At 39.0% G+C, this 57,671-nt stretch carries 50 protein-coding genes, 1 pseudogene and 1 other annotated feature (1 of these 52 running past the window's edge); of the genes and pseudogenes, 5 read left to right on the top strand and 46 right to left on the bottom strand.

Going from position 1 to position 57,671, the window contains the following annotated elements:
• Together AC1DSL_RS04655 and AC1DSL_RS04660 are read right to left on the bottom strand one after the other, a co-directional pair.
• Nucleotides 1-492: D-alanyl-D-alanine carboxypeptidase (locus AC1DSL_RS04655; RefSeq protein WP_477531340.1), on the bottom strand; the 492-nt coding region annotated here is incomplete at its 3' end.
• Nucleotides 493-670: 178 nt separating this feature from the next.
• Nucleotides 671-997, bottom strand: a complete 327-nt coding sequence (locus AC1DSL_RS04660; RefSeq protein WP_477531341.1) for a hypothetical protein — start codon at nt 995-997, stop codon at nt 671-673.
• Nucleotides 998-1,130: 133 nt separating this feature from the next.
• Between AC1DSL_RS04660 and AC1DSL_RS04665 the strand changes: the two genes are divergently transcribed.
• Nucleotides 1,131-1,514: a DUF5412 family protein gene (locus AC1DSL_RS04665; RefSeq protein ID WP_477531342.1), complete on the top strand. Its 384-nt coding sequence runs from the start codon at nt 1,131-1,133 to the stop codon at nt 1,512-1,514.
• 37 nt (nt 1,515-1,551) lie between these two features.
• On the opposite strand, the gene AC1DSL_RS04670 is transcribed toward AC1DSL_RS04665, so the two are convergent.
• Nucleotides 1,552-2,169: a histidine phosphatase family protein gene (locus tag AC1DSL_RS04670; protein ID WP_477531343.1), complete on the bottom strand. Its 618-nt coding sequence runs from the start codon at nt 2,167-2,169 to the stop codon at nt 1,552-1,554.
• A 140-nt stretch (nt 2,170-2,309) separates the two neighbouring features.
• Nucleotides 2,310-2,571 (top strand) — a binding site (T-box leader).
• 62 nt (nt 2,572-2,633) lie between these two features.
• Here AC1DSL_RS04670 and AC1DSL_RS04675 point away from each other — a divergent pair.
• Nucleotides 2,634-3,830 (top strand): MFS transporter, encoded by a 1,197-nt coding sequence (locus tag AC1DSL_RS04675; RefSeq protein WP_477531344.1) that lies wholly within the window; start codon nt 2,634-2,636, stop codon nt 3,828-3,830.
• Nucleotides 3,831-3,928: 98 nt separating this feature from the next.
• Here the strand turns inward: AC1DSL_RS04675 and AC1DSL_RS04680 are convergent, their stop codons facing one another.
• The 16 genes and pseudogenes from AC1DSL_RS04680 to AC1DSL_RS04755 form a co-directional block, all read right to left on the bottom strand.
• Nucleotides 3,929-8,239, bottom strand: coding sequence for a S8 family serine peptidase (locus tag AC1DSL_RS04680; RefSeq protein WP_477531345.1), 4,311 nt, complete (start codon nt 8,237-8,239; stop codon nt 3,929-3,931).
• 623 nt (nt 8,240-8,862) lie between these two features.
• A complete protein-coding gene (locus AC1DSL_RS04685) occupies nt 8,863-9,096 on the bottom strand; it encodes an Ig-like domain-containing protein (RefSeq protein WP_477531391.1) in 234 nt (77 codons plus the stop codon).
• Entirely contained in the window at nt 9,077-17,128 is an 8,052-nt protein-coding gene (locus AC1DSL_RS04690; protein ID WP_477531346.1) for an InlB B-repeat-containing protein, read from the bottom strand. The genes AC1DSL_RS04685 and AC1DSL_RS04690 overlap by 20 nt, the downstream gene beginning before the upstream one ends.
• A gap of 310 nt (nt 17,129-17,438) precedes the next feature.
• Entirely contained in the window at nt 17,439-20,984 is a 3,546-nt protein-coding gene (locus AC1DSL_RS04695; RefSeq protein ID WP_477531347.1) for a S8 family serine peptidase, read from the bottom strand.
• A 188-nt stretch (nt 20,985-21,172) separates the two neighbouring features.
• Nucleotides 21,173-21,808, bottom strand: a complete 636-nt coding sequence (locus AC1DSL_RS04700) for a response regulator (RefSeq protein ID WP_016429568.1) — start codon at nt 21,806-21,808, stop codon at nt 21,173-21,175.
• Nucleotides 21,783-23,642 carry a GAF domain-containing sensor histidine kinase gene (locus tag AC1DSL_RS04705; protein ID WP_016429567.1) on the bottom strand — a complete coding sequence of 620 codons (1,860 nt, stop codon included), beginning with the start codon at nt 23,640-23,642 and terminating at the stop codon, nt 21,783-21,785. Before AC1DSL_RS04705 ends, AC1DSL_RS04700 begins: the two co-directional genes overlap by 26 nt.
• 1,019 nt (nt 23,643-24,661) lie before the next feature.
• Complete coding sequence (locus AC1DSL_RS04710; RefSeq protein WP_477531348.1) at nt 24,662-26,023, bottom strand: D-serine ammonia-lyase; 1,362 nt, start codon at nt 26,021-26,023, stop codon at nt 24,662-24,664.
• Nucleotides 26,024-26,090: 67 nt separating this feature from the next.
• Nucleotides 26,091-26,411 (bottom strand): DMT family transporter, encoded by a 321-nt coding sequence (locus tag AC1DSL_RS04715; RefSeq protein ID WP_016429565.1) that lies wholly within the window; start codon nt 26,409-26,411, stop codon nt 26,091-26,093.
• A 40-nt stretch (nt 26,412-26,451) separates the two neighbouring features.
• On the bottom strand, nt 26,452-26,781 hold the full coding sequence (locus AC1DSL_RS04720; RefSeq protein ID WP_016429564.1) for a DMT family transporter: 330 nt from the start codon (nt 26,779-26,781) through the stop codon (nt 26,452-26,454).
• A 31-nt stretch (nt 26,782-26,812) separates the two neighbouring features.
• A complete protein-coding gene (locus AC1DSL_RS04725; RefSeq protein ID WP_477531349.1) occupies nt 26,813-27,685 on the bottom strand; it encodes a Cof-type HAD-IIB family hydrolase in 873 nt (290 codons plus the stop codon).
• Nucleotides 27,686-27,818: 133 nt separating this feature from the next.
• Complete coding sequence (locus AC1DSL_RS04730) at nt 27,819-28,601, bottom strand: DeoR/GlpR family DNA-binding transcription regulator (protein ID WP_477531350.1); 783 nt, start codon at nt 28,599-28,601, stop codon at nt 27,819-27,821.
• Nucleotides 28,602-28,628: 27 nt separating this feature from the next.
• Nucleotides 28,629-29,642 carry an ABC transporter ATP-binding protein gene (locus AC1DSL_RS04735; protein ID WP_477531351.1) on the bottom strand — a complete coding sequence of 338 codons (1,014 nt, stop codon included), beginning with the start codon at nt 29,640-29,642 and terminating at the stop codon, nt 28,629-28,631.
• Nucleotides 29,642-30,496, bottom strand: a complete 855-nt coding sequence (locus AC1DSL_RS04740) for an ABC transporter permease (protein WP_477531352.1) — start codon at nt 30,494-30,496, stop codon at nt 29,642-29,644. The genes AC1DSL_RS04735 and AC1DSL_RS04740 overlap by 1 nt, the downstream gene beginning before the upstream one ends.
• 140 nt (nt 30,497-30,636) lie before the next feature.
• Nucleotides 30,637-30,759: pseudogene (locus AC1DSL_RS04745) on the bottom strand (ABC transporter permease); the annotation flags it as partial.
• A 703-nt stretch (nt 30,760-31,462) separates the two neighbouring features.
• Nucleotides 31,463-32,296: an alkaline phosphatase family protein gene (locus tag AC1DSL_RS04750; RefSeq protein WP_477531353.1), complete on the bottom strand. Its 834-nt coding sequence runs from the start codon at nt 32,294-32,296 to the stop codon at nt 31,463-31,465.
• Nucleotides 32,286-33,398: an ABC transporter substrate-binding protein gene (locus AC1DSL_RS04755; RefSeq protein WP_477531354.1), complete on the bottom strand. Its 1,113-nt coding sequence runs from the start codon at nt 33,396-33,398 to the stop codon at nt 32,286-32,288. The genes AC1DSL_RS04750 and AC1DSL_RS04755 overlap by 11 nt, the downstream gene beginning before the upstream one ends.
• A 199-nt stretch (nt 33,399-33,597) precedes the next feature.
• On the opposite strand from AC1DSL_RS04755, the gene AC1DSL_RS04760 reads away from it, so the two are divergent.
• The gene (locus AC1DSL_RS04760) at nt 33,598-33,798 is read left to right on the top strand and encodes a hypothetical protein (RefSeq protein ID WP_477531355.1); all 201 of its coding nucleotides are present in this window, start codon (nt 33,598-33,600) and stop codon (nt 33,796-33,798) included.
• 107 nt (nt 33,799-33,905) lie between these two features.
• On the opposite strand, the gene AC1DSL_RS04765 is transcribed toward AC1DSL_RS04760, so the two are convergent.
• From AC1DSL_RS04765 to AC1DSL_RS04775, 3 genes are all read right to left on the bottom strand, one after another.
• The gene (locus AC1DSL_RS04765; protein ID WP_477531356.1) at nt 33,906-34,628 is read right to left on the bottom strand and encodes a ZIP family metal transporter; all 723 of its coding nucleotides are present in this window, start codon (nt 34,626-34,628) and stop codon (nt 33,906-33,908) included.
• Between the two features lie 146 nt (nt 34,629-34,774).
• Nucleotides 34,775-35,782 carry a DUF4179 domain-containing protein gene (locus AC1DSL_RS04770; protein WP_477531357.1) on the bottom strand — a complete coding sequence of 336 codons (1,008 nt, stop codon included), beginning with the start codon at nt 35,780-35,782 and terminating at the stop codon, nt 34,775-34,777.
• Nucleotides 35,766-36,305: an RNA polymerase sigma factor gene (locus AC1DSL_RS04775; protein ID WP_477531358.1), complete on the bottom strand. Its 540-nt coding sequence runs from the start codon at nt 36,303-36,305 to the stop codon at nt 35,766-35,768. The genes AC1DSL_RS04770 and AC1DSL_RS04775 overlap by 17 nt, the downstream gene beginning before the upstream one ends.
• A 206-nt stretch (nt 36,306-36,511) precedes the next feature.
• Here AC1DSL_RS04775 and AC1DSL_RS04780 point away from each other — a divergent pair, with 206 nt between their 5' ends.
• Nucleotides 36,512-36,712 (top strand): hypothetical protein, encoded by a 201-nt coding sequence (locus AC1DSL_RS04780; protein WP_477531359.1) that lies wholly within the window; start codon nt 36,512-36,514, stop codon nt 36,710-36,712.
• On the top strand, nt 36,681-37,151 hold the full coding sequence (locus tag AC1DSL_RS04785) for a DUF899 family protein (RefSeq protein ID WP_477531360.1): 471 nt from the start codon (nt 36,681-36,683) through the stop codon (nt 37,149-37,151). The genes AC1DSL_RS04780 and AC1DSL_RS04785 overlap by 32 nt, the downstream gene beginning before the upstream one ends.
• Nucleotides 37,152-37,569: 418 nt before the next feature.
• On the opposite strand, the gene AC1DSL_RS04790 is transcribed toward AC1DSL_RS04785, so the two are convergent.
• From AC1DSL_RS04790 to fliF, 24 genes are all read right to left on the bottom strand, one after another.
• The gene (locus AC1DSL_RS04790; protein WP_477531361.1) at nt 37,570-37,911 is read right to left on the bottom strand and encodes a zinc ribbon domain-containing protein YjdM; all 342 of its coding nucleotides are present in this window, start codon (nt 37,909-37,911) and stop codon (nt 37,570-37,572) included.
• Between the two features lie 166 nt (nt 37,912-38,077).
• Complete coding sequence (locus AC1DSL_RS04795; protein ID WP_477531362.1) at nt 38,078-38,437, bottom strand: PilZ domain-containing protein; 360 nt, start codon at nt 38,435-38,437, stop codon at nt 38,078-38,080.
• A 31-nt stretch (nt 38,438-38,468) separates the two neighbouring features.
• Complete coding sequence (locus tag AC1DSL_RS04800; protein WP_016429550.1) at nt 38,469-38,906, bottom strand: YaaR family protein; 438 nt, start codon at nt 38,904-38,906, stop codon at nt 38,469-38,471.
• A 15-nt stretch (nt 38,907-38,921) separates the two neighbouring features.
• Complete coding sequence (locus tag AC1DSL_RS04805; protein ID WP_477531363.1) at nt 38,922-39,311, bottom strand: DUF6115 domain-containing protein; 390 nt, start codon at nt 39,309-39,311, stop codon at nt 38,922-38,924.
• A gap of 129 nt (nt 39,312-39,440) precedes the next feature.
• The gene (locus AC1DSL_RS04810) at nt 39,441-40,217 is read right to left on the bottom strand and encodes a FliA/WhiG family RNA polymerase sigma factor (RefSeq protein WP_477531364.1); all 777 of its coding nucleotides are present in this window, start codon (nt 40,215-40,217) and stop codon (nt 39,441-39,443) included.
• 331 nt (nt 40,218-40,548) lie between these two features.
• Nucleotides 40,549-41,406, bottom strand: a complete 858-nt coding sequence (locus AC1DSL_RS04815) for a MinD/ParA family protein (protein WP_477531365.1) — start codon at nt 41,404-41,406, stop codon at nt 40,549-40,551.
• Complete coding sequence (flhF, locus tag AC1DSL_RS04820; protein WP_477531366.1) at nt 41,399-42,553, bottom strand: flagellar biosynthesis protein FlhF; 1,155 nt, start codon at nt 42,551-42,553, stop codon at nt 41,399-41,401. Before flhF ends, AC1DSL_RS04815 begins: the two co-directional genes overlap by 8 nt.
• Entirely contained in the window at nt 42,550-44,610 is a 2,061-nt protein-coding gene (flhA, locus tag AC1DSL_RS04825; protein ID WP_477531367.1) for a flagellar biosynthesis protein FlhA, read from the bottom strand. The genes flhF and flhA overlap by 4 nt, the downstream gene beginning before the upstream one ends.
• A 22-nt stretch (nt 44,611-44,632) precedes the next feature.
• Nucleotides 44,633-45,721: a flagellar biosynthesis protein FlhB gene (gene flhB / locus AC1DSL_RS04830; RefSeq protein ID WP_477531368.1), complete on the bottom strand. Its 1,089-nt coding sequence runs from the start codon at nt 45,719-45,721 to the stop codon at nt 44,633-44,635.
• Nucleotides 45,722-46,501 (bottom strand): flagellar biosynthetic protein FliR, encoded by a 780-nt coding sequence (gene fliR / locus AC1DSL_RS04835; protein ID WP_477531369.1) that lies wholly within the window; start codon nt 46,499-46,501, stop codon nt 45,722-45,724.
• A 10-nt stretch (nt 46,502-46,511) separates the two neighbouring features.
• Nucleotides 46,512-46,781 carry a flagellar biosynthesis protein FliQ gene (gene fliQ, locus AC1DSL_RS04840; protein ID WP_016429542.1) on the bottom strand — a complete coding sequence of 90 codons (270 nt, stop codon included), beginning with the start codon at nt 46,779-46,781 and terminating at the stop codon, nt 46,512-46,514.
• Nucleotides 46,782-46,796: 15 nt separating this feature from the next.
• Entirely contained in the window at nt 46,797-47,489 is a 693-nt protein-coding gene (gene fliP, locus AC1DSL_RS04845) for a flagellar type III secretion system pore protein FliP (RefSeq protein WP_477531370.1), read from the bottom strand.
• On the bottom strand, nt 47,486-48,166 hold the full coding sequence (locus tag AC1DSL_RS04850) for a flagellar biosynthetic protein FliO (protein WP_477531371.1): 681 nt from the start codon (nt 48,164-48,166) through the stop codon (nt 47,486-47,488). Before AC1DSL_RS04850 ends, fliP begins: the two co-directional genes overlap by 4 nt.
• A 26-nt stretch (nt 48,167-48,192) precedes the next feature.
• Complete coding sequence (fliY, locus tag AC1DSL_RS04855) at nt 48,193-49,263, bottom strand: flagellar motor switch phosphatase FliY (protein ID WP_477531372.1); 1,071 nt, start codon at nt 49,261-49,263, stop codon at nt 48,193-48,195.
• Nucleotides 49,253-50,239 (bottom strand): flagellar motor switch protein FliM, encoded by a 987-nt coding sequence (fliM, locus tag AC1DSL_RS04860; protein ID WP_016429538.1) that lies wholly within the window; start codon nt 50,237-50,239, stop codon nt 49,253-49,255. The genes fliY and fliM overlap by 11 nt, the downstream gene beginning before the upstream one ends.
• Nucleotides 50,240-50,255: 16 nt before the next feature.
• Nucleotides 50,256-50,471 carry a flagellar FlbD family protein gene (locus tag AC1DSL_RS04865; protein WP_036660291.1) on the bottom strand — a complete coding sequence of 72 codons (216 nt, stop codon included), beginning with the start codon at nt 50,469-50,471 and terminating at the stop codon, nt 50,256-50,258.
• Between the two features lie 52 nt (nt 50,472-50,523).
• Nucleotides 50,524-51,348, bottom strand: coding sequence for a flagellar hook-basal body complex protein (locus AC1DSL_RS04870; RefSeq protein ID WP_036660289.1), 825 nt, complete (start codon nt 51,346-51,348; stop codon nt 50,524-50,526).
• Between the two features lie 42 nt (nt 51,349-51,390).
• Nucleotides 51,391-51,855 carry a flagellar hook capping FlgD N-terminal domain-containing protein gene (locus AC1DSL_RS04875; RefSeq protein ID WP_477531373.1) on the bottom strand — a complete coding sequence of 155 codons (465 nt, stop codon included), beginning with the start codon at nt 51,853-51,855 and terminating at the stop codon, nt 51,391-51,393.
• Between the two features lie 18 nt (nt 51,856-51,873).
• A complete protein-coding gene (locus AC1DSL_RS04880) occupies nt 51,874-53,202 on the bottom strand; it encodes a flagellar hook-length control protein FliK (protein WP_477531374.1) in 1,329 nt (442 codons plus the stop codon).
• A 7-nt stretch (nt 53,203-53,209) separates the two neighbouring features.
• On the bottom strand, nt 53,210-53,674 hold the full coding sequence (fliJ, locus tag AC1DSL_RS04885; protein WP_016429534.1) for a flagellar export protein FliJ: 465 nt from the start codon (nt 53,672-53,674) through the stop codon (nt 53,210-53,212).
• Nucleotides 53,671-54,993: a flagellar protein export ATPase FliI gene (gene fliI / locus AC1DSL_RS04890; protein WP_016429533.1), complete on the bottom strand. Its 1,323-nt coding sequence runs from the start codon at nt 54,991-54,993 to the stop codon at nt 53,671-53,673. Before fliI ends, fliJ begins: the two co-directional genes overlap by 4 nt.
• Nucleotides 54,974-55,771 carry a FliH/SctL family protein gene (locus AC1DSL_RS04895; protein ID WP_477531375.1) on the bottom strand — a complete coding sequence of 266 codons (798 nt, stop codon included), beginning with the start codon at nt 55,769-55,771 and terminating at the stop codon, nt 54,974-54,976. Before AC1DSL_RS04895 ends, fliI begins: the two co-directional genes overlap by 20 nt.
• Nucleotides 55,764-56,777, bottom strand: a complete 1,014-nt coding sequence (gene fliG / locus AC1DSL_RS04900) for a flagellar motor switch protein FliG (protein WP_477531376.1) — start codon at nt 56,775-56,777, stop codon at nt 55,764-55,766. The genes AC1DSL_RS04895 and fliG overlap by 8 nt, the downstream gene beginning before the upstream one ends.
• An 11-nt stretch (nt 56,778-56,788) precedes the next feature.
• Nucleotides 56,789-57,671, bottom strand: partial view of a flagellar basal-body MS-ring/collar protein FliF gene (gene fliF, locus AC1DSL_RS04905; RefSeq protein ID WP_016429530.1) — the 3' portion only. 761 nt of this gene lie beyond the right edge of the window; 883 of the gene's 1,644 nt are visible here — the last part of the coding sequence; its start codon lies beyond the right edge, outside the window; its stop codon occupies nt 56,789-56,791.

A 57,671-nucleotide genomic window follows, 5' to 3' on the forward strand; every position in this document is an offset into this window, starting at 1 on the left:
GTACCAACTGTCGTCCCCGATAAYGTGTCCAGACAGTCGCTTTACTCCACGATTAGCTAGAATTGAAGCAAAATGATCGAAATCGCTTTTTAGTAGAGTTGGATCCCCTTTTCCACGAAGATACAGATTTCCATACAAAGTTCCCTTTGAAACAGTTCCATTTGTAAGAACATCTGTGGAAAAGCGATAGTTTTCTCCAAGTGTTTCCAAAGCGGCAGATGCGGTGAGGGATTTTAGAGTCGAAGCGGGAGTAATGCCTTTATTCGCATCTTTTTGATAGACAATCTCACCTGTGGTTGCTTTACGAATCGTCACACTCGATGAAGCACTGGTCATTCTACTGTCTCTCATAACCGTATTCACTGAGTTCTGTAAACTTGTATAAGAAGTAGCAGCCTGTACAGTTGACTCCTCGGGCAAAGTTATCAAACTCGTCCCAGTAAACATGACCAATGTCGTCATTCCAATTAAAATCTTTCGTTTTATTTCCACTTCCTACCTCCAACAATTAAATCAGATATTCCTATATTACCATGCAATTATCAGATAATACCGTCTATAATTACCTATCTATTACATGCGGTCAAAATGCCTAGAAAACAATATAAAGCCCCGCACTTTTTATGAATGCAGGGTAGAAAATATTGTTTTCTTCTCTTCCACATTAGTTTTAAGGTGCCAACTTTTTTTCAAACTTAAAATAGGAATAAAGACGATATCCAAGGACGACAAAAGCCAACAAACCAGTCAATCTCCCATATTCATCTAATAAGAAGAAAGCAGCTACTCCTAATATTAAAGCTATTAACGTCTGAATATTACCGGACAACCCGTTGAGTGGTTGATTTCCAACAAAAAATGTCCGCATACCTTTTATATCTTTTGAATAACATTCATCATGATACGGTACTAATTGAAATAAAAAAGTTGTCGTCACTAAATCATCTCGATACTTAATTTCTTTCCTGCATCTCTCACAGTAAACACTATGATTCAATAACTTCACCCCTAATTTTATTTATTGTGATTTATCTCATTTAATAAGACAAACCATAAAACTATCAGTTATTTTCTTAACGACGGAACCAATTTCTTTCCAATACGTTGCTTAGATAAAGGGAGTGGAATCCATGTCTAATAAGCATAGGACAGCCTTCAAAGTAGTTGGATATTTTATTTTGCTTTTCGGTTCTCTTATACTTGGAATAGTACTGATCATAAATCATTTGTTCTTCAATATTGATCGGGTTCCTAAGAGTGATTTGCTTGCTGAGGAAGTTTCCCCCACCGGAGACTATACGGTCCTAACTTATGTAAGTAACGGTCACTCAACAGTTGCACCTGCCGTCAGAGGCGAAGTGATCTATCATAATAAGAACGATAACAAACGAAATCTGTATTGGGCTTACCGAATTGAAGAAGGAGAAATCGAGTGGATTAATGATCATATTGTCTCCATAAATGGAATGGAACTTGATGTTCGTAAAGATACGTATGACTTCAGAAAAGACTGAGGACTAAACGAGAAAGCCGCTCCCAGTCACAGTGAACTTAATTCTCGTCTTCTATTAGCTGAAGATGTTCCTGCTTATTGAGAAACCTAATGATACGAGTGTTCGCTTTGATTTCGAGCAAATGAATTCCGGTATCTCCAGTCGGAAAAGTAAATTCCTGATTCATCGGTTGTTTGAGAAATGCTTTTAATATGTTTGAAATCATTCCTCCGTGAGAGACAATAGCTACTCGGGCATAATGTTGATATTCAAATAAGATTTTATGGAATATGCTATCTGCCCGGAAACGGAATTCTAATTCAGATTCACCATCTTGAATAGGGATATGAATTGGTCTTCCTCCTTGTGGTAAGGGATATTTAATTGCAGCTTCATTTCGTGATAGTCCTGCCAGGATTCCATTGTTAAATCCCATCAGATCATCCTCTACGATTAATCCACAGCCAATAGATTCTTGTAAAATGGTTGCGGTCCTTCTAGCCCTTTTTAAAGGACTTGTTAGGATGATGTTTGGTCTATAATGTTGTTCTATGTATGTTGCCATTATGCTAGCTTGTTGTTCCCCCAGTTCTGTTAAAGGAAAGTCTGCCCTACCTTCATGTACCCCCAATAAATCAGCCTCTGATTCTCCATGCCTTATAATTAATAATTCCATAAAAACCCTCCATAAAAAAATACAATTACTTAGATTGTGGCATATACTGTTATTTATTTACAATAATATTTTTTATTTATTTTAATTAATTAGATAAAATAGATTCCAAGAAGAGATTCCTTATGTTATGATAGCGAAAATTAAAAGCTATGATGAGAACAGTAAATCATCTGAATTCTTGAACAGAGAGCCCCGTAGCTGAAAAAGGGTAAGCATTCACTGATTGAAACAAGCCTCTGAGCCTCACATGGGAACCTTGAATGTTAGGGGGATGGTGTGACGGGTGCTCCCGTTAAAGAGCTACAGTATAAGCATGAAATATATGCCGTACTTGAAAAGGTTCTGATGGTGACATCAGGACAAACTGGGGTGGTACCACGACATGTCAATCTCGTCCCCAAGACAAATCGTCTTGGAGGTGGGATTTTTTTGTTTGCCAAAAAAACATGTCGGAGGGATATGAAATGGAATTATCTAAATGGAAATTCTATTACTTAAGTGCCGTAGGAATTGCGAATATTGGTGGATGGATTTATTTATTGGCCATCAACTTAATGATTTTTGACACAACAGGTTCCGCATTGGYAGTTGCGATACTGTATATGATTAAACCGTTTGCGTTTATGCTGATGGGATTTTGGTCGGGCAGTGTGATTGATCGTGTATCGACGAAGCATTTGATGATTGTCCTTGATGTAGTGCGGGCATCACTCATTCTGTTCATTCCTTTTCTAGATTCCATATGGGGCATCTATGCGGTTGTGATGATTATTCAAATGGCAGGCGCAATGTTTGGTCCTGCCTCTTTTACCTATATGACGTTGCTATTGCCGGAAGACGAGCGAAAACAATTCAATGCCATGCTCAGTTTTGTTCATTCTGGTGCGTTYATCTTGGGTCCTGCTCTTGCAGGGATATTATTTATGCTAGGCTCTCTTGAAATGGCATTGTTTGTGAATACTGGTACGTTTTTAATATCAGCTGGATTGATATATTTGCTTCCGAGACAAAACCGTATAGACTCGTCTGAACCTACAAACTTTACTTGGGGAACAATCGTACAGGATTGGCATTTAGTCTGGAAGTTCAGTAAAATGGCTTTCCCTTTTGTTGTCGTGTATATGGTCTTTCAAGTGGTCATGTTGTTAACGGCTGCGCTTGATTCAACAGAAGTGGCTTTTGCGAAAGAAGTTCTTCATTTAACGGATGCGGCATATGGTTCACTCGTCAGTGTGGCAGGAATCGGCTTTTTAGTAGGGGCATTTTGCACAAATCTACTCGTTAAATTCATGTCGGCCAAACATTTGATGTGCAGTGGGACCATTTTGGTATCCACCGGGTATGTCATCTACAGTTTTTCAATGAATTATTTGATGGCCAGCAGCGGTTTCTTTATCCTTTGTTTTGCACTTGCGTTGGCAAATACGGGATTCACGACCTATATCCAAGAAAACATCCCGATTGACATGATGGGAAGAATCTCAAGTTTATACGGAATGGTCATCTATTCTTTGCAACTGTTGGCTGTTCTGATTTTTGGGATAGCAGCACACTCGTATTCAGTTCAAGCAGTCGTAATCGGTGGCTCCCTTCTTATGTTAATCATTTCTCTCTTCCTGATTGTTTCAGTAAATCGTCTTGCTCTTCCAAAGTGGCAATAGGTTAACTCGGTAAATGCCAAACACTGAAACGATTAGCTCCATATAGTAAAAAGGGGAGAAATGCTTTCGCATTCCTCCCCTTCTATCAACATCCCTTGTTATTGCTTCGGCTCGAGACCGATCAGGCGCAGGAAGTATTCCAGCCCTTTCTTGCCAATTTTTTCTTTTGGCTGTTTATCGACAGGTGCGTCAGGTCCCTTCGTTAAGAAGTTTTTCTCCATTAAGCGAACATCCGTTTCGTCTACCACGCCATCTTGATTGAGATCTTGCGGCACGATGGAAGTATCTTTCGTACCGTATGCATCCACGACACTTTGGATATCAAGGATATCAATCATTTTGTCGCCATTCACATCCCCTGCAAGACTTCTCTGACCAATTCTTAAAAACTGCCCACGTAGCTCACCATTTGCATCATGATATCCAGGAATGAATTTCTTCATCGCTTTAAGATGCCCCGGAACATCGAAAACAACTGTATATACTTGATCGGAAGCAGGAATATCATTGATCGTGAAAGCTCCATTTTGAGCAATTGTTCCCGGATATTTTTTACCACTTCTAGAGAGAGCGTATACTTGTGCTCCTATTTTTGAATAATCCCCTTTTTTCAAAAATTCTGCCCCTGATGCACCTATCAAAAATGCTTCCGGCATTATGGATCCTAGCAACTGTGTATGTGTAGGAATTATTTTAAGATCTTCAGTGCCGTAAAAAGGAATAGCAGTATCTGCTGTTTGTCCGGATTTCTTATAAGACCCGTTCTGTACATTAAATCCAGTAACTTCATCGTAAACTTCATCATTCATTACTTTAATCGTTACATCGAGGAACGGCATATCTCCGTCCAGTCCTCTGAATGCATTTCCAGTAATGGAAGCTCCGATTTTCACATTATTATGATATATACTTTCCGTCACAACTGGCTCATGGAGCGATACCTGTAAGCCTTTTTCCTTTGCATATTGTTTGACTGCATTGTTCAGCTTCACATTCGAAAACTTGAAGTAGTCTTTGTCGATTGCCACATTAAATTCTCCGGAGACAAGCTGTTTCACATTATTAAGGCTGAGTGTCATACTAAAGTTATCGCCGACTTTCAACTCTTTCTTACTATAACTAGTCGTCGTATATTCCGTTCCTTCTTTCATGAAGTAATACTTTTGGTAACCAACTGCCGTTGCAGTATCCCACGTTCTCAACCACAATCTCATAGGTTGTTTTGCAATATCACTTTCCTCAATTCCTAATTTCACATCTCCATTCGCTTGAACCGGGAAGAACCCAGCCATATATCCAGAGGCACCTGTATAGTAAGCCATAGTGTTGGACGATTGATCGACATCCAACCCTTTAGATTGCAATAAATCCACTGTCTCATCCTTAGCTGTTCCATGCAACCACACTGCTTTTTGGCCATCTTCTACTGTAAACATAGAATCATTGATTTCGATTACACCCGATTTTATATCCATGTTCACTTCTGGTGCTTCATTGTCCACGATAAGCGGATTGTCATAAACATATGATTTCCCATCCTCATCGTGTGCAATCAGTTCCAGTATATAGTCGCCTGCTGGAAGCTTTATAGGAATATCACTGATTGGCTGGGACGGATCATTTGTAAATGGTAAGACCGTACCGCTGAACGCACCCGTAAGATACACTTCTCTATCTATTTGTAATTTACTCGTGTTCGCTGTCCCTATGAACCCTACAGCTTTTCCTGTTTTACTGTCTTTTACAAGCACATCCATGGTTTTCATTGGGCTGTTCAACTTCATGATGAAATGGATCATTTTGTCATTAAGTTCCCAGAAAGGTGTTGTATTTGTCACGGATGGTCTAGTCGTTTTGACATAAGCAAATCCTTTTTCCGTCGCCATAACAGCGAATGGGATTTGATAGGATTCGGCAGGATTGTTCGCATTTGTCACATGAATATACCCTTCATATCTTCCTGACGCAGCGCTGGTTGGAATCGTTATTTTTGGCTGGAGCTCCTGCACTTGGCCGCTTCCCACTGTAATCGATGAAGGCACGTCCACTGTAACACCGTTACTCACTGCATCTTGAATACCTTTTCGCTCACCGTGATACTCCACTTCTAGTGTAAAAGATTTTTCTTCCTGGCTGTTGTTCTGAACCGTCACCTTTTTACTTGCTTCAATGGGTTGATCATCTTTTTTAATATGTCTTCCGAATACAATGGAACCTGTTTCTTCATCAATTTCTACGACTTTTCCATTTTCGATATTTTGTGTCTTATCCCATACTTTGATGGAGGTATCTGTATGAACCGCTTGATAGGCATCGATTCGTCCTGCGCCTACTTCGTATACAGAATTATCCCCTTGTAAATCGTCCGAAGTATTCATGAGTGCCAATTTTACATCAAAAGGCGTGTATTCCGGATGCTCCTGCAATATTAATGCTGCTGTACCTGCCACGTGTGGCGTAGCCATCGATGTACCCGACATGCGCACATAGGCATTCCCGTAATTAATGCCGTCCTGTGGATCGTTGATGAATTCCGGTGTCGTAGAGAATATCGACACACCTGGAGCGACTACATCTGGCTTAATATCATAATTTCCATTTACCGGTCCGCGTGAACTGAAATCTGCTAAATGATCGCCTTCTGTTTTTGTATTACTTAACGTTTCAAATGTGAAAGTACCTTCGCCCAGCTCTTTTAACCGCTCACCATCTGCTTTTGACAGGCGGAAGGATGGGATTAACCCGACGACCTCACCCAAGTAGGCAGGTATTTGCCCGTCGACATTGTTATACACAATCACTGATTTAGCCCCAGCGATTTTGGCGTTTTTAATTTTTTCATCAAACGCAAGTTCCCCGCGCTGAATCAACGCAATTTTCCCGCTGACATCTTTCCCGGCAAAATCAGTTGCTTTACCAAGTCCCGCAAATACAATTGGTAAGGATTTTCCTTGCAGATCTTCTAATTTATCAGAAAAGTCTTTGCCCAGAAGTTGCAAATCTTCTACTTGGTGAGACAAGCCCTTATTCTTATCTTCTAATTTAGGAGAAAAATCTTTGTCGAGACGTTTCGAATCTTCTAGTTGAGGAGAAAGTTCCTCGCTGATGAGTTTTGAATCTTCTAATTGATGAGAAAGGTCTTCGCCGAGACGTTCCAAATTATCATTTTCATTAGTGAAAACGCTTCCACTAAATGTAGGAATGGTCATGGAAACATCGCTTGCCCCTACTGAAATACCAAGAGCCGCTGTTCCTGGAGAACCAAGCGTTTTTTCGTTCGGTCCGGAGTTACCTGCAGCGACTACGGCCACTACGCCTGAAAGCATGGCATTATTTATCGCTACAGAAGTAGCGTATAAAGGATCGTTCGTCGCGGCGCCAAGTGACAAGTTAATGACGTCCATGCCATCTGTAATCGCTTGATCGATTCCAGCAAGGACTCCTTCCGTGGATCCTCCACCCCAAACTCCCAATACTCGATAAGCATATAAATCTACTTCCGGCGCTACCCCTTTCACAGCATAATCCACACCGTTTTTCTGTTGGGCTGCAATCGTCCCTGCGACATGTGTTCCATGGTTTGTATAATACACTAAACCAGGATATGTTGGCTTACCAGCATTAATCCAATCCTCGTAGGTCGTTTCCATCGGATCTGCATCATCATCTACAAAATCATATCCACCTTTATAAGCTTCTTTTAAGTCAGGATGATTGTAGTCAATACCCGTGTCAATAACACCAACTTTAATCCCTTTACCGGTAATGTTCTCGGCATGTAACTTGTCAACGCCAATTTGCGGAATACTGTCTGCCATTTTCGGATCGATGGCTTCTTTCGTTTTTACCGGCGTTTCCACTTTTACCTCGTAATCTTTAAAGACACGATTAACTACACCTGATTGCAGCAAATCCTGTACTGCCACGCCAGGCAACGTCATTGCTACACCGTTGATGGCTTTTTTATACTCTCTTGTGATGTTTACATCTTCCACTTTGTAATTAGTCACGTTTTTCTGTGATTTCAATGATTGAACATGCTCTTTAAAAGCTTTGTGTGATTGTTCCACTTTTTCATTTGCAGCAGAAGAAGATAGTTTTTTTCCTTTCGCTGCTTGTTTCATCACTTCAATTTTCGCAGGCGCCTGTTCAAATTCGACGATGACTTTGACTAATTCAGTGCTATTCGCATCAATATCCGGTGAAATGGTAAAGGTTGTATTTGTTTCTAATTGCTCTAATGCCTTTCTTTGTTCTACAGACAGGCTCGCTAAGATCTCTTCCGCATTTTCAACTGGATTCAGCTCAAACGGGCTTTTCGCCAATACGTTATATGGAGCACCTTGAGATAATAACATGCCAACAGCTAGCGTTCCTGTAAGAATCTTATTGATATTTTTCTTCTTCATACCGCATCCCCTTGTCCTTTTGTAATTGTTTATTTCTCTCTTAACTTATATTTTTTACAACCAAGTCTTTTAAAGAAGAATCCATGAAACTAGTTAACTCGATTCTGTCTTTTATCATCCCATATTTACACTTTTCTGAAAATTAAACATAGGATGTAAATGTTGCTGTTATTGGTTCTATACCAGTATAAAACAAAAGCACTACTCCAGGGCTTTTTATTTAATCATTCATCTTTTGCATATAAAAATGGCACCGGGCATGAAGAAAGGCTGAAACCCTTGATAAGTCAAGAATTTCAGCCTTCCAAGTATGATGACCTGTGAGGGCTTAAACCACCGCCCCCCCTGTCAAATACAGAGTACGAGTATTATACATATTTATGAATAATTTTGATCATTTTAGTCCATTAAATCAAACGGTCGATGTAAAATTATTCACTGTAATTCTTATATTTCTATTGTTTCTAATAAGTCTGTGCAATTTATGTGCAATGAAAAAGTAATGTTATACCATGAGATAGGGTGAATTGTTGAAATTTTTATTACTTTTCAAATCGGATAGGGTGCTTCTTAATATGAGTTTCATATATTATAAGCACCCTTTTTTACTTCATTTAAATTGTTTACTTAATCGTTACATAACGGTTTACTTCATTGCCTTTATTTCCAGCTTTATCAATTGCTTGTAATGTTATTTTATTATTACCTTTACTTACTTTTGATAATTTTACTGAAAATGTTCCTTTACTTGATACTTTAACTTTTGTCACTACTTTATTATTGATTTTTACAATAATTGTAGAGTTAGCTTCTGCAGTACCTTTAATTTGAACTTCTTTATTTTGGTGCTTTGCGATCTAAAACTTTGACTTTTGTAGTAGCACTTTGAATTCCATTTTTATCTATAGCATATACAGATAACTCTGTACCTGCTTTTAGTTGTTTAATCTTGATACTAAATTTCCCATTAGAATCAGCTTTTCCTGTTGCAATAACAGCACTACCGATTTTTACAGTGATCGTTGTATTTGCTACAGTCGTTCCTGAAAGCTTTGTATCATTGTCATCGATTGGATTAATAACTGGTATATCTAGTAACCATTTAGCGTAAAGCGTTACATTACCTGTCACTTTATCTGTTTCAAAATTCCATGCTACTTGACCTGCAGCATCTTTATACCAACCAGCAAATGTATAACCTTTTCTTGTAGGTACTGTTGTTGGTTGTGCAATTGTCGTGTTATAGTTTGCTGTTTTAGAATCTACTGCACTTCCACCCTGGCTATTGAATGATACTGCATACGAGTTGATACTCCATTTCGCATAAAGAACTGTGTTTTCTGTTACTTTATCTGTCGCAAAATTCCAAGCAGTTTGCCCTGCAGCATCCTTGAACCAACCAACGAATGTATAACCAGGTCTTGTTGGTGCTGTAGGCGCTGTGATTGTTGTATTATATTCTGCTGTCTTAGTCTGTACTAAGCCACCATCTTGACCATCATAAATAACAGTGAATTTAGTAGGTGACCATTTTCCATAAATTGTTTTTGCAGAATAAATCGAGCTTGTGAAATCCCAAGGAATTGTAAATGCTTCATCTGCGAACCAAGCTATATCATAACCATAAACAGTCGGTGCTGTTATTCTACGTGCTACAATTTGGTCTTTTACTTCAAATGGAGCATTATCTTTCACTTCGAAATGCACATTATATCCATTCACTACTTTTTGGGTTACGGTTACATCTGCATAATCAGTTGCGCTAATATTGATAGTGAATTCTCCAGTTTTTGTGAAGACACTCTTATCCAATGTAATCGTATGTGCAGCCATATCTACTTTGAATTTCGTTCCATCTACAGTAACTGCACCAACCTTAATTCTCGAAATAGAATTTGCCCACTCAGAATCAATGAATTCAAGTGTAATATCGTTTCCAAGAGCGTTATCTGTAGTATCTGTTAGTACAAGAGAACCTGCTAAAGCATATTTAGCATAAAGCGTAATTGGTTTTGTCACAATGCTTGCAAAATCATATGGTATTGTTAAATTTTGATCTGTATACCAATCGTAGAACTTATAGCCGACTTTTGTTGGATCRATCGGCTTCGTTGCACTTCGATCTACGATTTGAGACGGTACAGGATCTCCGCTATTTGATTCGAATGTTACTTTATATCCTATAACCTGATCCGTAACGATTACATCCGCATAACCTTCAGAAACAATCATCACATTGACCTTTTGTCCTGCTGTAAATAAGTCATGGTTTAGCGTAATGGAGCTATTTGTAATCGTATAATCCTTATCTAAAACTAATTCTTTTGAACCAATCTTCACTTGTTTGATATTATTTTTCCATGTTCCATCATCGTTGAACGTTAACGTAATATCGCTACCTACAATGTTTCCAACTGTATCCTTTGAAACCGCAGGTGGTACTTTAGTCCAACCTAAATAGTAGATCGCATTATCCGTTAATACTATAGGACCGTCTGTAATATTGGACTTCATGTCGCTTGAACCAGCTGCGTCCAAATAGAGGTATGGACCAGGTGTCAAATCGCCTTTTGTGACATGTGATGGAACCATTGACATAGTTGGCGCTGTCGCTTGTCCATTGATAAGCTGATCAGCCAAGAATAAGTCATTTGAATTTTTTAATGTTCCGCCGTTTAAGTCAATATGACGTCTGTATCCAAGTTGTATATCCGGAATTGTCACCGTTTCTCCTGTCATTGCCGTTATCGTGACCTTATACCCTTTGATCGACCCAATATTATTAATTGTTGGCATTTCACTGAACGCAAATTTCTCTCCCAAGGTACTTTGACCCGCTTGAACAGCTTGATCATGTGTTGCTGTTTTGAAGGAAAGGATTCCGTTGCTACCGTTTGACGTTAAGTCATAGGTGTTTGGGTCTAACGAATAAGTCGTTGGTGTCGTGACTATTGAACCGTCACTATTTAGTTTATAGAAAGTTGCCTCAATTTTGGAAATCTTCTCCTTACCTGTTAACCAAGAAACATTGGTTAAATAGTCTGGAATATTGATTTTTAAATCGCCTTCACCAAGCACCCAACCTGTTCCACTCACGCCACCGTTACTTCCGTCGAATTTTAAACCAGTCGGATTCGCTTTATCAACAGGCGAATAGTTTTGAGTGGTATTCATTTGCCATTTCGCATAAACCGTCTTGTCTTCTGTTAAGAGAGTTGAAGGATCCCATTGTGTAATTCCTCCTGGTTCGTTATACCAACCAAGGAATTTATATCCCGCTCTTTGTGGCGCAAGGGTTTTAAAGTTTATTAAATCACTATTTGGACCATTAGATCTACTTGAACTTGCTCTAAAACCCACGGCCATTGAATTGATTGTCGAGCCGCCTTGGCTGTTAAACGTAATGCTGTACCCAATCGGTTGTTGACCTGTGTAAACTGGGTCATAACCTGCAAAGACATCTGGATAAACAGTGCCATCTGTACCATTAGAACCAATGGTGATTTTGTAAAGCTGCGGCAGGTAGCTCGTTCCACCAGGGTTGACCGTCGCATTACCATATGAAGTATCATTATTCGGATCAAGTGTTGAATTCGTCATAAATGTTTTTGCGTTGAACGTAATTTTTCCAGGCTGACTAATATCGTAATATTTTTGATTCGTATCTGGATTCATTAAAGTCGTGATATCCATACTTTTATTATTGTTTGTCGTCACGATCACTTTATTGATTCCATTTCGCCAGTTCGCATCTTCYGGGAAGGTTAACGTTAAATCCTGCCCGATATGAGCTACGGTTGGGTCTGTGATAATTGGAATCTCAGGCGTCGGAATTGGGACAGTTGAAATTGTAAAAGATTTGATTACATCTTGGTATCCTGCAGCCTTCACGGTTACAGTGTAATTCGTTGCCGTAGGGAATAAAGAACCAGGGAACGTAATCTTCGATTGCATCGTCTGTGATGCGCCAGTTGCATCAAAGTACTGATAACCCGCCGTGATCGTCACTTTATCTGTGACATCGGTTGAACCAATCATGATTTTCGTAATTGCTTTTCTCCATACAACATCATCAACGAACACTTCGCTTGTTGGAGCAAGTGAAATCGTAGCCCCATTCTGCAAGTCCTCTAACTTCGGTGTTGATGCGATTGCTTGGGCTGGAGCTGCAAAATTCAGCTTTTGCATGACTTGTTGTAGTGTGTCTCCCGCATTTAACGTGATGGATCCGCCATATTGAGTCGTAATGGTCATATCTTGATCCACCGTCATTTGGGTGGTTGGAACCGTTACCCCTGCATCAATCGCATTTTGATTTTGTTTACCAAAGTTTTTGAAAATGAAATAGAAGTCATTATAATCAATTCCATAACCGGTAGATCCTGGTTTTATCCAATAAATATCAGCATTTCTGTTGCTGTTAAGGAATGCCGTTTTGTTGGCTAACGTATTGGCCGGATTATTAAAATTACTCAAATTCTTATATTGATAATAAACATTGATTTCATCCGTCAAATCTTTCATATCGATTACGTTATCCCCATTGACATCTCCACCTAAAAGAATCGGGAAAAGACCTGGGATATCTTTTATTGTTCCTGATTGATATCCAAATTTATTTTCACCAATGACTGGTGTTTGCCCATATCCCTTGAAGTGACCTGGTACATTCGCTTCGACAGAATATGGTGAATTACTTACATCCATCGTCACGGCATAATACGGGTTGATAAAAGTATACGCAATTGTATTATTAAAACTTGTAGGGCTATCTGTTGTAAATGTTTTACCCTTATCATCTTTAACAGTTACCTTCGCTCCTGAATCCACTGTGAATTGAGGATAGTTATTGTTAACAGTGTTTCTTGCGTAAGCTTCAGCTGCCACACGACCTCTAAGCACGGATATTGACTGTCGCACATTAGGTACATTGGTTGGGAACCACGTCACTTTTGTATCTTCACCTGACAAGTTTAAACTTGCTTGTAATAGTATATATTCAAATGGTCCAACAATCGGATCGGGATTAGAATAAGTCACGTCTGCTTCAATAATATTCATATCATGGTCAAGAGCACCCTCTGAACCAATTCCAGATATTGTAACATCAATGTTTTTACCGATTTGATAGATTGGATGTTTATACGGCTCACCTACAGTTAGTACTTTCGTAGGGTCAATTTCTTTGCTGATTAAATAGTTTTTATATTCTTCTGTCAATCTGATATTGCTAAAAGAATACACTCCTTGATCATTGAGAGTAATTTTACCGCCTGACATTCCTAATCCATTTTTCGTTGCGATTGTCGTTTTGAAAGGTTTATTCGCATCAATTACAACCTTATCTTCATTACCTTGACCTGCATCAACACCTCCAGAAGAGGTAAGTGTTAAATATGGAGTACCTTTTTTGATAAAATAATAATCCTGTTTAGTTATATCTGGATCACCTGACCCAGAATAATCACTTGGATAAATCCAAAATGCGCTTCCGAATTTTGAAGTTAAGTCCTCAGGAGTAATTCCAAAATGGAAACGACCTTTCTCATCTGTATCAAAGAATACAGTTGGGAACATACTATCTTGATAGCCAATAACCGTGTTCAATGCTTGATCTACAGGAACAGGTGTCCTACCATCTTTAGGGCTTAGCACCGAAGTTTCACCATTATCTTTCATAACATCGATGTTAGAATCGTAGACTGAACCATAAAATCCTTTAATCTCTTGTCCAGGTGAGTAGCCTGTAGGGTCGATTTCATAGATCCCTGGCTTTGAATCGCTGTCCATGTTGATGGTTGGCGGCGTACTGTCTACATAGACTGTATCTTCTTTTGTGTAACGTTTTCCAGCTTCATCAGTCATAATCATTTCAAGGGAATATGCGCCCTCTTTAATAGATTCGGTCTTTGTTGCTATTCCGGATTGATCCAATGAGCCCTCATATGGCTTTGTAAATGGAAGATATTGTCCATTAAAAAGCGATAAATATGGTCCGTATTGGACACCTGGGGAAAGCCAACTTGCATCACTTAATGTGTTAGCTACGCCCAAATAATTTCCATTCTTATCTTTTAATACAATATAGAAGTTTTCCATTGAACTATTAATGGAGAAGCGATAGCCAGCTGCTCCACCTGGCATAGTCATTGCCTTATAATCAACTTTAAAAGTATCAATTCCTTTTTCCGCAACGGTAATAGTGAACGGAATACGATATGACTCCGATGAGTTCGCCGCATTTACCAGGTAAATATAACCCTCGTAAGTACCCTCAATTGAGTTTGACGGAACCGTTATTTTTGCTGTTGCTTTAATGGTACTTCCACCGTCAACATTAATGGATGACACTTTTGTACCACCGGTAGAAAAATCAATTTTGACATCATTTCCTGTGCCAGGACCTACATTATTTGATCCAGCAAATTTTGTTGAAATAAATTGAGTACTTACATTAAATGTTTTACTGCTAGTTCCTTGGTTGGTTACGTTAAAATCTTTTGATGAAATCACATCATCAGAGCCGTTTGATGCGCCTTCTCCTCTACCTTTAAAGCCAAAGAACATACTGCCTGTAAGGTTATCAATTTGAGTTAGCGTAGATGAATCTGAATCAACGGTATATGCTTTATCTAAAACTTGGATTTTTACATCCTCTTTAATCGCACGTGCAGGATCAACACGTCCAGCACCGACTTGGTATACGCTATAAGTCTTTGAATCTGTGTTAATATCCTTAGCTGTATTCATTAATGCCGACTTAACATCTGCCGGAGTATACTCTGGATTTGCAGCTAAAATCAACGCTGAAATACCTGCAACGTGAGGCGTTGCCATTGAAGTCCCGGACATTAATTCATAAGCATACTTATAATCTCTATTTTCTACACTTACTCCGTCTTGTGGCTCCCAAACGTCATATGGAACGGTAGACGAAATGTCAACACCAGGTGCTACAACGTCTGGCTTGATTGTCCAATCTTTTACCGGTCCCGTTGAGCTAAAGTTTGCCAACTCGTCGCCTTTCTTTGCGATAGGCGCATCAAGTGTATCTGGGAACGTAATCGTTGCTGATTTAGGATCCTTGTTAATGGCTTCAGAAAGAGCTTGTCCCTGCGCTTGAGTCAATGAAACAGAGTAAACATTATCCATGCTAACGCCTAAGAAGCTTGTTATATATCCTTGATTATCTGCATCGGCACTATTGTTCCAAATAATCATACCTGCAACGCCGGCTTTTTTAGCATTTGCCATTTTAGTCTGTAAAAAATCTCCACCACGTTTCACAAGAGCAATTTTACCAGACATATCTAAACCATTGTAATCTGCCGCACTACCTAAGCCGACATCAACAATCGGGAATGATTGTCCTTTAAATGCATCGTCTGCTTGTGCGAAGTTTTTACCAAACAAACGAGCTTGATAGGAAGCTGAACCATTCTTAAGTGTCATCACTGGAATGTATCCCGGAATCGTACTTGCACCAACCGTTATCGCCAGTGGAGAAGTTCCTGGTGAGCCTACAGTAGCTATACCTGGACCACTATTACCTGCTGCAACATCACACACAACACCGGCTAAAGTAGCATTGTTTATAGCGACACTGGTTGGGTAAAGCGGATCATTTACCGATGCACCAAGCGAAAGATTGATGACATCCATATCATCCTTAACTGCTTGATCAATACCGTTCAATACGGAGTCCGTTGTGCCACGTCCACCTGGTCCTAGTACACGATAAACATAAAGGTCCACATCTGGTGCTACACCATTTGCTGAATAAACGTCGTTATTATTTGTCGTATTTGCAGCTATAGTCCCTGAAACGTGAGATCCATGAGATGTAATATACTGTTTATAATCTGCAGGAGGTGGTCCAACAACTGGATTAGGATTCGCCTTAGCAGCTACCCAATCTTCATAATTTGTTTCCATTGGATCATGGTCATCTACATAAATGACATTTCCATTTGCATCGAATCCTGCATTATTGACTAAGTCATGTCCACCTTTATAAACAGCCTTCAAATCAGGGTGATTGTAGTCAATACCAGTATCCAATACACCGACCTTAACTTTTTGGCCTGCACGAGGACCTGATTTAATAATGCCTGTATGACCCTCAGCTTGAAGTTTATCTAATCCTAATAAAGAAAGCCCTGTTGTAGGCTTGCCTACAGATTCACTTGTCTCTAAAGCTTTTGGAGTAGATCCTTCAGCAACCGTATATTCTATTTGAGACCAAACAGAAGCAACTTCTGGATTTTTGGCAATATTTTCAACTAATTTTGCAGGTAGTGATAAAGCTACTCCATTAAATGCTTCTGAATATTCTCGTGTAATACTCATAGCCGTTTTAACAGATTTCCCGCCAATTATTTGCGTTTTAGGCTGCGTATTCACAAAGCTTTTAAATTTAGCATGAGAATCTTTAACCTTTTTTTGTGCGTCGGAATATTCGCTTGCAAAAGCTTTACTATTTACAGTTGCTCCACCTTTAGCCAACGATTTCTTAATGATTTCTATCTTAGCTGGGTCTTCTTTAAATTGAACAATCACGTTAATATTTTTTGAACTACGTAAATCTTTTTGGTCCACATGGATTTTTTGAGCGTTATCTGCTCCAGTGAGTTTATTAATGTTTGCTTTTTGCTCAGGAGTAAGACCTTCAAGAATACGGTTTACTTCTTTTGCATTAAAGGTTTCACTGGATGGWCTTTGCTGATTTTGCTTCGATTCAGCATGTACATGTGTTAAAGCCTGAGGTAATGCAATGTTTAATAGCATTACACTTAACGCAAAGAGCGAAAATACTTTCTTTGCTTGTCTCTTACTAAATTTTTTACTGAGCGTTCCTGTAAAAATCTTACTGATTTTTTCCCTCTTCATACCGCATCCCCTTGTCCTTATGTAATTGTTTTTTCTCTCTTAACTTATATTCTTTACAAACAAGTCTTTTAAAGAAGAATCCATGAAACTAGTTAACTTGATTCCGTCTTTCATCATCCCATATTTCTACTTTTCCGAAAATTAAACATAGGATGTAAATGTTGTTGTTATTAGTTCTATACCAGTATAAAACAAAAGCACTACCCCACGACTTTTTATTTAATCATTCATCTTTTGCGTATAAAAATGGCACCATGCACCGAACATGAAAAAACCCAAGTGATTCATCCTCACTTGGGTCGCAATCGATTTATTGTTTGAGAACCGTTACTTGTTTAGGCTTTGTCGTTACTTTAAAACCGTCTTTTGTCACGACATCAACTGATATAGAATACGTTCCATTTTGAAGGTCCGTATTAGGTATCCATTGTGTTTTCAGTGAATGTTCATTTTCTACTTTAAACGAATCGACTATCTTTCCACTTGCATCTTTAACATTAATTGTCCAGTCTACTCTGGCAAAAGCCCAGGCATTAATTTTTGCAGGTTTGCTTTTGTTAATATCTGCAGTTGGAGTGATACTGATCGTTTGAACGGCCATATTTGGATTAATATAGCTCGGATCTCCCCAAACTTTGTACGATTGATTTCCTGCATAATCAATGGCTAGAATAATAATACTTTTCGGTTCTGTATTAACTAAGAAAGATTTTTGCTCAAGACCTAGTGAATAATGTTGTCCATTCACCCATACAATTGCAGAATTAAAGTCACTTGCATTGTCTTGCGGATTGAAGGAGATTTCATATTTTCCGTTCTTTGGCGTTACTGAAATATCTGAAACGGTCGGAGCGACAGAATCTACCGTAATTGGCATTTTAACAATCTGTGGTTTTGCGTTTAAATAATCTAATGTTGTTTTGACAACATATTGATAAACACCATCAGGTACATATTGTCCGGATGAGTCTTTCATATCCCATTTATATCCGCCATAATTTGTATCCCCATATGACATTATATTTTTTCTAAATTTCCATGGAGTACCAGTATATTCACTAAAATCGCCTAAATTTTTAATGAGATTTCCAGATTGATCTTCAATATACATTTCAACTTTGTCTAAATTACGTAAGGTTTGGAATGACGGATAGATACCATCGAGTATATAGTTTTTCGAGAATGCAATATGGTTAAGACTGAACTTGCCAGTATACGGGTTATATCCCAATGGATATCTTTCTGCATTCTCATCCCAAAGGGCCGTATATCCTACAAATGCATCCTTCTCCCATGCAGGTGCGTCGATATTTCGTGGTTCATCCCATTTTCCATAGAAGCCCATATAAGGAACAGTTAAAGGCACTGCTTTATCTTGGTCTTTGGCTACTGGAACTAGACGAACAAATCCTTCTACAAAACTATTTTTCTTTAAGGAATCTGGTAAATTTACATTAACAGTTAGCATTTTTGTTTGACCTGGTTTAATTTTAACCAATGCTCCAGTTTTATCTGTTACTACATTATCATTTACAGTGACAGTCGCACCATTAATACGTTCACTAGTTAATGTTAAATACTCTTTTGAATCCAATTGCCCATCACTATCTAAATCGAATTCCTTCATTTCAGTCTTATCTTTCAATAGATCTACATAAACATTGTATTCAATATCATCACTATTTTTTTTACCCTTAGGTGTGTCGAATGCTTCCATGTTTAATTTAAAGCTTGTGTTTTGACCGATTTCCTTTAATGCAACCGCTCCAGCTTGTTCTAAAGGCGTGTTTCTACTTGTCACAATGACTGGTGTATTAATGGCATTTTGAATTTTCATTATCCCAGACCCTTGTACACGTGGTGAATATGGAACTTCTCCATTTGTCCTTGGATCCATGGCAATATTAGCTGTATTCATTAAAGCAAGTTTTGCTTTTAAAACTGTATCTTCTGAATGGGTTAATCCTTTTTGATAAAGGGCCTGCAATAACAATGCTGAGCCGCCTGCAACATGAGGAGTTGCCATCGATGTACCGCTCATCACTTCATAATCATTTCCTGGTATAGTTGAATAAATATTTCCACCAGGAGCAGAAATTTCCGGTTTAAAATCTAATGTACTTGGAGATCCAAAGGATGAAAAAGAGGACATCGTGTCTTTCGCTGGATTCTCTACCCAAGTATCGCCTGCAAAGTTCATGCTTAAATATTGACCACTTGGCAGACTATTCATTTTACTCAGTAATGCTTCACCTACAGCTTTGCTAGTTGAAGCCGTTGGTACTGCAGTTGGCGTTACTGGTAGAGAAGAATAATCTGACCATACTGCAGGTGGTATCATAATAATAGCCTTTGCTCCTGCACTCTTTGCAGTAAACTGAATGGTTGAAACAGTACTATATGGATTTAATAGTTTAACTACGGCAATGTAGTCAGTTTTGTCTTTAGGATAATCTGATGCATTCTTCCCTTCCCCAACATTCACCAAATCATAAGGTACATCTGGTGAAAGAACCTTAGAGACTTTAAAATTATACGATGCTGGAAATTGCGTTTGATCTTTGAACGGCACTGAAAAACCACTTGGATCTGCTAATGCATTTAAATGAAGTTTAGTATTTTCATAGGAAGCAACCGATAATGCATATGGACTTACACCTGGTGCACCAACTGTTCCAATATCCGGATTTTCCGCATATGGTCTTAATGAAGAGAGAATAATATTATTCTTTGTACTATAGGCTGTATTACCAGCTGCCACTACAACAAGGGTGCCTTGTTCTGTCGCAACTCGGATTGATTTTTGGATCGGATCAAAATCTTCATCTACATAGCCTGCATCAACACCTAAACTCATGTTGATTACATCTGCACTCATTGTGACTGCATGCTCAATTCCTGCGATAATATCATCCTCATAGGCACCACCGCCATTATCAGAAAATACCTTCTCAGCTAATAGTTGAACACCTGGTGCAACTCCAGCGACAGCACCCTTCGTTTCGTCGCCATTTGCTCCAATTGTACCGGCCACGTGTGTACCATGCGGACTGCCTTTTGTTCCCGGAATGACATTGGTATCATTGTCTGCCCAATCATATCCTGTTGGAACTTTTTCGGAATACCAAATTTCGTTTACGTCTGTCTCAGTAAATTTTTGATTAATTTTATCTTGAGTCCATTTTTCTTTCGCTTTAGCTGTGTCAGATAGATTCATATCTTTGTGCGTATAATCAATCCCGGAATCTACGACCGCTACTACTAATCCTTCACCTTTATAACCATATTGTTCCCATACTTTTTGAGCTTGTACCAATTCTTTACTTGCTGCCATATTTTCCTGGAAAATTCTAGCGACGTGGACATTCGTAACCCCTGGAATAGACTGGATATCTTTTATATTTTGGAACTCTGTTTCTACACTGAATCCGTTAAACCCTTCGAAAAAACGATGCTTCACTTTAATAGGAGCATTTGATTTAGAATTTTTTTCTTTTGAGATTTTTTCGATTACTTTATCTTGTTTTTGTTTATATAAAGCTTTTTTGTTTTTGGCTGTTTGCTCATTTTCAGTTGGTTGTTCAACTTCTACGATTAAGCGAACAGTATCATTCGGTTTATATGCTGTAGCCAAACCTTCTTTTTTAACGTCTTTATATAATGAATCTTCTTGACCTGTTTCGATCATATCCTTATCAAAAAATAATTGTCCTCCTTGTTCCACAATTTCTTCAAACATTTGCGACTTAGCTGGCGTAACATCACCTTCTGCAGAAACGGCAACTGATGAAAATAATAAGGAAGTCATCGCTGCTGTGGTCATGACTTTCCATGCCATCATTTTTCTTTTTTTCATGAACCTATCTCCTTTTTCTTATAAAATTAAAAATAAATGAAACTAGTAAACTTCAAATCTATCTTTATTATTTCACTTTTTTACTTTTCTGAAAATTAACCATAAGGTATAATTGCTACAGCTTTTGGTTCTATACCAACATAAAACAAAAGAACTATCCGCACCTTGTCTAGGCGCAGGATAGTTCTTTAAGAAAAAGGAACAAGTTGATTTTGAACGGCATAAATGACTGCTTGTGTACGGCTTTTCACATTCAGCTTTTTGAAAATCTTATTGATGTGAATTTTAACTGTCTTGTCACTGATAAATAGGACTTCAGCAATTTCTTTATTGCTAAGACCTTTGACCAATTCAAACAGTACTTCTTTTTCACGATCTGATAGCACATTTTCGTTACGTTCTGAATTTGTTTGATGATACGTTATCAGCTTTTGGGTCATGCGAGGATGAATAACCGAATCCCCTTGTGATACCTTTCGAATAGCTTCTACCACTTGTTCAGATGACGAATCCTTCAATAAATAGCCATCTGCACCCGCCCGAAGTGCTTCCATTAAGTATTCATCATGTTCAAACATCGTCAATATAAGAACGCGGCAATTCGGATACTGACTTTTCACGAGGGACGTGACCTCAATGCCATTTTTTCCAGGGAGATTGATGTCCATCAAAATAAAATCAGGTCTACACTCCTCTACTTTCTTCAATACCTCCTCCCCGGTAACGGCTTCTCCTACGACTCGGATGTCGGATTCGAGATCCAATATGCTCCGAAGTCCATCACGCAAAACAGCATGATCATCCACTAGTAATATTTGAATCATGATACTCCTCCCCTGTTTCTGAATTTGGAATTGACAATGTAATTTCTGTACCTTTTCCTACTGAACTATCAATCTGAAGGGTAGCTCCCAGTTGTTCAGCTTGTTCATTTATATACAAAATGCCATAATGAGGCTCATGTTTCGATTTAATCATGGCTTCAAAAAGGGAAAAGCCAACCCCGTTGTCCTTCACCTTTAAAAGTGTATGTTCACGTTGATAGCTTAGGAGAATGTCAACCTTGTCCGCTTTTGCATGTTTTACAATGTTCTGCAAGCTTTCCTGTAAAGTATCAAAAATAACTCGTTCTTTTGAAAAACTGAGTGTACGAGAACGGCCTCTTTCATGATAAGTAATGGCCAGATCATATTCTTGTTTTATAGATTCAATTTTATCAGCAATTGCTTGTTTTAGCCCTAGCCTTTGGGTAGGATATGGCTTTAAAGCAAAGATAGAATACCGAACTTCACTTAAACTATTCCGTAATTTTTTTATGCTTTTGTCTACCACTTGCTGCATGTTTCCTGATTGATCTTCGGATTGCTTCTGAGCTGATTCCAGCTGAAATATGACCCCAGCTAATACTTGTGCAATTCCATCGTGGATTTCACGGGCTAGTCGATTTCTTTCTTCCAAAATAACTCGCTTTTCCTGTTCAGAGACGAGCGACCGTGTTTTAAGCAAGCTACCCAAATGATTGGCAAACGTAGCTAAAGACTGTATATCTTCGGTAATAAAACTCGCCCCCCTGCTTTTGCCTGCAACAAACATTCCAACCAACTCATTATTGACTTTAAGAGGTAAGTAGACGAGGGAGCGTATGACATCTTCAAATACTTCATCTCCAGGAGCCATACCCGTTTTCCAATCAGTAACAACAAAGGTTTGGGCTATCTCCTCAAAATTCGGATGCAGATCAAACGAACTTGAAATATTGGAATGTACTTTTCCATCCTTTAACAGAATCTGCCAGTCCCCTTCATCTTTTGCCCATAAAGCATATGCTTGTATTCCCAAGAATCCTTTAAGTGATTGTTTCATCTGATGTAAGTTTCCGGCAGACAGACCCTGACTCAACTCCGTTGTAATAGAAAAAAGTTTATATAATCGTTCTTTTTCAATCCGTATTTGCCAGGAGAAAGAACTAATGATGCAAATGGCTACAAGCGGAAAAAAGAAGAACGGAACAGTAATTCCATCCATCTCTCCGCGATATCGATGTTCTAAAATATATATAAGAAAGGCGTAGAATAAACAAAAACTTGCACTCAAAAATACTAACAAATTTTTCTTGTGCCATTGTTCTCGCGTGTATGGCTGGGGAAGAAGCACCATTAAAAGATCGAATAAAAGGGTGTTGATAGAGCAAAAGAATACGGTAAATAAAAGCGTGCTTATTAATTCTTCATATAAAAAAGGCAGGTTCATCTCCGTAATAAAAAAAGAAATACATTGTTTGGACAACCACTCTGCTAGAGTGATACTTAAAGCAAGTTGAGTACTATTAAATAGTATTCTTTGCATGTGAAAACGGCGAAGGGACTGGGAAAATACCATTACACACACAGAAGCAATGACAGTTATATGTATCCCAAACCCCCAAATCATTGGATAAATGAGCGTAAGGCTGGGCGTGATTCCGCTTCTCCCAATGCGGAAAGGAAAATACTCAATAATCCCCATAAACACAGCTAACAGCAAAAGGATTATTAATTCAGAAGGCATTTCACTTTTAAATAGGGAATTGATAACAGCAATCATACCAAGAAAAGAAATAGAATAAAGATAAAAACTCGCTATTTTTTCTCTCATAGATATAGAGTCTATCTTTTTCAAAACAATCCCTTCCTTTATCTCAACGAAATATAAGATTACTATTATTATGCATCAAAAAACCGGCACTGGCAAAATGAAGAAATTCCCCACTAGTCAATAACCGGCTGTGCTCCTAGACACAGTACTAGTATAAAGCTTAAATCTTCATTTGCCTGTTCATCAAATGTTGTAATTTTAATCACACTTTCACACTAGACCGTATAGTACAAAAGATATATACGATTCCCATCACATGCCATCAAGCTAGAAGCTACTATTTTAAAAAAAGGCTACTTTTCTGGTAGCCTCAGACTGTAGACAAAAAATAAAAAGAGTGAATATAACTGTATACTAATGAAAAAGAGCGTATGCAAGAAAATGTTGATTTCCTTTGCGGCGGACGCGTTTCGCGGGGCACGGCTTTAGTCTCCTCGTCACTAGAAAAACCGGTGCTCCTGCATCGCTTCGCTAGCTTCGTCGCAAACGAATAGTGCAAACTTACATTTGCACTATTCGTTTCCTGTGGGGCCTTCAGCTCGTGCTGTTCCCGCTGAAAAGATTAGGACCAAAGGCAATTTGATCCTAATCTTTGCGACGAGTAACCGCAGGAGCAGATGTTTTCAGACGCCTCCACTCCAATCAACGGATTTCGCTTCTGTTTGCGTATCTCTTCATATTATTTCATTAGTAAGATGGTCAGCTATTTCTGAAGACTCCTGCGGAAAAACGAAATAAGCTAGACCCCACAGGCACAGCTGTCATAGACAGCTGTGCCGAGGAGGCTAGCGTTTCGTCCGCGGAAAGCGAAAGAAATAGCCGACCATAATTTTTTCGATAGAGTGCAAAAGATAAGAATGCGAATACTTTTATATTGATTAATATTCTTTTATCAACAAGCCTGAGGCTTCTTTTCAGGTAGCCTTTGTTTTGTTCCTTTATATTATTCAGAAAGTCTAGAGTAGAGAAAACAGAGCCTTACTCTATGGCCCTGTTTTCTTAATTGGTCCCTGGCCATTGGACAATATTTATCATGAATCCGTCTAATCACAATTCGGCTGGGTTCCTTGTGATAACGTTACTCCTTTTTTATAATATTCGTTTTTCGTTTCTTTAGGAACCATACTTCCACCGGTAGCCCACATAAGATGTGTAGCATTTTTCATTTTATCTGTTAAGTTATGATTTTGTATGTATTCTTTTCCTTCTTTTTCAGTCCATAACTTTACCGGCCCTATTACACCGGCTAATGCGGAAGGTTCGAGGTGAATATTTTCTGTATCGACCAATGCGCTTAATAGTTTAAATAATTCATCATCACTAACCGTATAACTTCCGCTTAATAAAGGCTCGATGGTTTGACCAACGAATCCTGATGGCCTTCCTACCGCAAGGCCGTCTGCTGATGTGATATTGTCAATTCCAAAATCTTGTACAGAGACTTTATCATGCAGACCTGTTACTAGCCCAAGTAACATACATGGAGAATGTGTAGGCTCTGCAAAGAAGCAATGTACTCTATGTTGATACATTAGTTTTAAACCAAAAGCCACTCCTCCTGGCCCACCGCCTACTCCGCATGGAAGGTAAACAAATAGTGGATGGTTTTCATCTACAGTTACATTTAAATCTTCTAATTGTTTTTTTAGTCGAATTGCTGCCACTGCATATCCTAAAAACAAATCGCGAGAGTTCTCGTCATCAATGAAGTGGCAATTTGGATCACTATCAGCCTGTTTGCGCCCCTCTTCGACCGCTTTGCTGTAATCTTCCTTATATTCAATCACCGTTACTCCTTTACTTTTAAGGAGATCTTTCTTCCATTTCTTTGCATCCGCAGACATATGGACCGATACTTTAAAACCTAATTTGGCACTCATTATGCCTATACTTAACCCTAAATTGCCTGTAGATCCGACGGCAATGGAGTAATCGGAAAAGAAGTTTCTAAATTTATCGCTATCAAGGATCGAATAATCATCCTCTACTGATAATAAACCATGTTGAATCGCCAACGTTTCTGCGTGTTTCAACACTTCGTAAATGCCGCCGCGTGCTTTAATGGAACCTGAAATGGGAAGGTGGCTGTCACATTTCAACAAAAATGTCCCTTCTAATGGATGCTCATAGGTGTTTGATAACTGTTGATGCATCGCCGGGATGGGTACAATCGGAGATTCAATGATTCCGTTGAGGTTTCTTGTTTCAGGAAAAACTTTAGCAATGTAAGGAGCAAAACGCTTGAGCCTTTCCTCAGCATCTTTTACATCTTTATCATTAAGTGGAAGTTTCTTACCCTCTGTTTGAAACGGTTCATATTTAGGATTTGACCAAAACACTTCCTTTGTAGCAACTAACTCGTTTATTAAAGGATATTCTTTTATCCAATCTTGAATAGTTTTCATCTCTCTTCGCCTCCATAGGGATCGTACCTTTTTCTGTATCTACTTATTGCCATTTAATACCCTGATATTAATGTCCAGAAGTCATTTTAATACCTACAGCCCCTGTAATTATACACATAATCAATAGGGTTAATCTTAAACTTCTAGGTTCATTAAAGAATATCATTCCTGCTAAAACACTTCCAACAGTGCCGATAGCGGTCCATATTGCATAGGCAGTTCCCACTGGAAGAGAAGTTAATGACAAAGAAAGAAAATAAAAGCTTAAACTCCCAAAAAAAAGACACGCTACAGAGGGGAGAATTTTTTTAAATCCGTCTGCAAGTTTCAAGCTTATAACACTACCAATCTCGGCAAATCCGGCAATAAGAAGAAAAATCCAATCCATCGAATCATCCCCTAACCTTATATAAATCATTTCATTTTCTTTAATGTTTAGGTTGTGCTGGACCTATTTTTATTCCAATTATTCCTAGTATCATTAAAGCCACAAAAAATACTTTCAGTGGATTAATGGTCTCTCCCCAAAAAAGCATCCCAGTTACTACAGTTCCCACCGTTCCCAATCCAGTAAAAATGGCGTAACCAGCTCCTAAGGGAATTGAGTGTAAAGCCTTTGAAAGTAAAAAGAAACTAAAGATTATGATAATTATCGTTACTATACTAGGTATAACTTCGGTGAATCCGTGTGAATATTTAAGACCGATCACCCAGACAATTTCCAAAAACCCTGCCATTATGATATATATCCATGCCATTTTTTATCGCTCTCTCCTTTGGCATTGACACTTATTTTTGAACTACGAAGTTCTCCATATATCGATAAATCGCATGAGCTACCCCATCCTCGTCATTTTTAAGGGTTGTCGTTGTACAAACAGTTTTTATGACATCTTTCGCATTTCCCATCGCTACGCTGTATCCAACTTTCTGGAACATGGATAAATCATTGTTGCTATCCCCGATTGCCATAGACTGATCTAAGGAGCCATTCATCAAGATAGCCAATTTTTCGAGGGCCATTCCTTTTGAAGCACTTTTACTTGTAATTTCAATGTTATGATCAGCAGATGAAACAACCATCAACTCATCAAACTTTTTGAATTGGTTCCATGCATCCTCTAACTTCTTCTTATCAAAAGAACATGCTAATATGTTATAGAATTCTTCCTCCTGTTTTAAGATATCATGATAGTTTTCAACTAAAACATATCCAAACTGGTCAAATTGCCTTTCCGCTACTTCAACTAATTCTTTCATATCTGTATTCAACTCTGCGCTTTTCAAACTATTAATCTCATTCTGGAAATGTTCTCTTCCCTTTTTAAGAGTATAAATGGCTTTATCAGTAAACACTTCGTAATAATAATTCCGTTCATCTAGCCATTGGAGAATAGATTGGACACAATCTTTAGTTATCGTAACAGAAGAAATGCACTTCCCGCTTTTCGAATGAATAGTTGCGCCATTTGTCCCAATTACAAATGGGGAAATCCCGGCTTTTTCACAAATTGTTTGAACGTCAAAGTAAGCCCGCCCTGTTGAAATAACTACTTCAAAGCCTCTATCTTGGGCATATTGAATCGCCTTTATATTTTCTTCACTAATTTCATTCATGTCGTTTAATAATGTTCCGTCTAAATCTATCGCAATGAAATTCATGGCTAAATAGCTCCTTTTCTCATTCTAGCTATTAATTTATCTTTCTAGCTTTATTACCTACTATCAATAAAAATCTAATCAAAAAAGAGAGAGAACTCGCTCTWCCATCTCGATATGTCCTTTTATAGATTGACTATGCTAGATTCCAATTGATTTCCTCTAATTTTGAATGATTTCTCCATTCCTCTGGAAATGGTTGCTCGCTGACAATCACATCGACTTTTTCTAGAGGACAAACTTTACAAAACGTTTCAACACCAATTTTAGAGTAATCGGTTAGCAATATAACTTGCTTTGATACMTCGACCATCTTGCGTGAAACTAATGTTTCATGTAAATGATAATTACTAACCCCACTTTGAATGGAAACACCACCAGCTGAAATGAACGCTTTATCAATATTAAATTGATTTAACATTTGTTCTGTGAGACTGCCGCTTATAGATTGATGCTTTGGATCAATTTGTCCTCCTAATAATAGAATTTGTCCTGTAAACTTATTTTGATTGAGCTTTTCGGTTAACACAGACGACACAGGAAGAGAATTGGTTAAAATCGTAATGTCTTTTTTATTTTCAATACACTGCGAAAATTCAAGCATGGTTGTCCCTACATCGATGGCAATCACATCTCCGTTAGAAATGAGTTCTACTGCTTTTTTTCCAACCTTGACTTTCGCTTCTTGATTCACTGTTGTACGCTGTGTAAATGGAGGCTCCTCATATTCAAAGACTGTTTTAATCGCTCCACCGTAAACCCTTTTTAAAAGTCTTTTTTCCTCTAATATCATCAAATCGCGTCGAATCGTTTCCTCTGAAACATCAAACTGATTAACTAATTCCATCACTTTTACTTTTCCCATTATGTTAAGTTCTTTTAAAATTTCATTCTTTCTTTCTTCTGGAAAAACAGACATATTTCTTCCCCCGTGATCATTAATAATTTAAAAAATAATGCATTCTTTCTTCGGTACAAGAATATGAACGTGTGCTCCTTGCTCAAACATATTCCCTCGGTGGTGAAGATAGTCTACAAGGAAAGCGGACTCCTCTGTTTCTACTTCATATCTTAAAACATTCCCTATCATGGAAACATCTTTAATAAACCCTTTAATTACCCAGTTCTCTTGTAAATCCACGCTATCGTCACCAACAGAAACTAATTGTAAAACTTCAGGACGAATCGCGACTTCATTCCCTTTTATTTCTGTGCTGCGAACAAGTTTACGGAAAACTTCCAAATTACAAACATTATAATTTCCGATAAATTTTGCAACAAATGTATTGACTGGAGAAGTATAAATTTCTGATGGAGAACCGGATTGTACAACTTGTCCTTTATTCATGACAAAAATTCGATCAGACATCGTCATTGCTTCTTCCTGATCATGAGTAACAAAAATAGTTGTAATATCTAATTCTTTCTGTATTCTCTTTAATTCTTTTTGCAAACTTTTTCTAATTTTCGCATCCAATGCACTTAACGGCTCATCCAAAAGCAGTACTTTCGGCTCCATGACAAGCGCACGTGCAAGAGCAACCCTCTGCTGTTGCCCGCCAGATAACTGATGAGGATAAGACTCTTCTTTTCCTATTAAATCAACCATTTCAATCATCTTTTTCACTCTTGATTTAATATTTTTTACCTTCTTCATTTTAAGGCCGTACGCGATATTGTCAAAAACGCTCATATTCGGGAAAAGCGCATAAGACTGAAATACCATACCGACTTCACGCTGACGCGGTGATAAATTAGTAATCTCTTTTCCATCAATTAAGATTCTTCCTAAATCTACGTCTTCAAGCCCCGCAATGGAACGTAATAATGTGCTTTTTCCGCATCCGCTTTGCCCAAGAAGTGTAGCAAATTCTCCTTTTTTTAATATTAAAKAAATGTCATTTAAAACGACTTGATTTTCATACCCCTTAGTCACTTGATCAATGGTTACATAGCTCATTATTTTTCACCCTCTAAAGTAGTATTTTTATGAAATGAAAGAATTTGCTTCTTATTTGACACGACAGTTTTTTTTTCGTTTTTAAACGTAAGTTTTAATACAGTCCCCGTTAAAAGCAAAATCATTGAATAATAAGTAATAACAATTGCACTTGTTAAGTGACCACTACTATTTAGTTTGTCGGCAAGATAAATTTGAAGAGTTTCAAATCGGCCTCCGACAAGCAAATTGGCAAAAGCAAACTCACTAAATAAAAGAGCGACTGATAATAAGGTAGAAACTAAAATACCAGATATAATATTTGGAAACACCACCGTGCGAAACGCCTGGAATTTTGTAGCACCGAGTAGTTCAGCTGCATCAACAAGTTGCACAGCATTAAGCGTACGAAGACTGTTCCGAATACCTTGATACATAAATGGCAGTATCGTTATGAAATAAGCACCGATTAAAATCCAAGGTGTTCCGGCAATTTGAATCGGTCCATCCGAATATATCTTGATTAATCCAACCGCTCCAACAATGGGTGGAATTCCGTAAGGAAGCATAGCTGCTGCTTGAAGTAATCCTTCCCATTTACTGAAATATACCGTGATGATAAAGATAGTCKGAAGCATAATAACAACACTAAGACCTACAGACATGACAATTAAAAAGAGAGTTCGTCCAAAAGCATCATAAAACCGTTCATCTTTAAATAATTCAATATACCATTGCATTGTATAACTCTCAGGTAAAATGGTATGATCCCATTTACCGGCAATCGAGAATAAAAATGTTCCTACAAGAGGAATTAATAAATAGATAACTAATATCCCTACAATCACTTTATGAAAAGTCAATGAATATTTCATCGTAAATCCCTCCTAATGCGACGCATCATTCGTCCGTTAAACCACATCGCCCCTATCATAGTCGCCGCTAGAAGAACTCCCAACGCACTACCTAACTGCGGCTTTAAGGCAACGTCACTAGCAACTAGAGAGGCAATTTGCAATGACAATAAGTTATAGTTGCTGCCGACTAATGCATAGGCTGTAGCGTAAGCTCCCATCGCATTAGCAAACAAAATACTGAATGTACCTACAATACTAGGTAAAAGAACTGGAATCCCAATGTGAAGCCAAAATGATCCTGTTGACCCTCCTAATAATGAAGAGGCTTCTTTCCATTGTTTCTTAATTCCTTGATAAGACGGGTAGATGAGCATAACAGCAAGCGGAATTTGAAAATAAACATAAACAAGAATGAGGCCTGTCCATGAATATAAATTAAAATCCGCAAACACATCCCAACCAATCTTAGAAAAAAGCAACGTAAACAACCCATTGTTTCCAAGTAAAATAATATATGAAAATGAAAGGGGAATTCCCTCAAAGTTCGATGTCATATTGGTAATCATTAGTAAGCGATTTTGAATTTTTTGTGAGAATTTTGTAAACGAATATGCTGCAATGACTGCTATAATCACAGAAGTTACAGCAGAAATTAAGGAAATGACAAGGCTATTTTGAATGGCTTGTAAGTAAAATTTGCTTTTAAATATAGTAAGATATTGATTAATCGTAACTTGAATTCCATCGTCTGCATAAAAACTATTTTTAATCATTGCTACTAATGGTCCTATTTCAAATGCAATCACAAACATAATAAATGGCAGTAAAAGAGCTAATAAGTAAATTTTTTGTTTTTTTATTTTTCGCAAGACTTCTCGCTCCTCCATGTTCTTTAACAATTTGGAATTGGTCTAACAATACGTTCGTTAAACCAATTCCAATCCACCTACATTCTTCATTTTAATGTTGAATCGTGTATCTTTTTTAAAGGGTCATTTTTCCTTTCAGTCCTGGCAATTGATATGAAATCATCTTATTGGATGGCTCAATATTTAAAAGTTCACAAACGAGCGGTGCAAAAGCTAATTGCGGAACCACTTCACTGTAAACGCCAGGCTCAACTTTTGGACTAATGATAAAGAGCGGTACATCTCGCTCACCGTCAGTTATACCGCCATGGTTGCCATATTCACTCATGCCATGATCAGATGTAATTAAAATGTGGTAACCTTCTTTGATCCAAATTGGCAAAAGTTGTGCCAACAAGCTTCCCATTTTTAAGATTTGTTCACGATATTCTTTCGATTCCGAACCGAAAATTTCTCCTTTTACATCTACACCGAGCGGATGAATATAGAGAAAGTGTGGGTCATGCTTTCTTCTCAAAGCTTCTGCATCCATTAACACATGACTATCTGGATAGTCATCATCCCAATAAAATTTCCCATATTGAATTGGCTTAGACTCATCCTCTTGCTCACGATCTTCAATAAAATGGAATGGCGCGCGATTATAAAGTTCACTTACCCAGTAATAAGATGCCGTTCCGTTTCTTAAGCCGTTTTCTTTCGTAAGATGAAAGAGACTTTTCTCAGTAGATAAACGAACGGCTTGATTGGACGTAATTCCATTCACTGATGCCGGTGTACCCGTTAGTAACACTTCATATAATGGACGGGAAAGACTTGGGAGTTCCGACTTTACTTTGTAAAGTGCTGCCTGATTTGTTTCAACTAGATGTTGAATAAATCCAAGAGCCTCACATGCTTTATCGTATCTCATACCATCAACAACAATTGCTATTACTTTATTTGACATGGACTAACACCTCTTCTTGCCAAAGTTGCGGTAAATTTTTTGCCGTTTCTTCCCAAGCTTTGTAATCTTCAATTGGTTTTGCATTTTTGTACTGTACTTCTGGAACCATTTTTTCAGCTACTTCTTTCGGAAGTTCTACATCGCGAATTGGACGGGCAAATCCTTTAGCTAAGTTAATTTGTCCTTCATCGCTTAAGATATATTCTCTAGTTGCCATCGCCGCATACGGATGCTTTGCATATTTGTTAATAATAGTTGCGTAGCCGCTTACGACTGAACCTTCACTTGGAATGGCTACTTCAAATTGATCACGGTCAATTTGGTCAGCGTAACCAAGAGCATTGAAATCCCAAACAAGGGCAACTTCCACTTCCCCTTTTTCGATGTTAGCCGGTTTGGCATCCGTTAAGCTAAGGCGACCTTGCTTGGCAAGCTTAGCAAAAAAGTCAATTCCTGGTTGGAGATTTGTTTCATCACCGCCGTAAGCGATAGCGGCAGCAAGAACGGCCATTTGGTTCTGTGTACCACGCTGAACATCTCCAACTGTTACTTTATAATCTCCTTTTAATATGTCATCCCAAGATTTTGGCGGGTTATCTACTAATTCTTTATTAGTAAAGAATGCAATCGTTCCTTGGTAGCCAACAACCCAATCTCCGTTGTCATCTTTTGCCCAGTCAGGTACCTCGTCCCAATATGAAGTTTTATATGGCGTCGTTAATTCTTTTTGTTCCGCGATTGGCCCAAAGGAAATCCCTACATCGCCGATATCAGCTGTTGCATTCTCTCCTTCAGATTCCATTTTGGCAATCTCTTCGGCACTGGATAAATCTGTATCGTTGTGTTCCAGTGTATATTTTTGCTTCACTTCATTCCACGTTTCTCCCCAGTTAGCCCATGAATCAGGCATACCAACACTATTAATTGTCCCCTCTTCTTTTGCCTTTGTTTCAATTTCTTTCAGGGTTAACGTACTTGGATCCTTAACAACTGGAGCTGCCTCCTCTTTAGAAGCTCCACAAGCAGCTAGTCCTAGTACACTCGCTCCTAACATCAAAACTTGAATAGACTTGTAACAATTCTTCTTGAATTTGTAATTCATAAAATTGCCTCCAATTAGTGTGGGATTTTTAATGTTTGCTACTGTTTGTTACGGTTTAATCATAATCATTCATTATTAATCCCACATTGATCCAATGTTAAGGTTATGTAAATCAGTTCTTTATTTGTCCAATTCATCACTTTCAGGTGGTCATGTTGTTAATGGCTTAGCTTGATTCAACAGAACCATACCCATTGAGATGATGAGAAGAATCTCAATCTTATATGGATGGATGGATTGTCCATTCGTTGCAACTGCTAGCAGTGTTGGTGATGGGGGTAACGGCAAACTGGTTTTCAGTGCAAGCAGTCGTAATCAGGGTGGTTCCCTTCTTATGTTAATCACTTCTCTCTTCCTGATTGTTTCAGTAAATCGTCTTGCTCTTCCAAAGTGGCAATAGGTTAACTCGGTTAATGCTTTCTCCATCACAAACATCCCCGCTGAATTTTTCTGTCAGCGGGGATTTGATAGGTTCACTATTAGTACTTACTAGTCGGTGTGAATTAATTAAACTAATGCAAAGTAAGCACCAATCAAACCAAACCCAAGAAGTGTCAGTATAAAAATTTGTTTGGATGTTGCCTCGTGAATGGATTCAATTAATATCTCTTTTACCGTTACCATATAAATCATCCCAATGGACAGACTGATAAAAGTTGACCAGAGAAGAGGATAATCCATCCCTAATTTACTTCCTACATACGCACCACCCGCAACTGGCAATGAAACAAGCATTGTAAATATCAACAATGTCCTTTTCCTCACTCCCGCTACAAGTAATGGAGTGAAGACGATCATCCCCTCCGGAATATTATGCAGGAGGATTATTTGTAGAATGGAACGAGATAAACTGGTGTCCTGAGCAGCACCTAAACTTATTCCTATAGGAATGTTATGTATGGAAATACCGATCAGCAGCAACATGCCTGTGTAAAATGCGACTCGCTTTTTCCCACCCTTTTCACTCACTACATGAAACCTGAAGAACCCGTGCAAAAAGTTGAACAAAAGCACCCCTGCTAAAAACCCTCCATTAAAAGTAAACCAATTGCCGAGCTCTATTGCTTCTGGAGCAACTTCAAAACTCAGTAACCCGAGAATCAACCCTGCACATAAACACAGAACCGCATCGGTGTTCTTCTTGAGTCCCCTAATCCCCCAAGCAATGATTCCCCCTAGACCAAAACCGAACGCCGTAAATATTGTGCCCATCGCCCAAATTGAAGCCAACCAAATCACCCTCACGATCCTTGTCTCTATGGTTATATGGGTTATGGCACGTATTTATGAACTGAAATGTAAGCCTGTAGTATTGCTGAATCAAAAAGAACCCTAAATCCAAAACAACTTGGATTTAGGGTTTCATTCACTCTTCATCAATCATTGGTTTTGGTTAGTTCCACTTCTTCGTTCCCCACGATTAATTGCAGTTTTTCCGCATGAACGAAAGATGAGATTGGAAACGTGGTTGAGATGAGGGTGTACCCTTTCTTGACCGTCATGTTAGTACTACCCGCCTCATATTCTATTCCTTGTTCATCCACCACTTTCATAATAGCGAATGGGGTTTCCGTTGGTTCTCCATCTATAGAAATGGTCAGAGAAAGGGATGTTGGATTGCCATTCGCTTTTACTATCTTAATCTTGTCAGACTCGCGTGCCACGTATTCCACGACTTCAAATGGTTTTGCAGCCTTATTCAATGGCAAATTCCACTCACCATCAATTTTTTTAAATTCTCCATTTGCATATTGTACATTTATACTTTCCACATCTATTACAGCATTTGACAATGCCGGAAAATTACCTTCCGTGGAATCAAATACCGTGTCAAATTGGGCTATACCAGTTTTCTGTTCAATAATCGGGTTCATAACATGCGCGCCAACTAAATAATCGCTTTTACCGTATAGAGGCTTTGTATCTGGAATAAATTCCACAATATATTCCCCGTCACCATTCTTCAACCGCACATCTAGGGATATCCATTCTACCTTTCCACTTAACAATGTAGGATCCTCGAACAACAACTGAAAGCTGAATCCAATTTTATTGTAATCAGAGAAGTAACTGTCGAGTGTAATCCGCACGTTCTCATTCGTTGCCGATTGATCGGTTTCTTCTGCAAACCCGGCATTCACCGCTTGTTCAATTCCTGAGTCGTTGAACTTGAAGATACCAGAAATCGCTGCTTTGACAGGTTCACTTGTCGAGGCTATCGCGACAATTAGTAGACAGCAGGCAGCTGTAGCCATTCTCGTCCAAATGATATGTTTCTTTTTCTTTTTAGATTGGAAGCGAATCTTCTCGTATGTTTGATCCAGCCTTTGCCTCACATGGTCCGGAATTTCTTTGACGAACTCGTCATTAAACTCGTTGCTCATAGCCAATCACTCCTTTTTGTTTATCATGATTGATTCGTAGTATGGCTTTCGCTCTCGAAAGTCGTGACTTGATTGTTCCTTCAGGTTCCTTTAGCAACTCGCCAATTTCCTTGATATTCATCCCGACGATGTAATACAGCTCAATGGCCGTTCTGTAATCTGCATTCAAGGAAGACAGTTCCTCTTCCAGCTCCATTTTCAATAATGCAGGATTATCTTTTTCTCGAATTCTTTCCATATCGACCAGTTGGACGGTCCTGTTATTTTTCTTCAATAGGCTATTGCAGTTATTGATTAAGATCTTGCATATCCACGTATTAAAATATTCCGGTTTTTTTAACGTCGGCAGTTTTTCAAACGCTGTCATGATGGTTTCTTGCATGGCATCAGCCACATCTTCATCGTGATTCAGATATTTACTGGCTACTCTATAAAGAACATTTTCATATTGCTTTATTAATTGGACAAATGCTTCACCGTCCCCGCTCTTCGCTTTCTTCACCAAAGCTTTCATATTCACCATCCATACACCTCCCTGTTGTCGGGACTAAGTTAGATTCCCTTGTTTCTGTTTCAAAAGATTAGATAAATAATTCGGTTCAATGGTTGCATGTCTTTAAAAATCCTCACTCGCCAAAAATGTTTCACACTATATACAACAAATCTATAATCCTTATTTTCTCACATCCATTAACTATTTTTTGTAAAGTAAAGGAGATTTTTTCCTTTATGGAGAATACATCAATTACTTGCCAACCAGAAAGGGTGCTAGGGATGTTGAAAATCAATGCGGAGATTGAAGAACTTGAGAAAGAAATCATGGATAAAAAGCAACATTTGAAGAAATTAAAAAAAGCTGCTCCGTACATTCCTGTGAAGAACTACGAGTTTATAAAAAGTGACGGTCAGTCAGTCCATTTCTTTACTTGAACTTTTTGGAGATCGCAATGAATTGATTGTTGTTCAAAATATGGGGGAATCCTGTTCATACTGCACGATGTGGGCGGATGGTTTTGTCGGAGTGTACGATTATCTTGTACTTAAAGCACCATTTGTTTTAGCTACGCCAGATTCTCCGGAAGTTCAACAATCGTTCGCTAAAGAACGAAATTGGCCATTTCCGATGGTTTCGACGATAAAAAGTAGTTTCAAAAAGGATATGGGATTTGAAAGAGACAATTACCAATATCCTGGAGTTTCGACCTTTAAAAATGAAGCAGATGGCGTCATTTATTTGGTCTCAAACGATGCATTCGGACCTGGAGATGATTATAGCTCACCATGGCACTTCTTTGACTTGTTAGATTCAGGTGTTGAAGGTTTTAACCCAAAGGCAGTGAAAAAAGGGAAGATGATCCAATCTTTATAATGAAAAAGAGCGTATGCAAGAAAATGTTGATTTCCTTTGCGGCGGACGCGTTTCGCGGGCACGGCTTTAGTCTCCTCGTCACTACGTTCCTTCGGGGCCTTCAGCTCGTGCTGTTCCCGCTGAAGTCGCCGCCTCCACTCCAATCAACGGATTTCGCTTCTATTTGCGTATCTCTTCATATTATTTCATTAGTAAGATGGTCGGCTATTTCTGAAGACTCCTGCGGAAAAACGAAATAAGCTAGACCCCACAGGCTCAGCTGTCATAGACAGCTGAGCCGAGGAGGCTAGCGTTTCGTCCGCGGAAAGCGAAAGAAATAGCCGACCATAATATTTTTCGATAGAGTGCAAAAGATAAGCAAGCTGAAACCGCTTACTCCTAAATGGAGTAAGCGGTTTTTCATTGAACAAAGCTGTATTTAGTTCTTCTTAACAAACTCAGATTTCAACTTCATAGCTCCAAAACCATCAATTTTGCAATCGATATCATGATCACCATCAACCAGACGGATACTTTTCACTTTTGTTCCTATTTTCAGGACAGATGAACTTCCTTTTACTTTCAGGTCTTTGATGACGGTTACGGAATCACCATCATTCAATACATTTCCATTTGCATCTCTAACTACTTTATCTTCATTACTATCTTCATTCTTTGATTCCAACGTCCACTCATGTGCACATTCCGGACAAACCAACATATTCCCATCCTCATAAGTATAAGCTGAATGGCATTTCGGGCAATTTGGTAAAACTGACATAAATTTATTTCCTCCAAGCATTATTTTAATTCCATAGACAAAGGTTCGTCTCAATCTATTTTTTCACGATAAGTTTTCCTTCACAAGTATACAACGCATCCCACAAATATAAAAACCCGGTCAGTTGTATTCCTGATCGGGTCTTCAAGCAAAATCGGGAAATGATTCAATCCATTTCCATTGGATTTCCTTTACGCTGACGAATTTGATAATAGTTCAATTGCTTAAATAACTCAGAAGAAGTATCTTGGTTCACTTCAAATCCAACACCGTATTCAATATCATGCAATCTTATGGACTTACGAATAATAGATCCTTCCAATAAAAAAGGACTACCTAAAATTTCAAAACGACATGTTACTGGTCTCTCCAATGGAATATCCATAGATGAGATGAATTTCAAGCCTCTCACACTTACATTTTCAATCTCTACCGGCATGAAGAAGATTGCTCCATCCAATGAAATTTCTCCATTGATTGATTGATGAAATACCACTCGAAAAAACTCGCGACGATTCTCGCTCATTTCGTTTCCCTCCAGTTAATAATAACTTCTATCACATATATAAATTAACGAGCAACCCTTTGATTTCACCGACCAAACGAAGCGTATTAAGACCTTCATTTTCATCATTTAATACTTCATCCTGGACTTCAATGAGTTTCTGATCAATCACTTCCACTAATTGATGCGTTTTCATTCCACCACTTTGATTGAAGCTTTGTTTTTCGGACAATTGCAACCCTAAACTTAAGGATTCCCCGATGAACTGCTTTACTAAGTTTTTATAATCCAAGAGGTTTTCAAGGGTTCTTTGCTTAGCCAGCCTCTGCCCTTGTGAATCCACACGAGACATTAATTGATTTAAAGAATCCAGGTGCAATTTAGTCTGTGATTTTCTCATCATGTTGGCAAAAGAATCGGATGTCTTACTTTCCACTGCATTTTTTGAAATCCTGTCGTTTGAAAAGTTCGTTTGCATTCCAATACGCAAATGAAACACCTCATTCTACTTTTGATAACTTTGCTTTTTCTTGAACATATTCAGGACAAGCTCCACTTCTCCCAGATCAATCTGCAATACTTTGGCAATTTGCTTTTCAGAAAAACCTTGTTTATACAATTTCAACATTTTATCATTTTCCTGATCATTGACTGCAGACGCTTCGGTGTACGCCTGCTTTACATCGTCTTGCTCCCCCAAAGGAAACGTCTTAGCGGAGCTATCCGTCGTTACGGTGTTGAGTTTTTCTTCCAACATTCGGATTCTCTCATCGAGTTTACTATCTTTCACTCGAATATAGTCGATCATTTTCTCATAAAGTTCATCATTTTCTTTTTCCACACTCGTCACGAATTCTTCCATGCTTCCGTGAATGGCGTCTATATCTTCTTTCATTTGAGCCCTTTTTTGTTTCAATTCGGCTAATACAAGAAATGACCTGATATTCACCAATATAACTAAAATAATCATTGCGATCAGAAACCAGTCCAAGGGTATCACCTTATCCTTCTATCCTTTTTGAAATCAATAGTTTTCGTGTATTGCCAGTGTCGCTGACCTTAAACGAAGTATTGCTTTAGAGTGCATTTGGGAAACTCGAGATACACTTACACTGAGCACTTCCGCAATTTCCGTTAATTTCAGTTCCTCGAAATAGCAGAGTGAGATGACAAGCTTTTCTTTTTCTGGCAAGCGTCCAATCGCATGTGACAATGATTCTTTAATCATCTGTGCTGTTAAATGGCGTTCCGGCGATTCCGCTTGATCGTTTTCAATCATTGAATATTTTCCGACCTGATTATCCTCATCGTAGACAGTCTCATCGATTGATATCATGGTAGACAGTGCCGCTTCTGAAACCGTTTTGTTCAGTTCTGCTTTTGTAATCCCTAAATAATCACTGACTTCCTCATCTGTAACAGAATCATTTTTCTGCTGCTCGAGAATTGCGTAGGCATTTTCGATTTTCTTCACTTTATCCCTTACGGAACGTGGTAACCAATCGCTATGCCTCAGTCCATCAATGACCGCTCCTTTGATTCGCCATGACGCATATGTTTCAAACTTCATATCTCTATCCATATTGAATTTATCAAATGCATCAAGCAGTCCCTCATATGCGAAACTACGAATGTCGTCCTTATCGACTGTTTTAGGCAAACTGATCTTAAATCGTTGAACGATGTAATCAACCAACGGTAGATAGCGCTCGACTAAATATTCACCCGCTTGTGGATCACGCTGTTTTTGCCAATTTCCCCAATAGGCCAGTTCTTCTTTAGACAATTTATTGTTCAACATGAGTTTCACCACCACTGATAAGAATGCCTTATGCTTTTATTTAGAATCTGTTAAACTATATTGTTGATTTCCGTTCCAACGCACTTTCATGTTTCGAAGCTAGCGTAGCGATGCAGAAACAGACGGACGCCTTCCACTACAATCATCAATTAGAACAGTAATAGTATATCGCTTAATTTTTAGTGATATATGGAGCAAAATAGCGTAGACTCCTGAGGGAAAACGAGACAGTCAAGACCCCGCAGAAGCGAAGCGCCGAGGAGTCTTGGCGCTCACCCTAGAAAAGCGTAGCTGTTTTGCGGAATATCAACAACAACATTTAACATTGCTTTTATTTAAAAAGCATTTTCAATAAAAACCCTTTAATCCCAAGCTTATAAGAAACAGGAAGTTGAAGAAATTCGTGTGTCACATTTTGCATAGCCTGCGAAGCATGACAGTTTGGAAAAGCCAATAAAAACGGGATTTGTTTTTTGACGGCATTTGGAATATTTATATCACTTGGGATAAACCCCAATGTCCCGATTTGTTTATTTAAAAATTGCTCGGTCACTTTTTTGAAGTTATCGGCTGTTTGTTTTCCTTCTTTATCACTCGTACATTGATTGATGATAAGTTTAATATGTACATTCGTATCCTTCGCGTGAACCATCTTCACTATGGAATAAGCATCGGTTATCGAAGTGGGCTCTGGGGTAGTGACTAGAATGACGTCATCAGCCGCTAAAATAAACCGTAAATTTTCATAAGATAATCCCGCACCAGTATCCAGAATAATATAATCCACAGATCCTTGTATCGAGCTTAACTCACTGAAAAATTTGTTCATTTTCGTTTCATCCAGGCTGAACATCTCATTAAATCCCGATCCTCCTGAGATAAATAACAAGCCATTCGGTCCTTCTTCGATAATATCCCAAATAGATAAATCCTTTTCGATCATGGTAGCGATGGATTCTTTGTTGGATCTGCCGAGTAATACATCGACATTCGCAAATCCCAGGTCAACGTCAAAAATTAGGACTTTCTTGTTTTGTTGAACAAGACTCAAAGCAAAATTCAGTGCGAAGTTTGATTTTCCGACACCACCTTTTCCGCTGGTGACGGCAATAATCCGGGTTTGTCTCCGCTCTTTTTGGGGTGTCTTTTGCAACACTTTTTCCCTTAATTTATTAGCTTGATCAATCATTTTCATCTTCCTCTAATACGAAGTTTGCTATTAATTCAGGGGTTACGGTAAGAATATCGTCTGGAACATTTTGGCCATTGGCAATATATCGTATTGGGATTGAGTAATGATAAATCAAGTTCAAGATGGCACCAGATGAACTGGTTTCATCTTTTTTTGTCAAAATCAGCTGGTCCATCACAATTGTTTGGAAATTATCAATGATTTTCTTCATATCCTCGTACTTGGCGGTAAGGCTCAACACTAAGTTAATTTGTATTTCCTTCTTGTCTGGAAGCATCTGCTTTAGATCATCAATATACTGTTTTTGTTGATAGTTTCTGCCGGCCGTATCCATTAGAATGATATCGCAGCCGCTTAAATCATCTATAGCCGCACTCAGGTCGACTGAAGATTCCACTACTCTGATTGGGATATTCAAAATGCCTGCATACGTTTTTAATTGCTCCACTGCTGCAATCCGGTAGGTGTCTGACGTAATCAGTCCCACTTTTTTATCTTCACTCAGCAAATAATCAGCCGCTATTTTAGCAATGGTTGTGGTCTTTCCTACTCCGGTTGGACCAATAAAACAAATGATATCTGCTTTTCTTCTGCTCGGTCTTTTTTTATGGGCATTGATCAACTTGATGATTTCTCTTTTAGCCAAAGCTTTAATTTTATCTTCTGAGGTATTAGGATGCTGTTCTAAAACCAGCATCAGCTTAGCCATTATCTCCGATTGAACTTCTGCGGTAATTCCTTGTGCATTTAATTTTTTATTTAGTGCTTTTAACGTCTCTGGCAAACGGTCTTCATCAATCACTTGGAACATGAACTGCTTCAGGCTTTTCAGTTCACTCATCAGCTCATCCAGATTTCCCTCATTCTTATCAATCGGACTTACTGATTTATTTAACTCAGGATCCTCGTCCATTTCCTTTTCAGAAGCTTGAATCTCAGGCTTGATTGATACGACTCGCTTTGATTCACTTGGTGCTGGTTCAACTGCAGCAATTACTTCAAGTTTGGCTTTCTTGAAAAAACCTAAGTAACCACCTGTTTTAATTTGCTTTGTATTTAAAATAAGAGCGTCCGGACCCAAGTCTCTTTTGATCTTGGGTATGGCCTCGGTCATATTATTGACAACATACGTTTTCAGCCTCATGAGAAACTACCCACCCCTCCTGAGATATTAACGACTCCAACACTTTGGATCTCTACTTCCGGTTCCAATTCATTATAAGAAAGGACAGGAAGATCTGGTGCAAATTGTTCGACGAATTGGCGCATATACATGCGGGTTGCAGGCGATGTCAGCAATATAGGCTGCACACCGGATTGTTGAAGCTGAGTGACTTGTTCCGAAATCTTTTGAAAAATGGTTTGTGAAGCTTCTGGGTCAATCGATAAGTAGCTCCCTTGTTCAGTACGATGCACAGACTCTGCAAATTTTTTCTCGAGACTTGCACCTGCCGTAATAACCTGTAATGCCTCATTAGGATTCGTATATTGCAAAGTGATTTGTCTGGATAAAGCTTGTCTCACATACTCCGTCAATACATCTGTATCTTTCGTTTGAGGTGAGTAGTCTGCCAACGTTTCCAAAATAACGAGTAAATTTCGGATCGACACTTTTTCCTTCAGCAGCTTCATGAGAACCTTTTGCACTTCCCCTATTGCCATTAAGTTTGGAATCAATTCCTCAATGACGGCAGGAGAGTTTTCTCTTAAGTTCTCAACCAAGGTTTTTACTTCCTGTCTGCCAATAAGTTCGTGGGCATGTTTCTTGATAACTTCCGTTAGATGGGTCGAGACAACAGAAGGTGGATCGACAATTGCATATCCTGCCATTTCCGCTTCTTCTTTCATTTCTTCATTGACCCATAATGCTGGCATCCCGAATGCCGGTTCTACCGTCGCAATACCTTCAATGCTTTCGTCATCAACTCCAGGACTCATTGCCAAGTAGTGATCAAGCATAATCTCACCTGAAGCCACTCGGTTACCTTTTATCTTAATGACATATTGATTTGGAAAGAGTTGAATATTGTCGCGGATTCGTATGACAGGCACCACAATTCCAAGTTCAATCGCGCATTGTCTGCGAATCATAATGACGCGGTCCAATAAATCCCCACCTTGATTCTTATCAGCAATAGGAATCAAGCCGTATCCGAACTCGAATTCGATAGCATCCACATGGAGGAGGTCAACAACACTTTCAGGACTTTTCAATCCTTCCAGCTCCTGTCCTTCATTTGAAGCTTCTTTCTCTTCCTCTTCTTCGGCATTCAGTGTGCGTTGCATTCTATAGCCTCCGAACGCCACAAGCCCAGCAACTGGAAACACCAATAAAGGACTGATAGGCGTGAAAATAGCAAATAAAGAAAGAGTTCCTGCCACCACATAAAGCAGCTTTGGATAAGCGAATAATTGTTTCGTAATATCTGAACCTAAGTTCCCTTCTGAAGCGGCTCTTGTTACGACGATGCCGGCTGCAGTAGAAATCAACAATGCAGGAATCTGGCTTACCAGACCGTCACCGATGGATAATAAGGTAAATAGTTGAGCAGCTTCACCGATTGGAAGTTTGTGTACGACAACTCCAATGATTAAGCCACCGATAATATTAATGAGAACGATAATAATACCAGCTATCGCATCCCCTTTAACGAACTTACTCGCACCATCCATGGCACCGTAGAAATCAGCTTCCTGACTTACCTTTTCCCTGCGTTTTTTAGCTTCCTGGTCAGAAATCATTCCTGCTCCAAGGTCTGCATCGATACTCATTTGTTTACCTGGCATAGAATCAAGAGTAAAACGAGCTGCTACTTCCGCCACACGTTCTGACCCCTTAGTAATGACCAAGAACTGAATAATAACTAAAATTAAAAACACCAATATACCAATAACGGGACTTCCACCGACTACGAATGAACCGAACGTTTCAACAACTTCTCCCCCTGTTTGATTGGTTAAAATAGATCGAGTTGTAGAAACATTTAATCCGAGACGGAACAACGTTGTCAGTAAGAGTAACGTAGGAAAGATTGAAAATTGAAGCGCTTCTTTCGTATTCATCGCTACTAAAATAATCGTCAAGGAAATACTGATGTTTATCATAATCAAGAAGTCCAGTAAAATCGGCGGAAGAGGAATAACCATCATCACGACAATCATAATGACTGAAACTAAGACGAGATAATCTTTGATTTTCATGCTGTTTCCTCCTCCCATAAATTCATTTAATCTTTCCTTTTAAGCGATAGATATATGCTAAAACCTCTGCAACCGCCAAAAACAATTCTTCTGGAACATAGTCACCTATTTCCACTTGGTTGTATAGAGCACGGGCAAGGGGTTTATTTTCCATAATCACAATTTCAAGTTCTTTAGCTTTTTCTTTAATTTTCAGGGCAAGATGGTCTTTCCCCATTGCAATGACCATTGGCGCTTCCATGGTTTCTGCATCATACTTAATTGYAATCGCATAGTGAGTGGGGTTTGTAATCAGAACATCTGCATTCGGCAAGTCCTGAATCATTCGATTCATGCTCATTTGTCTTTGTCGTTCTTTAATTTTGGATTTAATCAGAGGATCTCCCTCTGCCTTCTTGAATTCATCCTTGATGTCTTGCTTAGACATTCGAATGCCCTTTTCAAATTCATACTTTTGATACATGTAATCCATTATGGCTAAAACTAATAAGATAATTGATGCAACCATCCCCACCTTGAAAACAAGGGAACCGATAAATGACAAGGAATCGCCGATACTTTTTTGTGAGAGTAAAAACAACTCTTCTTTTGCCGACCATAAAACATTAAAAGCGGCAAAGCCAATAATGGCGATTTTAAGTAATGACTTTACTAGTTCCACCAATGCACGCATGGAAAAGATTTTCTTGGCACCTTCTATCGGATTCAAACGTTCAAGCTTCATCTTGAGAGGCTCTGTCGTAAATAGAGACCCAACTTGAATGTAATTCCCCAAAAAGCCGAATACCATCGCAATAATCATAATTGGAGCCGTGATCATTATTGCATTGAACGTCATTTGTTCGAACAAGGTGCGAATATTTTCCGGGCTCCACTCCCATCCAATATACTGAGTGAAATTGATTTGAAAGATTGCTAGAAGCCGATCCAGTATCCAGCCACCCAAAAAATTGAGCAACATAATTCCACCAAGCATAATTAATGCAGCAGGTACTTCAGCACTTTTGGCCACTTGACCTTTTCTTTTTGACTCCTGCCTCTTTTGAGGTGTTGCTTTTTCTGTCTTTTCCGAAGCAAAAAACTGTAAGTCGAGAGGATATCTTTTTTGCACTTATGGTCCCCCCATCAACTTAATCAGCTGAGACATGCTTACCATTATTTTTTCGAACAGGATTTGTAATAAGTAAAAGAAAATGGGCATCGAAAGTAATAGCATGATAAACCCTACAAAAATCTTCAATGGCAGCCCGACTGCAAAAATGTTTAATTGTGGGACGGTCTTGGCTAAAATGCCAAGAGCTACATCAATCAGAAATAGTGCGCCAACAATCGGTAATGCGATCTGCAAGGCGATGACGAACATTTCTACAAATAATGTCGTGAAAAAATGAGTGATGTCACCAAAATCAGCCGAGAAGGAAACAGATTCAACCGGAAATGACTTGAAGCTTTGCATGACTCCATCCAGCATTAAATGATGTCCATTAACGGTCAATAAAAAAAGCAGTGCCAAGATATATTTGAAGTGACCAATAATCGGCACCTGACTGCCTGTTTGCGGATCCATCACACTGGCAATGGCAAAGCCCATCTGAAAATCGATGAATGCTCCCGCTATTTGAACTGTGTATAACAATAATGCTGCTGTAAAGCCAAGTGCGATGCCTACTGCAAGTTCTTTTATGATCAGCAGGATGTAATGGGAATCCATTAGAAGTGCTTCATCAGCGTCCATTCCGGATAAGGCAATTAATGAAATGAAAAACCCCAATCCAACCTTGAATTGGTTCGGAACACCTTTCATTGAAAATAAAGGCGCAACGAGGAAAAAGCTAGTTAATCGAACAAAGATCAGCAGTAGATATGGGTACATCTCAAAAATAGTATTCATATCAATCCCACTATCCGATTAGTTGCGGAAGTTGTTGGAACAAATCTCTTGTAAAATCCAATAAGATCGTCAGCATCCATGGTCCAAACAACACAATGGACAAAAACACTGCCAATATTTTCGGAATGAACGCAAGTGTCTGTTCCTGAATTTGTGTCATCGCTTGGAACACACTGACAATCAGTCCGACAGCAAGTGCAATTAATAGCATGGGAGCAGATATGATAATGATCATATATATCGATTGTTCCGCTAATTTGATCACCGTATCTGGAGTCATCGTTTTCTTCCTTCCCTAAAAGCTGACAAGCAGCGATTCTATAATTAAATACCAGCCATCAACCAAAACAAACAACAGGATCTTGAATGGCAACGAAATCATGACCGGAGGCAACATCATCATCCCCATGGCCATTAACGTACTGGCAACAACCATATCGATGATCAAAAACGGGATAAATATGACAAAGCCAATTTGAAATGCAGTCTTCAACTCACTGATGGCAAACGCCGGAATAAGCGAGCTTAACGGGATATCTTCAACGCTGTCTGGCTTTTCCAAACCAGCGTATTTAAAAAACAAAGCGAGATCTTTTTGTCGCGTATGTTCTGCCATAAATTCCTTAATTGGCATCACTGCAGTATCCAACGCTTTCTCTTGTGCGAGGTCCCCCGCCAGATATGGCTGTAAGGCCGTTTCGTTAACTTCATTAATTACTGGCGTCATAATGAAAAAGGTCATAAACAGGGCTAGTCCGACTAGCACTTGGTTCGGTGGCATAGACTGTGTCCCTAAACCGGTACGAACAAATGACAACACGATGATGATTCGAGTAAAACAAGTGAGCATGATCAAGATTCCTGGAGCCAGCGAAAGGATGGTCATCAGGAACAAAATCTGCAATGTAATGGAAACATCTCCCGGCGCATCCGTACCAAAATTGATGCCAGGAATGCTAAGTGAAAGAAGGAAGTTTGTCATCATCATTCTGATTTACCTTCCTTTTCATCATCTGCTTTGTTCAAATCTTGCTTGAGTTGGTCTTGTTTACTCTTTTGTTTATTCAGGCTTTGCTTGAATAATTGTTCAAAACCATTTGTAGGTTTAGATTCCAACCGCTTGCTTATCTTTTCTTTCGAAAAATCGACGATCGAGTTCGATAAATTCATGATCGGGTTTGACAACATATTTGGTTGCTGCTCTAAATCATTCTCAATACTGCTAATCTCATCCTTATTTGAAAATTCCTTAATCAATGTGACTTGATCTGCCACTCCTAGTAGATAAACCTTGTCACCTACTTTTACAAGTTGAAGTGATTTATTGTTACCTAATGGAGTTCCGCCCATTAATTTAACTGCTTGATTTGGTTGGAATTTCTTTTGTCTTACTGCCAGAAACTTAATCAATCCATAAATCATGACGAGAATCAGCAACGTATAGAATATAAGTTTAATAATGATGGTCACTAGACTAGTGTTTTGAGTAGGCTTTAACTCCTCTTCAACAACCGGCTCTACCTTTTCATCGGACTGATTTTCTTCAGCCAAAGATTCTTTTACGGTCGGATCTTTAGCAGCATTTGCCAAATTCGGGGTCAACATCACATATAAAGTGAAAAGTAAAATCATCGCAAGTACTTTTACATATTTTTTTTGAATCAAACCTGGCAAACTCCTTACTTACGGCATTAACGTAGTTTTGAAATACGCTCTGCTGTGCTTAAAATATCTGTTACACGGACGCCGAAATTTTCATCAATCACGACAACTTCACCTACAGCGATTAACTTGTTATTGATTAAAATATCGACAGGTTCACCTGCCAATTTATCAAGTTCAATAATCGAGCCCTGGGAAACACTCAAAATTTCTTTCACCATTCGTTTCGTTCTTCCCAGTTCAACCGTTACTTGAAGTGGAATGTCGAGTAACATGTCCAAATTGTTCGGTTCTGAATGTGCGGAGCCGGATTCATCGAAATTTGAAAACTGAACAGATTGGATTTTAGGTGATGAACCTGATTCGTCCGTTTTAGTAGTTACATCTGTTTGAGTAGTGGATTGAAATTGCATTTCTTTTGTCTCCTCTGGATGACTTCCTTCTTCCAATAAATCTGTTAATATTTCTACCACTTGTTTCCCCAAGCGGACAGGAATATATAGTTGAAGGCTGATATTTTCCTGAGTACCTATTTTCAGTTGGAAATCTGCTTCTACAAACCATTTTTCATCAGTAAATTTTGCAACAGGGAAGTCTTTCAGTGTTTCTATCAAGTCCATCGATGACAAGGAATGGGAAACCTCTTGGTCTAGTACTGTAGTCATTGATTGTGAGACAGAAGTAAACATTTTTTGTACCACTTCTTCTACCACTTGAAATTGTTTTCTGATATGTTTCTCTTCGCTGTCCGTAGAGATCAGGTTTGTCATGGTCTGAACATCATCTACATGTAGGGAAAGAATTTGTAAGCCGTTGATGCCACCCTCATATTCTCCCAGGACCACGATGAAGGGCTCTTTTGTATTGGTTAATAACTGATCATTTTGTCTGATGATTAGTTTTGGAGTAGAGAAACTTACTTGCTGAGAAAATAGAGTGGTAAGCACTGCAGACGAACTTCCCAGTGATACATTCAATAACTCTGTCAATGCTTCCATTTCACGCTTCGATAGGGAACTCTCGGAAATCGTTTCATCGTCCGTTCCACTTTGCTCCAGTAAACCTTTGATTTCATCTGGAGATAACTTATCAGTTTTCATCGAATTCATCTCCTTCTCTATGAACTTCGGTTACTTGCACAGCCATTCGTCCTTTCGAAACCCCAGGTTGTGCAAAAAATTTCTGTTTATCATCTACCAATATTGTTACAGGAGCATCGTAAGACTCATTTAAGCGAATGACATCACCGCGTTTAAGATTCAAAAAATCGCCAACGTCTATCGTTGATCGACCTAATATTGCTTTAACATTTAGTTTCGTGGCTTGCAATTTCTTCTCCAAGGCTGCAACTTCCTGATTAACCACGTTTTTTTTCTGATTAGCCAACCAATGGCGAGCGGATAACTTCGGTAAAATTTGCTCCAACACTACATGCGGCAAACAAATATTGATGATTCCTTCAACATCACCAATTTTTGCATGCAATGCTACTATAATAACTGTTTCATTAGGCGGGAACATGGTTAAGAACTGAGGATTCACTTCTATTTCTTTGAACTCCGGAGACAGTTTTACTACAGACGACCAGGCTTCTTGAAAACTGATCAGTGCTTTAACAAAAATCCGTTGAATCACACTGATTTCAATTTCCGTTAAATCGCTGCTTTTTAGGGAGATGTTCCCTTGTCCACCAAGCATTCTATCCACTGTGACATACACCACATCCGGAGAGAATTCCATAACCATGCTTCCTTGAAGCGGTGGCGCTTTAAAAACACCCAAAATGGATTTCTTCTGAACATTATTGATAAATTCCTCATAAGGATATTGCTCAACAGATGTAACAGAAATCTGCACGAATGTACGAAGCTGTGTAGAAAGATAGGATGTCAGCAGTCGGGCAAAGTTTTCATGTATTCTATTTAGTGTTCGAATTTGATCTTGTGAAAAACGCATTGCCTTTTTAAAGTCGTATGTTTTAACATTTCTTTCCTTGCTGGGTTTAACCGGCTTAGGTTCTTCCTTTTTCAAGGACGATAGAATGGTCTCAATATTTTCATCTGATAAGAAATCCACTAGGACCGTCCTCCCTTCATTCCATCCAGTTTGGCTTCTGCAAACTCGGCAAAAGGTTTAATTTTTGGTAGTAAGCTGTCACTTTATTCGTTACTTCTTCAACTGACTCCAAAACATGTACTTTCTTTCCTGACCCCAACGTGACCACAGTATCTGGAGTGGATTCAATTCTTTCGATATAAAGAGCATTTAATGTAAATGGTGTTCGATTAAGTTTCGTTAATTGGATCATGTTAAAAGCGGCTGGAGAGACGCTTCATCCCTCTCAGCCTGCCCTCCCTATTTTATCGTTTCAAGTTTACGACTTCTTGTAAGATTTCATCAGAAGTAGTAATCGTACGTGAGTTTGCCTGGAAACCACGTTGAGCGATAATCATTTCTGTGAATTCCTCTGTCAAATCAACATTGGACATTTCGAGCATGCCTGAACCCACTTCGACATTATTTGTCGTTGCAGTTCCAATCATTTGAGTCAGTGTTTGTGAATCAGCTTTAGAAGTTAATTCATACAAAGATCCGCCTGATTTATTTAGTCCAGCTGGATTGTCAGGTTGTGCAATTGCGATAGAAGCAATTATTGTTTCTGTTCCATTCGCGTCTTTACCAACTACTTCACCTAAGAGATTGATGCTAAAGGACTCATAAGTATTCGAATCAATCTTAATTGGTTCGTAGATTGCAGGGTTTGTGGCAGGTTCTCGTCTACCAATTACATTGTAGCCCTGTGAAGTAACAAGATTCCCTTGTGCATTAACAACAAAATTACCAGCTCTAGTCAAATAGCGATCTGCAGTACTATTAGCCGGTACCGTTGGATCTTGAACTACGAAGAATCCATCGCCATTTATAGCCACATCTGATCCAACACCAGTTGTCATAAATGAACCTGGATTATGAATCACATTGATTGCAGAAGTCATTGATCCTAAACCAACTTGCATCGAATTAACACCACTGCCTGATAAGTTTTGACTTAATAAATCCTGGAAGTTGATTGTGCTTTTTTTGTATCCAATCGTGTTTACATTCGAAATATTGTTCCCGATCACATCTAATTTTGTTTGGAAACCTTTCATACCTGATACTCCAGAATACATTGAACGTAACATTTGTTTTTCCCCTTTCAAATATTGCCTTATCCCTTTTGTGGATTAGACAATTTCCTGTTCATTTATTGTTTTTGACTCTTTTTCAATACGATGGATTGAGTCGATTGGAACCTTGATGTTGTCCTCAAGCTCGACTATTAACTCCCCATTTACGATTTCTAGTCCCTTGACAATCCCCTCACCTGACTGCAACTCCCCGTTTACTTCCCGCTCCCAATACACCTTGTTACCAATTAAATCAGCATTTTCGGATAGTGACTGTCTCCATTGAAGACCAATAAACAGATTCATTGCCTGATTCAAGTTTGTTAACTGTTCCAAACTGCTGAACTGAGCCATCTGTCCGATGAATTCCGTATCTTTCATCGGCTCCAAAGGATTCTGGTTCTTCATTTGTGTCACAAGGATTTGCATGAAAGCATCTTTACCAAGTCCATTTTGTGGCTCTGTGTGCATTGTTGCGCCTGCCTTCGGCATTTTGACCGTGCTAGAACTATTCACATTCATTGCAATGCCCCTTCCTCGTTATATTGTATAATCTACTTTCATTAATCCCTCTGACGAATGGTAACGTTCTATAGCGGCTTCTTCTTCAATTCGTTGATAGCCGTTTTTATTGTGTGATGCGTTTCCTTGCTTTTGTTGTTGCTGTTGTTGCTGTTGTTGTTGTGAAAAACGCTGATCTGGGTGTGCGTTTTGTTGTCCAAATGATGGCTGCGAACTCTGTTGCGAAATTTCAATACGATCAAGCGTTACACCCTGCTGAAGCAATGAATTTCTTAACTGATTCACTTGAAGTTCCAACACTTCTTTAGCCAGTAAGTTACTGGTGAAGATTTGGGCTGCAATCTTTCCTTCTGAAGCTGTCAAACGAATATCCAGTTGTCCGAGATGTTCTGGAAAGATGTTCACTTTTATTTGCGTTCCTTCTTGCGTGCCATTTAAACGGAAAGAACCTTTCAGCACCCCACCTAACTCTTCAATCAGGTTTGACATATGAACAGTTGGTGCTGGTGGCGGTGGTGCACTTGCTTCCGGGCGCGTTGGAGCTTGGCTAGCTTTTGCGACTTCCGATGCAGCGCCAGTTAAAACTTGGACATTCACTTCAGTTGGAACAGGTTCCACTCGTGCAGCGTTACCATCCAATTGTTGAAGCTGTGAAATGGATTGTGTTGATAGTGGTCGTGAAGTGTCTACAATCAGTCCATTATTCCTTGGAGGTTCAGTTAACTGTGTTTGGTCAGTTGGTTGTTGTGTAAAACTGTCCATTTGTTTAAATATTTTTGCCACTTCATTTTGCTGTTGTTTTCCTGTAATAGCCTGCTGTTCGTTATCAAGTTGCTGGATAAAGGCGACCAATTGTTTAAATGCCTGCTCTAATTTTTTCGGATCAGCTAAAATATTTTCTTCTACCCCCACAAGTTCTGCAGTGGCTTCGAATGATTTAGTAACAGTTGATTGTTTTTGAATTTCCTGATCGATCTGGTTCAGCTGATTTATCAGTTTTTCCTGAACTGAATCACTCGTTACTTGGCCAGGCTCGACACTATGTAGCTGGTTTTCTATTTGAACCGTTTGAAGAGAAAGCATCTGTACGATTACATACATCATTTCCTGCTCTTCAGGTGACAAATTTTCTTTCGGTATTTCCTGCAAGGTTTGCAACACATCCTGAAGTTTTCCCAGCAGTGCTTCCTGTTGATTTACTTTTTCTTCGCTTGCACTTTGTCCTTCTGCAGTTACAGAACCTAATAGTGCAGCGAAATTTACCGTGGCTGACCCACTACTTTGTTTTGATGCAATGGGCTTTGAAGTTGAAATGTTGGAAGGAATAGATAAACTCATAGTTTCCATTTTTTCATCACCCTTCAGCTAAACTTGCTTGTGTTGTTCGGTAAAACCTTGTACTTGCCAATTCATCGAAGAAATTCTGTTCTGCCATTTTGCTTTGCTCAACATATATAGTAAGTTCTTGTTGCTTTAGATTTCCCCATGTCTTTTCTTCTTGAGCTTTCATTTGCAAATGAGTTTGTTTTCTCGACACATTGTTCTGTAAATGCTCCAGCTCGCGATTCAAGGAAATCAATAGCTCCTGAAGTTGATGGATATAATTGACCAACATTCTTAATTCCGAAATGTTGACTCCATCCTGCTGTTTTTCTTTTTTCAAACGTTCTGCATCCATAATTTTTTTATGGATTGCTTCTTTTTTTCGATGGCCTATTTCTTGTTGTTTGATGGCATCCGCCATTTCCATTTGCGCCAAGCCTTTTTCATTCTCTTTTAAATCCAATATTTTTTGAAATCTAAAGTTGAATTGCGTCACGTCTGTGCTCCCCCAAATTGCGCTGTTAGCCGGTCGATACTCTCTTCCAGCTTTGTCTTTTCATAAATATCTTGTTGCAAGAATTCTTTTATCAGTGGATAGGAACGGATGGCATCATCTATTTCTTTGTTGGCTCCGCTTTTGTAAGCGCCGATATTAATCAGATCTTCCGATGCATCATAAGCTGCCAACAATCTTTTGAATTCAACAGCTGCCTTCTGGTGCTCGTCCGATACAACATCATGCATGACCCGACTGACACTCGACATAATATTGATTGCCGGGAATTGACCTTTTTGAGCTATTTTCCGATCCAATACAATATGCCCATCTAGAATACCTCGGACAGCATCGGCAATTGGTTCGTTCATATCGTCTCCATCAACCAGCACTGTATAGAAAGCGGTAATCGAGCCCTTGTTAGACGTTCCGGAACGTTCCAGCAATTTTGGCAGCAGTGCAAAAACACTTGGTGTGTATCCTTTACTCGTTGGTGGCTCACCAACCGCTAGTCCCACTTCACGTTGTGCCATAGCAAAGCGTGTCACCGAGTCCATCATCAACATGACGTTTTTTCCTTGATCACGGAAATATTCCGCAATGGCTGTAGCGGTCATAGCACCTTTTATTCGTTGTAATGGCGTCTGATCGGAAGTTGCCGCAACGACGACCGACTTTTTTAACCCTTCAGGACCAAGGTCGCGTTCAATGAAATCTCGAACTTCCCTGCCCCGCTCACCTATCAGAGCAATTACATTGACATCAGCTTCTGTATTGCGGGCAATCATACCAAGCAATGTACTTTTTCCGACGCCACTTCCTGCAAACACACCAACACGCTGGCCTTGTCCAACTGTCAATAGTCCATCAATGGCTCTTACACCAACTTCCAATGGTTTATCGATTCTCGGTCTTTTCAATGGATTCGGTGGTGTATTATTGGTTGAATATTTCTTCAACCCTTTCGGAAGTATGTTTTCATCCAACGGCTGGCCCGTTCCATCGAGAACTTTTCCTAAAATAGATGGTCCCACTTTGATTTGGAGTGGATATCCGGTTGCAACAACCAGGCATCCTGGACCTATTTGAGATACGTCCTTCAACGGCATAAGCAAAATTTTGTTTTCTTTGAAGCCGACCACTTCAGCTTCAATTGGCCGCTCATAGTGGTTCGGATACAACAGACAAAGTTCTCCAATTTTTGCATATGGTCCTCTTGATTCAATGGTCAGGCCGATAACTTGAATCACTTTCCCATGCTTTTTTACTGGCTCAATCTCTTCCAATAATTCGAGGTACTCATCTTCCCTTAGGTTCATCGTTGGTTTTCTCCTCACAATAAGCCAGTAAGTGCTTTTTAATCTCCTGCAGCTGACTGTCAATCGTGACATCATAAGAACCACTTGCCGTATGAATCATACAGCCACCTTTGGAAAGGTTGGCAACCGGAACCAATTTAAACTCTGAGTCAGCTTTTACATAGGTCTTTAATTCTTCCAGAAACGGTAAAATTATCGGATAATCTTCAAGCGATACTTGCATAGTGACATCTTCTGACTCTTCTATATGCTTTAAGGCTTGCTTTACGACGTTCAGTAACTGGTCATCATGCTGCTTCAATTCTTTTTTGATAACTTTCTCAGCCACTCTAACGCTGAGTGACAATAAGAAAGACTCAGATTCCTGAACAATTTTTGCCTTTTCTTCGTATGCCGTCTCTATCAATACATGCATTTCCTCGCGTCTTTGCCGGAATTCTTCTTCCGCTAACAGCTTGCCCTGCTCAAAACCCGCTTGAAAACCTTGTTCAGATGCTGCTTCTGCCATTCTTCTAGCTTCCTGCACGGCTTCATCTTGCTTTTCTGACCACCAGTGTTCAATTTCCGTTCGGGCACTTTCCATTTCATTATTCATTTGCTTCTGAAGATCTCCGTACTGTGTTTCCAATGCTTCGATTTCCATTAACAACTGTTTCTTCTGCAAAACTGGATCGAGTTCTTGTTCATTCAAGTCCAATGTTTTGCTTTCTATTTTTTTTGTATGAATTATTTTCTTTTCATTGGTCGGGAGCGAATGCGAGCGAATGATATTAGACAATCACTTCATTCCCTTCACCACGGGCCACGATGATTTCGCCTTTTTCTTCTAAACTACGAATCAACGTAACAATGTTTGTTTGTGCGTCTTCTACATCTTTGAGTTTCACAGGACCCATTAATCCAATTTCTTCGCGAATCTGATCTGCCCGTCTTGTAGACATATTGGAATAAACCGTATCCTTCACTTCATCACTTGCTACTTTCAATGCGTAAGTTAAATCTGCATCATTAACTTCACGAATGACACGTTGAATGGCACGTGTATCCAAGTTCACGATGTCTTCAAATACAAACATCCGCTTCTTGATTTCTGCAACAAGATCAGGAGTTTCGGTTTCCAGCTTAGAAAGAATAGCTTTCTCGGTACCACGATCCACTTTACTTAGCACTCTAACAATTGCTTCTACACCACCGGTAGATGTGTAATCTTGTGATCCAGTAGCCGAAAGCTTTCTCTCAAGAATTTGTTCAACCTGATGAATAACCTCAGGCGAAGTACTCTCCATTAAGGCAATCCTCCTTGCTACTTCTGCTTGCTTTTCAGGAGGCAGTGCAGAAAGGATTTGCGATGATTGCTTTGGTTCCAAATACGATAGTACTAGTGCAATCGTTTGTGAATGTTCATGCTGTAAAATATTCAAGATTTGATTCGGATCTGCTCTTCTTGCGAAACTGAACGGTTTAACTTGCAACCTGCTCGTTAATCTGCCAATTGCATCCATTGCCTTTTCTTTACCTAGCGCTTTTTCAAGAATATCCTTTGCATATTCTAGGCCGCCTTCATTCATATAATCTTGGGCAAGAATCATTTCATAAAATTCATCGATTACCTGTTCTGTTTGACTGTTTTTTAATTGTCGTATATTTGAAATTTCCATTGTTACTTGATCAATTTCTTGTTCCGTCAACTGTTTAAAAATTTCCACAGACACGTCCGGTCCCAATCCCACTAACAATACGGCAACTTTTTGTATCCCACTTAGCTCTCTTGCATTTTTAGCCATGTGTCACCCTCCTACTCATCTGCCATCCAAGAGCGTAACAATTTAGCAAAGTCTTCAGGTCTACCTGTAGCAAGCTTTTCAATCGTTTTTCTCTTAGGATTTGCTTTTGTATTGAACTCGGATAGGTCAACCTCAGCTTCTTCAAAGTTGCTGACTTTTTCGATAGGTTGATTAAACATATCAAGAACATATTCTTCTTCTTCCTCCATGCGTTCACGCTTCCTTTTACGGATTATGAAGATTAAAACTATCAGAATCAGAAGTAGGACAACACCCCCAACGATAATCCAAAACAGTGGGTTCGAGATATTGTTCATTGACAACAAAGATTCACCCTGTGCTTCACCGTCAACCACAGGTTTTCCTTGGAACTCCGTTGCGAATACTGATATACGGTCATCCAGCGCTTCTTCCGTCACTTGCGTTCCATTCATGCTTAATGAAGTACTTACCGTGTTTTTCAAGAGATTGCTGATATCATCTATATTTTGTTGTGTTAAGCTATCCGGATTTTCAGGATTGGGAGGTTCAACTCCAACATTGATTGTTATGTCATCTATGACATATGGACTCAATTCAATTTGGCGGTTGATTCGATTGACTTCACGATTGATACGTTCTTCCGTTTTATCGGATTTCGAATTCCCCTCACCATCAACCCCTGGGTAATTGGCGATTTCAGTCTCTCCAGTCCCAGTTGCATCAGCAATAGCCGCCCCTTCACTCGAATAGGACTCTACAATTCTTTCTACACTGATATCGATGCCTTCATTCTTTTCTTTATCCACGGCTTCAACCAGGTTTTCTTCCCGCTTTTCCTTGGTGAAATCAATCGTTGTCATGACTGACACGACCACTTTGTCATGTCCCAGTGTCAATCCCAGCATTTGTTGC

It is taken from the genome of Paenisporosarcina sp. P4_D4 (genome assembly GCF_056401835.1).

Coding starts and splice junctions, on each gene's coding strand:
- AC1DSL_RS04665 (WP_477531342.1), top strand. CDS start 1,131: ATGTCTAATAAGCATAGGACAGCCTTCAAAGTAGTTGGATATTTTATT.
- AC1DSL_RS04670 (WP_477531343.1), bottom strand. CDS start 2,169: ATGGAATTATTAATTATAAGGCATGGAGAATCAGAGGCTGATTTATTG.
- AC1DSL_RS04680 (WP_477531345.1), bottom strand. CDS start 8,239: ATGAAGAAGAAAAATATCAATAAGATTCTTACAGGAACGCTAGCTGTT.
- AC1DSL_RS04695 (WP_477531347.1), bottom strand. CDS start 20,984: ATGAAAAAAAGAAAAATGATGGCATGGAAAGTCATGACCACAGCAGCG.
- AC1DSL_RS04700 (WP_016429568.1), bottom strand. CDS start 21,808: ATGATTCAAATATTACTAGTGGATGATCATGCTGTTTTGCGTGATGGA.
- AC1DSL_RS04710 (WP_477531348.1), bottom strand. CDS start 26,023: ATGAAAACTATTCAAGATTGGATAAAAGAATATCCTTTAATAAACGAG.
- AC1DSL_RS04715 (WP_016429565.1), bottom strand. CDS start 26,411: ATGGATTGGATTTTTCTTCTTATTGCCGGATTTGCCGAGATTGGTAGT.
- AC1DSL_RS04720 (WP_016429564.1), bottom strand. CDS start 26,781: ATGGCATGGATATATATCATAATGGCAGGGTTTTTGGAAATTGTCTGG.
- AC1DSL_RS04725 (WP_477531349.1), bottom strand. CDS start 27,685: ATGAATTTCATTGCGATAGATTTAGACGGAACATTATTAAACGACATG.
- AC1DSL_RS04750 (WP_477531353.1), bottom strand. CDS start 32,296: ATGTCAAATAAAGTAATAGCAATTGTTGTTGATGGTATGAGATACGAT.
- AC1DSL_RS04755 (WP_477531354.1), bottom strand. CDS start 33,398: ATGAATTACAAATTCAAGAAGAATTGTTACAAGTCTATTCAAGTTTTG.
- AC1DSL_RS04760 (WP_477531355.1), top strand. CDS start 33,598: ATGATGAGAAGAATCTCAATCTTATATGGATGGATGGATTGTCCATTC.
- AC1DSL_RS04770 (WP_477531357.1), bottom strand. CDS start 35,782: ATGAGCAACGAGTTTAATGACGAGTTCGTCAAAGAAATTCCGGACCAT.
- AC1DSL_RS04775 (WP_477531358.1), bottom strand. CDS start 36,305: ATGGTGAATATGAAAGCTTTGGTGAAGAAAGCGAAGAGCGGGGACGGT.
- AC1DSL_RS04780 (WP_477531359.1), top strand. CDS start 36,512: ATGGAGAATACATCAATTACTTGCCAACCAGAAAGGGTGCTAGGGATG.
- AC1DSL_RS04790 (WP_477531361.1), bottom strand. CDS start 37,911: ATGTCAGTTTTACCAAATTGCCCGAAATGCCATTCAGCTTATACTTAT.
- AC1DSL_RS04795 (WP_477531362.1), bottom strand. CDS start 38,437: ATGAGCGAGAATCGTCGCGAGTTTTTTCGAGTGGTATTTCATCAATCA.
- AC1DSL_RS04805 (WP_477531363.1), bottom strand. CDS start 39,311: ATGAAAGAAGATATAGACGCCATTCACGGAAGCATGGAAGAATTCGTG.
- AC1DSL_RS04810 (WP_477531364.1), bottom strand. CDS start 40,217: ATGTTGAACAATAAATTGTCTAAAGAAGAACTGGCCTATTGGGGAAAT.
- AC1DSL_RS04815 (WP_477531365.1), bottom strand. CDS start 41,406: ATGATTGATCAAGCTAATAAATTAAGGGAAAAAGTGTTGCAAAAGACA.
- flhF (WP_477531366.1), bottom strand. CDS start 42,553: ATGAGGCTGAAAACGTATGTTGTCAATAATATGACCGAGGCCATACCC.
- flhA (WP_477531367.1), bottom strand. CDS start 44,610: ATGAAAATCAAAGATTATCTCGTCTTAGTTTCAGTCATTATGATTGTC.
- fliR (WP_477531369.1), bottom strand. CDS start 46,501: ATGAATACTATTTTTGAGATGTACCCATATCTACTGCTGATCTTTGTT.
- fliQ (WP_016429542.1), bottom strand. CDS start 46,781: ATGACTCCAGATACGGTGATCAAATTAGCGGAACAATCGATATATATG.
- fliP (WP_477531370.1), bottom strand. CDS start 47,489: ATGATGATGACAAACTTCCTTCTTTCACTTAGCATTCCTGGCATCAAT.
- fliY (WP_477531372.1), bottom strand. CDS start 49,263: ATGAAAACTGATAAGTTATCTCCAGATGAAATCAAAGGTTTACTGGAG.
- AC1DSL_RS04865 (WP_036660291.1), bottom strand. CDS start 50,471: ATGATCCAATTAACGAAACTTAATCGAACACCATTTACATTAAATGCT.
- AC1DSL_RS04870 (WP_036660289.1), bottom strand. CDS start 51,348: ATGTTACGTTCAATGTATTCTGGAGTATCAGGTATGAAAGGTTTCCAA.
- AC1DSL_RS04875 (WP_477531373.1), bottom strand. CDS start 51,855: ATGAATGTGAATAGTTCTAGCACGGTCAAAATGCCGAAGGCAGGCGCA.
- AC1DSL_RS04880 (WP_477531374.1), bottom strand. CDS start 53,202: ATGGAAACTATGAGTTTATCTATTCCTTCCAACATTTCAACTTCAAAG.
- fliI (WP_016429533.1), bottom strand. CDS start 54,993: ATGAACCTAAGGGAAGATGAGTACCTCGAATTATTGGAAGAGATTGAG.
- fliG (WP_477531376.1), bottom strand. CDS start 56,777: ATGGCTAAAAATGCAAGAGAGCTAAGTGGGATACAAAAAGTTGCCGTA.